Annotated in this window: 47 protein-coding genes, 1 tRNA gene and 6 pseudogenes (1 of these 54 running past the window's edge); 17 read left to right on the top strand and 37 right to left on the bottom strand. The window is 57.5% G+C overall.

What is annotated here, in order from left to right; all coding sequences use genetic code 11:
- Positions 1–112 precede the first annotated feature (112 nt).
- The 13 genes and pseudogenes from NKI22_RS20415 to NKI22_RS20475 form a co-directional block, all read right to left on the bottom strand.
- A pseudogene (locus NKI22_RS20415) lies at positions 113–278 on the bottom strand (DUF6429 family protein); the annotation flags it as partial.
- A gap of 323 nt (positions 279–601) precedes the next feature.
- Complete coding sequence (locus NKI22_RS20420) at positions 602–1,348, bottom strand: formyltransferase family protein (RefSeq protein WP_352915436.1); 747 nt, start codon at positions 1,346–1,348, stop codon at positions 602–604.
- 773 nt (positions 1,349–2,121) lie between these two features.
- Positions 2,122–2,517: a type II toxin-antitoxin system VapC family toxin gene (locus NKI22_RS20425; RefSeq protein WP_352915439.1), complete on the bottom strand. Its 396-nt coding sequence runs from the start codon at positions 2,515–2,517 to the stop codon at positions 2,122–2,124.
- Positions 2,517–2,762, bottom strand: coding sequence for a type II toxin-antitoxin system VapB family antitoxin (locus tag NKI22_RS20430; RefSeq protein ID WP_352915442.1), 246 nt, complete (start codon positions 2,760–2,762; stop codon positions 2,517–2,519). Before NKI22_RS20430 ends, NKI22_RS20425 begins: the two co-directional genes overlap by 1 nt.
- A gap of 319 nt (positions 2,763–3,081) precedes the next feature.
- Positions 3,082–3,870, bottom strand: a complete 789-nt coding sequence (cysQ, locus tag NKI22_RS20435; RefSeq protein WP_352915557.1) for a 3'(2'),5'-bisphosphate nucleotidase CysQ — start codon at positions 3,868–3,870, stop codon at positions 3,082–3,084.
- 10 nt (positions 3,871–3,880) lie between these two features.
- On the bottom strand, positions 3,881–5,818 hold the full coding sequence (gene cysN, locus NKI22_RS20440) for a sulfate adenylyltransferase subunit CysN (protein WP_352915444.1): 1,938 nt from the start codon (positions 5,816–5,818) through the stop codon (positions 3,881–3,883).
- A 2-nt stretch (positions 5,819–5,820) separates the two neighbouring features.
- Positions 5,821–6,726 carry a sulfate adenylyltransferase subunit CysD gene (gene cysD, locus NKI22_RS20445; RefSeq protein ID WP_352812693.1) on the bottom strand — a complete coding sequence of 302 codons (906 nt, stop codon included), beginning with the start codon at positions 6,724–6,726 and terminating at the stop codon, positions 5,821–5,823.
- 356 nt (positions 6,727–7,082) lie between these two features.
- Positions 7,083–8,399, bottom strand: coding sequence for an O-antigen ligase family protein (locus tag NKI22_RS20450; protein ID WP_352958766.1), 1,317 nt, complete (start codon positions 8,397–8,399; stop codon positions 7,083–7,085).
- A complete protein-coding gene (locus tag NKI22_RS20455) occupies positions 8,396–9,577 on the bottom strand; it encodes a tetratricopeptide repeat protein (protein WP_352915449.1) in 1,182 nt (393 codons plus the stop codon). The genes NKI22_RS20450 and NKI22_RS20455 overlap by 4 nt, the downstream gene beginning before the upstream one ends.
- Positions 9,543–11,927 carry a GumC family protein gene (locus tag NKI22_RS20460; protein ID WP_352915452.1) on the bottom strand — a complete coding sequence of 795 codons (2,385 nt, stop codon included), beginning with the start codon at positions 11,925–11,927 and terminating at the stop codon, positions 9,543–9,545. Before NKI22_RS20460 ends, NKI22_RS20455 begins: the two co-directional genes overlap by 35 nt.
- A gap of 46 nt (positions 11,928–11,973) precedes the next feature.
- Positions 11,974–12,762, bottom strand: coding sequence for a polysaccharide biosynthesis/export family protein (locus NKI22_RS20465; protein ID WP_352915455.1), 789 nt, complete (start codon positions 12,760–12,762; stop codon positions 11,974–11,976).
- Positions 12,762–13,571: a tyrosine-protein phosphatase gene (locus NKI22_RS20470; RefSeq protein ID WP_352915457.1), complete on the bottom strand. Its 810-nt coding sequence runs from the start codon at positions 13,569–13,571 to the stop codon at positions 12,762–12,764. Before NKI22_RS20470 ends, NKI22_RS20465 begins: the two co-directional genes overlap by 1 nt.
- A gap of 547 nt (positions 13,572–14,118) precedes the next feature.
- Entirely contained in the window at positions 14,119–14,601 is a 483-nt protein-coding gene (locus NKI22_RS20475) for a hypothetical protein (protein WP_352915460.1), read from the bottom strand.
- A 1,128-nt stretch (positions 14,602–15,729) separates the two neighbouring features.
- Between NKI22_RS20475 and NKI22_RS20480 the strand changes: the two genes are divergently transcribed.
- The 4 genes from NKI22_RS20480 (at position 15,730) to tnpC (ending at position 20,549) form a co-directional block, all read left to right on the top strand.
- Positions 15,730–17,850: a hypothetical protein gene (locus NKI22_RS20480; RefSeq protein ID WP_352958768.1), complete on the top strand. Its 2,121-nt coding sequence runs from the start codon at positions 15,730–15,732 to the stop codon at positions 17,848–17,850.
- 297 nt (positions 17,851–18,147) lie between these two features.
- The gene (gene tnpA, locus NKI22_RS20485; protein ID WP_352915469.1) at positions 18,148–18,594 is read left to right on the top strand and encodes an IS66-like element accessory protein TnpA; all 447 of its coding nucleotides are present in this window, start codon (positions 18,148–18,150) and stop codon (positions 18,592–18,594) included.
- Complete coding sequence (tnpB, locus tag NKI22_RS20490) at positions 18,591–18,947, top strand: IS66 family insertion sequence element accessory protein TnpB (RefSeq protein WP_352958770.1); 357 nt, start codon at positions 18,591–18,593, stop codon at positions 18,945–18,947. Before tnpA ends, tnpB begins: the two co-directional genes overlap by 4 nt.
- Before the next feature lie 69 nt (positions 18,948–19,016).
- Positions 19,017–20,549 carry an IS66 family transposase gene (gene tnpC, locus NKI22_RS20495; protein WP_352915472.1) on the top strand — a complete coding sequence of 511 codons (1,533 nt, stop codon included), beginning with the start codon at positions 19,017–19,019 and terminating at the stop codon, positions 20,547–20,549.
- 270 nt (positions 20,550–20,819) lie between these two features.
- Here the strand turns inward: tnpC and NKI22_RS20500 are convergent, their stop codons facing one another.
- The 11 genes from NKI22_RS20500 to NKI22_RS20550 form a co-directional block, all read right to left on the bottom strand.
- Complete coding sequence (locus NKI22_RS20500) at positions 20,820–21,935, bottom strand: glycosyltransferase family 4 protein (RefSeq protein ID WP_352915474.1); 1,116 nt, start codon at positions 21,933–21,935, stop codon at positions 20,820–20,822.
- 21 nt (positions 21,936–21,956) lie between these two features.
- Positions 21,957–23,096 carry a glycosyltransferase gene (locus tag NKI22_RS20505; protein WP_352958772.1) on the bottom strand — a complete coding sequence of 380 codons (1,140 nt, stop codon included), beginning with the start codon at positions 23,094–23,096 and terminating at the stop codon, positions 21,957–21,959.
- Positions 23,096–23,848: a class I SAM-dependent methyltransferase gene (locus tag NKI22_RS20510; protein ID WP_352915479.1), complete on the bottom strand. Its 753-nt coding sequence runs from the start codon at positions 23,846–23,848 to the stop codon at positions 23,096–23,098. The genes NKI22_RS20505 and NKI22_RS20510 overlap by 1 nt, the downstream gene beginning before the upstream one ends.
- 149 nt (positions 23,849–23,997) lie before the next feature.
- Positions 23,998–25,236 (bottom strand): polysaccharide biosynthesis protein, encoded by a 1,239-nt coding sequence (locus NKI22_RS20515; protein ID WP_352915482.1) that lies wholly within the window; start codon positions 25,234–25,236, stop codon positions 23,998–24,000.
- Entirely contained in the window at positions 25,233–26,096 is an 864-nt protein-coding gene (locus NKI22_RS20520; RefSeq protein WP_352915485.1) for a glycosyltransferase family 2 protein, read from the bottom strand. The genes NKI22_RS20515 and NKI22_RS20520 overlap by 4 nt, the downstream gene beginning before the upstream one ends.
- A 5-nt stretch (positions 26,097–26,101) precedes the next feature.
- Entirely contained in the window at positions 26,102–27,148 is a 1,047-nt protein-coding gene (locus NKI22_RS20525) for an NAD-dependent epimerase (RefSeq protein WP_352958775.1), read from the bottom strand.
- Positions 27,148–28,422: a nucleotide sugar dehydrogenase gene (locus tag NKI22_RS20530; protein ID WP_352915489.1), complete on the bottom strand. Its 1,275-nt coding sequence runs from the start codon at positions 28,420–28,422 to the stop codon at positions 27,148–27,150. Before NKI22_RS20530 ends, NKI22_RS20525 begins: the two co-directional genes overlap by 1 nt.
- A 562-nt stretch (positions 28,423–28,984) precedes the next feature.
- Positions 28,985–30,262 carry a sugar transferase gene (locus NKI22_RS20535; RefSeq protein WP_352915492.1) on the bottom strand — a complete coding sequence of 426 codons (1,278 nt, stop codon included), beginning with the start codon at positions 30,260–30,262 and terminating at the stop codon, positions 28,985–28,987.
- Positions 30,263–30,302: 40 nt separating this feature from the next.
- The gene (locus NKI22_RS20540) at positions 30,303–31,622 is read right to left on the bottom strand and encodes a UDP-glucose dehydrogenase family protein (RefSeq protein WP_352915494.1); all 1,320 of its coding nucleotides are present in this window, start codon (positions 31,620–31,622) and stop codon (positions 30,303–30,305) included.
- Between the two features lie 144 nt (positions 31,623–31,766).
- Positions 31,767–32,330, bottom strand: coding sequence for a transcription termination/antitermination protein NusG (nusG, locus tag NKI22_RS20545; protein ID WP_352958776.1), 564 nt, complete (start codon positions 32,328–32,330; stop codon positions 31,767–31,769).
- 436 nt (positions 32,331–32,766) lie between these two features.
- Positions 32,767–33,357 carry a biotin transporter BioY gene (locus NKI22_RS20550; protein ID WP_352915500.1) on the bottom strand — a complete coding sequence of 197 codons (591 nt, stop codon included), beginning with the start codon at positions 33,355–33,357 and terminating at the stop codon, positions 32,767–32,769.
- 114 nt (positions 33,358–33,471) lie between these two features.
- Between NKI22_RS20550 and NKI22_RS20555 the strand changes: the two genes are divergently transcribed.
- Entirely contained in the window at positions 33,472–34,380 is a 909-nt protein-coding gene (locus tag NKI22_RS20555; protein ID WP_352915501.1) for an MBL fold metallo-hydrolase, read from the top strand.
- 12 nt (positions 34,381–34,392) lie between these two features.
- Here the strand turns inward: NKI22_RS20555 and NKI22_RS20560 are convergent, their stop codons facing one another.
- The gene (locus NKI22_RS20560; RefSeq protein WP_352915503.1) at positions 34,393–35,178 is read right to left on the bottom strand and encodes a DUF1499 domain-containing protein; all 786 of its coding nucleotides are present in this window, start codon (positions 35,176–35,178) and stop codon (positions 34,393–34,395) included.
- 84 nt (positions 35,179–35,262) lie between these two features.
- Positions 35,263–36,858 (bottom strand): long-chain-fatty-acid--CoA ligase, encoded by a 1,596-nt coding sequence (locus NKI22_RS20565; RefSeq protein ID WP_352958778.1) that lies wholly within the window; start codon positions 36,856–36,858, stop codon positions 35,263–35,265.
- 209 nt (positions 36,859–37,067) lie between these two features.
- Between NKI22_RS20565 and NKI22_RS20570 the strand changes: the two genes are divergently transcribed.
- Complete coding sequence (locus tag NKI22_RS20570; protein WP_352858161.1) at positions 37,068–37,454, top strand: hypothetical protein; 387 nt, start codon at positions 37,068–37,070, stop codon at positions 37,452–37,454.
- A 125-nt stretch (positions 37,455–37,579) separates the two neighbouring features.
- Positions 37,580–37,969 (top strand): DUF427 domain-containing protein, encoded by a 390-nt coding sequence (locus NKI22_RS20575; protein ID WP_352895515.1) that lies wholly within the window; start codon positions 37,580–37,582, stop codon positions 37,967–37,969.
- Here NKI22_RS20575 and NKI22_RS20580 read toward each other — a convergent pair whose 3' ends face one another.
- The 7 genes from NKI22_RS20580 to ppdK all read right to left on the bottom strand — a co-directional run bounded on the left by NKI22_RS20580 (position 37,970) and on the right by ppdK (position 44,521).
- Entirely contained in the window at positions 37,970–38,707 is a 738-nt protein-coding gene (locus tag NKI22_RS20580; RefSeq protein ID WP_352915509.1) for a polysaccharide deacetylase family protein, read from the bottom strand.
- Between the two features lie 141 nt (positions 38,708–38,848).
- Positions 38,849–39,952: a glycosyltransferase family 9 protein gene (locus tag NKI22_RS20585; protein WP_352915512.1), complete on the bottom strand. Its 1,104-nt coding sequence runs from the start codon at positions 39,950–39,952 to the stop codon at positions 38,849–38,851.
- A 505-nt stretch (positions 39,953–40,457) separates the two neighbouring features.
- On the bottom strand, positions 40,458–40,628 hold the full coding sequence (locus NKI22_RS20590) for a hypothetical protein (protein ID WP_352895512.1): 171 nt from the start codon (positions 40,626–40,628) through the stop codon (positions 40,458–40,460).
- 158 nt (positions 40,629–40,786) lie between these two features.
- A complete protein-coding gene (locus tag NKI22_RS20595; protein ID WP_352915515.1) occupies positions 40,787–40,987 on the bottom strand; it encodes a hypothetical protein in 201 nt (66 codons plus the stop codon).
- Positions 40,988–41,136: 149 nt separating this feature from the next.
- Positions 41,137–41,319, bottom strand: a complete 183-nt coding sequence (locus tag NKI22_RS20600) for a hypothetical protein (RefSeq protein ID WP_352915518.1) — start codon at positions 41,317–41,319, stop codon at positions 41,137–41,139.
- Between the two features lie 139 nt (positions 41,320–41,458).
- Positions 41,459–41,644: a hypothetical protein gene (locus NKI22_RS20605; protein WP_254820493.1), complete on the bottom strand. Its 186-nt coding sequence runs from the start codon at positions 41,642–41,644 to the stop codon at positions 41,459–41,461.
- Between the two features lie 168 nt (positions 41,645–41,812).
- Positions 41,813–44,521, bottom strand: coding sequence for a pyruvate, phosphate dikinase (gene ppdK, locus NKI22_RS20610; protein WP_352915521.1), 2,709 nt, complete (start codon positions 44,519–44,521; stop codon positions 41,813–41,815).
- 193 nt (positions 44,522–44,714) lie between these two features.
- Between ppdK and NKI22_RS20615 the strand changes: the two are divergent.
- The 4 genes and pseudogenes from NKI22_RS20615 to NKI22_RS20630 all read left to right on the top strand — a co-directional run bounded on the left by NKI22_RS20615 (position 44,715) and on the right by NKI22_RS20630 (position 47,577).
- A pseudogene (locus NKI22_RS20615) lies at positions 44,715–45,028 on the top strand (VOC family protein).
- A gap of 152 nt (positions 45,029–45,180) precedes the next feature.
- Positions 45,181–45,255: transfer RNA gene (locus NKI22_RS20620), tRNA-Gln, on the top strand.
- A 334-nt stretch (positions 45,256–45,589) separates the two neighbouring features.
- Complete coding sequence (locus NKI22_RS20625) at positions 45,590–45,970, top strand: VanZ family protein (RefSeq protein ID WP_352915524.1); 381 nt, start codon at positions 45,590–45,592, stop codon at positions 45,968–45,970.
- Positions 45,971–46,308: 338 nt separating this feature from the next.
- Entirely contained in the window at positions 46,309–47,577 is a 1,269-nt protein-coding gene (locus NKI22_RS20630; protein ID WP_352915527.1) for a hypothetical protein, read from the top strand.
- 1,112 nt (positions 47,578–48,689) lie between these two features.
- Here NKI22_RS20630 and NKI22_RS20635 read toward each other — a convergent pair.
- The gene (locus NKI22_RS20635) at positions 48,690–49,520 is read right to left on the bottom strand and encodes an O-methyltransferase (protein WP_352915530.1); all 831 of its coding nucleotides are present in this window, start codon (positions 49,518–49,520) and stop codon (positions 48,690–48,692) included.
- 372 nt (positions 49,521–49,892) lie between these two features.
- On the opposite strand from NKI22_RS20635, the pseudogene NKI22_RS20640 reads away from it, so the two are divergent.
- From NKI22_RS20640 to NKI22_RS20660, 4 genes and pseudogenes are all read left to right on the top strand, one after another.
- Positions 49,893–50,345, top strand: a pseudogene (locus tag NKI22_RS20640) (SIS domain-containing protein); the annotation flags it as partial.
- A gap of 225 nt (positions 50,346–50,570) precedes the next feature.
- Positions 50,571–50,701: pseudogene (locus NKI22_RS31495) on the top strand (DUF502 domain-containing protein); the annotation flags it as partial.
- Positions 50,702–51,344: 643 nt separating this feature from the next.
- The gene (locus tag NKI22_RS20655) at positions 51,345–53,561 is read left to right on the top strand and encodes a calcium-binding protein (RefSeq protein ID WP_352915533.1); all 2,217 of its coding nucleotides are present in this window, start codon (positions 51,345–51,347) and stop codon (positions 53,559–53,561) included.
- 213 nt (positions 53,562–53,774) lie between these two features.
- Positions 53,775–54,749 carry a LysR family transcriptional regulator gene (locus NKI22_RS20660; protein WP_352958783.1) on the top strand — a complete coding sequence of 325 codons (975 nt, stop codon included), beginning with the start codon at positions 53,775–53,777 and terminating at the stop codon, positions 54,747–54,749.
- Positions 54,750–54,776: 27 nt separating this feature from the next.
- On the opposite strand, the pseudogene NKI22_RS20665 reads toward NKI22_RS20660, so the two are convergent.
- Together NKI22_RS20665 and NKI22_RS20670 are read right to left on the bottom strand one after the other, a co-directional pair.
- Positions 54,777–54,943 (bottom strand): annotated as a pseudogene (locus NKI22_RS20665) (DUF2274 domain-containing protein).
- A gap of 25 nt (positions 54,944–54,968) precedes the next feature.
- Positions 54,969–55,676: a hypothetical protein gene (locus tag NKI22_RS20670; RefSeq protein ID WP_352915538.1), complete on the bottom strand. Its 708-nt coding sequence runs from the start codon at positions 55,674–55,676 to the stop codon at positions 54,969–54,971.
- A gap of 146 nt (positions 55,677–55,822) precedes the next feature.
- Here NKI22_RS20670 and NKI22_RS20675 point away from each other — a divergent pair, with 146 nt between their 5' ends.
- Entirely contained in the window at positions 55,823–55,987 is a 165-nt protein-coding gene (locus NKI22_RS20675) for a hypothetical protein (protein WP_352915540.1), read from the top strand.
- A 331-nt stretch (positions 55,988–56,318) separates the two neighbouring features.
- Here NKI22_RS20675 and NKI22_RS20680 read toward each other — a convergent pair.
- Positions 56,319–56,751: pseudogene (locus NKI22_RS20680) on the bottom strand (sugar phosphate isomerase/epimerase family protein); the annotation flags it as partial.
- Between the two features lie 264 nt (positions 56,752–57,015).
- Between NKI22_RS20680 and NKI22_RS20685 the strand changes: the two are divergent.
- Positions 57,016–57,671 carry the 5' portion of a magnesium transporter gene (locus NKI22_RS20685; RefSeq protein ID WP_352915543.1) on the top strand. 532 nt of this gene lie beyond the right edge of the window, so only the first 656 of its 1,188 coding nucleotides appear in the window; its start codon is at positions 57,016–57,018; its stop codon lies off the right edge, out of view.

Consider the following 57,671-nt stretch of genomic DNA (forward strand, 5'->3'; position numbering starts at 1 on the left):
CGCCGTGTGTCCGCCGCTCCGCTAAACACGGGGGCTGCGCGGCGGACACGCCGACGTCACAGCTACTGCCACGCCATTTTTGCAGAACTTGACGCACACAACTGCTCATGGCTCATGGCGCCGGACGGGTGAACAGGGTTCGGAATAGCTCCTGCGCACGCCGCAGTCCTTCATCTGTCAGAACCACTGACTTCGCCTTGTTTTGCTGGATTCACGATCAGCCCCTTCTGGTGCAAGCGATCCAGAGCGCTCCAATCGAATCCCTTCCAAACGCGTCTCTCTTCCAACTGGTGGGCAGAAGAGATGCGCGCTGCGGCATAGTGGCGGCTCCTCTGACTGGCAGGACCGGCTCGCCTCCGGCGGTACGTCCGGGCGCCACCAGCCGGCGGCCAACTCGACAAGCTTCCTTTATCCTGCCGCCGGCCGGGCCGCAGTCTTGCGGGAGGTCAAGGCCTGTCTCAAATGCTGTTTCCGGAGTTCGATTTCATTGCCGTTGGCGAGACAACATCCTTTCAACGCGATTATCACGTCGTGCCGATCGGCGCCCTCGGTGGCCACAAGGGGGCTCGCTACAGATGCTCCGGGGGCCGCCGGGGCTTGACTAATCATCGGAAACGATTGAGCCACTTTGAAGCTTCGGCCCACGCAGCAACTGCTTCATAGGATTACTGCCTGAGCTGGGGATGGCATACTTCGCTCTGTAGGTAATGAAGGATCTGATCATCTCTGCTTCGACGGCTACGGACATTCGCCTCATTGGTGCACTAGGTGCTAAACTGGGGTGCTTCTCGCCTCCAGCCAGAGCGTGATCGAAATGTGATAACATCCAGATCTCATTGGCGTAGTGGCGGGCCGCCAGAGTTTGGAGGCTGTCATCCGTGAAAACCGGAGTCGGCAGGTGGGCGAGGACCTCCCCCGCGTCAGCTTCGGCATCGATGCGATGGAGGGTGTTTCCGAGCGGTTGACCTGTGAGTATCGCCCACTTGAAGGCATCCAAGCCTCTGACGGCTGGAATGAGCCCGGCGTGGACATTAAGTATTTTGCCGCTGTTCGCGAATTCCGCCTCAATGAGATTTGCTCCACACACGAGGAAGTAGTCGTACCTTTCCAGCATGGCAGGCCAAAAGCTGTATGGGTAGATCGATCTGCCCGAAAACGTGGCGACCTGATGGGGCGTGGGGCCGCCAAACTGCTGCGGCCGATGTCTGAATAGAGCATTGCGATCCGCTCTCCGCGCAAAAGGCACCAGCAGGAAATCCACATCTACGAATCCTCGCTTCTGCAGACCGTTCAGCACCTGCAATGTTTTTAGGTGGGGGCAGTCGTAAGTCAGTAGGCACAGCTTCATTTCGGCAGTTTAGTCCGATCATTAGCGACTTTAAACCTCGTCTAACGGCTCGCTTGGTTCTGCCTCAAGTAAGCCTGCAAGACGTCGGCGTCGCCGACAGAAACTAAAAATCGTCTCTCACCGACGATTCCAGAGCCTTTTGGAAATCGCTGCGTCCGTTCTGGGAGACGAAGTGTTTCTGCCAAGGGTCGAATAAAACCGCGTCCGGCCGCTTCTTTTCGCAAGTCTTCTCGTCCTGTCTCACTGTTTTTTGCTCATCTGACATTTTTTTAATCCTACTCGCGTTCCCGAAACCGAATCGGCCGATTCTTACGACAAAAGAAATGAGCGACAACTTAAGGGACGGGCTGCTCCGGGTCAGTACTGCGCAGGATGACCTCTGCCAAGTTTGTTTTGTCCCATTCCATGGTGCGGCCGAAGCATGTATAGACGTCCGCCTCGGCGCTAACATCAAGGTAGAATTTCGGCGACCGAGACGATCTCGGCGGCGCGCGGATATACGCTTCGGTCCCCGGCGTGTTGTAGGGCCGGCTGGCGACTGCGATCAACGGCACCAACCGGCCCTCGCCGAAATCGGCTAGCGATCGACGATTTCATAGTCGTTGTTGACTTCGATCGCTTCCGCTTTGCCCGGCCGGCCGAAAAGAAGCGCCCGGTGCAGGGGCGCACCCAACCTTAACGAACTGCTCGACAGCATCCCGCGTCGTACTAATGGGAGCGCGACAAGTCGGTAAGACGTCACTTGCGCTCTGCGTCGCGAGAGACTGCAGCGCTCATGCAGCCTCGATGTCGGTCTGCGGAAAGTCGGCGCCTTTGAACATTAATGGCTGGCCAAAATGCCGGGCACAGGCATAGGCGAAGCAGTCGCCAAAGTTCATCCGCGCCGGGTGCCGCCCCTTGCCGTAGCGATCGAAAGCGTCAAGCGCGAGTCGCGCCGTGTCCGGCGGCACCGCGACTATATCAATCTCCATCAGCGAGAGATAGCGTTCCACAGCCTCAGCCGCCTCGCTGACTGCCAAGTCCAAGACTCTCGCGACCGCGATTGCAGCCTCCCATACCGCTAGTGGCGAGGTCAGCCGCTTCCTGGTCTGCTGCATGCGCGCAAGGAGTTCGCGCGCATCATCCTCGTTGGTCATCAGCGCCGTCAGCGCCGAGGCATCGATGAACATCAGTCATTCTCGTAGAGGCTGTCGCGAAACGCCTTGTCGGCGGGCCTGCCGTGTTCAGGCTTACCCTGGGCTCGCAAATCACGGCAGAACCTGACGCCGATCTCCACCAGGGACGGTCTAGCCTGTTCGCGCTCAAGCTCATGCTTGAGCGCGGCATGGACGGCCTCGGTCAGACCGGTCCTCTTGAGCGCGGCGACCCGACGGGCCAGCGCGTCGGTCTCGGGATTCTTGATGTGGAACGCCATGACTCGCTCGTATAGCCGTTCAAGTGTATCGGTATATAGCAATTTGGATACACCATGTGAAGGCCCCGAAAGCATCGACCGGAAGTGTCACGGAATCGGCTATGCCAACCGACCGAGTCGGCTGCTGCGCCTCGCTTGCCGCAGGCTGGATTGGGACCGTAACCGTGTTGTTTACAGACCTCGAGCAGTATCTGAGATCGCGGCCAGCAGTTATTGTCACACCTGCGCTTTCACACGGGTCGGAACTGCGCTTACCGGAGGCGATAGGTCAACAACCGAAGAACGCCGATCAGCGGTCCTTTGGTTGCGCAATCATCGCCTAGTCAGATCTAGCAGCCTTGCCGCTGGCGATGAAATGCGGATTGGCGAAATCCTCGTCGTCACTCTGGTTGCGCTTGCCGTAGGCGAGCGGTGCACCATCCAGGGTGCGCGTCATGCCGCCGGCAGCGCGTAGCACCGCGTCACCTGCGGCAGTGTCCCATTCCATGGTGCGGCCAAAACGTGGATAGACGTCCGCCTCGGCGCCGGCGACAAGGCAGAATTTCAGCGACGAGCCGACCGAGACGATCTCGGCCGCGCCAAGCGCGCGGATATAGGCGTCGGTTTCCGGCGTGTTGTGGGAGCGGCTGGCAACGACGGTCAGCGGCACCATACCGGCCCTTGCCGAAATCGGCTGGCGATCGACGATCTCGTAGTCGTCATTGATCTCGATCGTTTCCGCTTTGCCCGGCCGGCCGGAAAAGAAGCGGCCGGTGCAAGGCGCGAAGACGACGCCGATCTTGGGCACGCCATGGCGAACCAGCGCGATGTTGACAGTGAAATCGGTCCGCCGGTTGACGAACTCCTTGGTGCCGTCGAGCGGATCGATCAGGAAAAAGCCGTCGCCGAGATCCGGCGCCATGATGCCGGCAGAGGCTTCCTCCTCTGCCACGCATGGAATCTCTGGAAAAGCGGCGCGCAGCCCGGCAAGGATGATCTTCTCGCTCTCGCGATCGGCTTCGGTCACCGGCGAATTGTCCGACTTGCTGTCGACCGCACAGCCGGCGCGAAAGACGCGCATCACCTCGCGCCCCGCCGCCAAGGCAAGGCGCTCGAAGACGGCGAGCATCGCTGCGTCGTCAGATACCGCCGCCGCTATCATATTGGTCTTCGGCAATGTCACGCTCGATCAGCCAGTGTTCCAGGGCCTCTACCATCTCCTCGGCCGATTTGCCGAGTGTCTCGAGATGGATTTCGGGTTTTTCCGGCACCTCATAGGGTGAATCGACGCCGGTGAAATTCTTGATCTCGCCATTCAACGCCCGCGCATAGAGGCCCTTCGGATCGCGCCTGGCGCATTCCTCGAAGGGTGTGTCGACAAACACCTCGACGAATTCGCCGTCGGCCATCAGTTCGCGCGCCATGCGCCGCTCGGCGCTGAACGGCGAAATGAACGACACGATGACGATCAGCCCGGCGTCGGCCATCAGGCGCGCCACTTCGGCGACGCGGCGAATGTTTTCGACACGATCAGCGTCGGTGAAGCCGAGATCGCGGTTGAGGCCGTGACGGACGTTGTCGCCATCCAGAATGTAGGTATGGCGCCCGGTGGCGAAGAGCTTCTTTTCAAACAGATTGGCGATGGTCGACTTGCCCGACCCCGAAAGCCCGGTGAACCAGAACACGGCCGGCCGCTGGTTCTTCATATCGGCGCGGGCGCGTTTGCCGACATCAAGCGACTGCCAGTGGATGTTTTCGGCGCGGCGCAGCGAATGCAGGATCATGCCGGCGCCGACCGTCGCATTGGTGATGCGGTCGATCAGGATGAAGGCGCCGGTGGTGCGGTTCTCGGCAAACGGATCGAAGGCGATCGGCGACCGCGTCGAGATGTTGCAGATACCGACTTCGTTCATTTCAAGCGACTTGGCCGCCTCATGGGCAAAGTCGTTGACGTTGACCCGGTATTTCAGGTCGGTGACGGTGGCGCTGGTCTGGTCGGTCTCGGTGCGCAGGATGTAGGAGCGGCCGGGCAGCAATGCATGTTCGTCGAACCACACGATGTTGGCGGCGAACTGGTCGGCGACCTGCGGCCGCGCTGCCGGCGACACCAGCATGTTGCCGCGCGAGACCTCGACCTCGTCGTCGAGGACGAGGGTGATGGCCTGGCCGGCGACAGCCTGCTGAAGGTCTCCGCCATGCGAAACGATGCGCCTGACACGGGAGGACTTGCCCGATTTCGCCACGACAATCTCGTCGCCGGGCGCAACCGAGCCGGAGGCGATGGTGCCGGCGAAACCGCGAAAATCGAGATTGGGACGGTTCACATATTGGACAGGAAACCGGAACGGCAATTCGACCGCGGCCTCGTCGACCGAGACGGCTTCGAGATGTTCGATCAGCGTCGGGCCGGAATACCACTCCGTCCTATCGGAACGGCCAGTAACGTTGTCGCCGTAGCGGGCCGACATCGGAATGGGCACGATCGTCTGGAAGCCGAGTTCACGTGAGAACTGCCCGTAATCGGCCACGATCCGTTTAAAGACCGCCTCGTCGAAGCCGACAAGATCGATCTTGTTGACGGCGAGCACGATGTGGCGAATGCCCAAAAGCGAGGCAATGATCGAATGACGCCTTGTCTGGCGCAATACGCCCTGACGAGCATCGATCAGCACGATGGCGAGATCGGCGGTCGATGCACCTGTCGCCATGTTGCGGGTATACTGTTCGTGGCCGGGCGTGTCAGCGACGATGAACTTGCGCTTTGGTGTGGCGAAGAAGCGATAGGCGACGTCGATAGTAATGCCTTGCTCGCGCTCGGCCTCGAGGCCGTCGACCAGCAGCGCGAAGTCGACGTCGTCACCGGTGGTGCCGTGCTTGCGCGAATCGCGCTCGAGCGCGGCCAGCTGGTCCTCGAAAATCTGCTTGGTATCCGAAAGCAGACGCCCGATCAGCGTCGACTTGCCGTCGTCGACCGAGCCGCAGGTCAGGAAGCGCAGCAGCGACTTTCGTTCCTGCGCTGCCAGATAGTCGCGGACGCCGTCGGTCGCGGCGAGGCTCTTGGCCATGATGTGGCGCATGCTCAGAAATACCCCTCACGCTTCTTCTTTTCCATCGAGCCAGCTTCATCACGGTCGATCAGGCGACCTTGCCGCTCGGAAGTACGCGCCGTGAGCATTTCGCCGACTATCGCCTCCAAAGTGTCGGCTTCCGAGTCGATCGCGCCGGTCAGCGGATAGCAGCCGAGCGTGCGGAACCGCACCATCCGGTTTTCCACTGCTTCGCCAGGCCGCAGCTGCATGCGCTCGTCATCCCTCAGGATGAGCATGCCATCGCGCTCGACGACCGGCCGCTCCTTGGCCAGATACAGCGGCACGATCGGGATGTCTTCCTGGAGAATGTATTGCCAGATGTCGAGCTCGGTCCAGTTCGACAGTGGAAACACCCTGATCGATTCGCCGGCAGCGATGCGGGTGTTGAAAATCTTCCACATCTCCGGGCGCTGGTTCTTCGGATCCCAGACGTGCTGGGCGTTGCGGAAGGAGAAGATGCGCTCCTTGGCGCGCGACTTCTCCTCGTCGCGACGGGCGCCGCCGAAGGCTGCGTCAAACCCGTATTTGTCGAGCGCCTGCCGCAGGGCAACCGTCTTCATCACATGCGTATGGGTGTTGGAGCCGTGGTCGAACGGATTGATATTGTCGCGCACGCCGTCTTCATTGACATGGACCAGGAGGTCGAAACCGAGCTTTTGCTGCATCTGGTCGCGAAAGGCGATCATTTCGCGGAATTTCCAGGTCGTGTCGACATGAAGAAAGGGGAACGGCGGCTTGGCCGGATAAAACGCCTTCATCGCCAGGTGCATAAGCACGGACGAATCCTTGCCGACCGAATAGAGCATCACCGGCTTGGCGAAAGCCGCGGCGACCTCGCGAAAGATATGGATGGATTCAGCCTCAAGCCGCTGAAGGTGCGTAAGCGCGATGTTCATGGACTGTAAGCGTTCTCTCGTGCCATCCACAGAAGGGCCTGTATCATCAACGGGGGCGAACTTCAGCCGCCCGGTTCAAGCTGCACTTCTGGACTATCTATTCTCGTGCGGGCGTTCTAGCAGATCGTTCCTGCCCAGAACAATGCAAGACAAGCCTGCGGCTGAATGGTTCGGGAATGAATTTTCCATACAGCCGGGAAAATCGGGAAATTTCTGCTCAGCGACCAGTTGCGCTTGGAAGGGTAGGAAAATATTGCCTGGGCTTGGGAAGCTGAGAGCCAGGAGCCGGCGGTCAGGGCGCTCGTCTGACAATCGTCCGCCTCATTCAGCCGACGGCCGCCGTGGCGACGAGGTCGCTAGGATAAAGTTCCGATGGGAACATGGAGCTTGTCACCGTTGTGATCGATCTCGATCATCTCACTCTTGCGGCTCAAGCGTTCAGCAAATCCTTTGTGGAAGATGATGGCGTTCATATAGGCAAAGGTCATCGCCAGCGCCTCGGTTCGCAGCGGGTAGTCGACCAGCGAATGAATGAGAAGAAACGATACCGAGAGGAATGCCGCTTTCTGAAGCGGGTCGCGGCGAATTCTAGCCAATGCAGCTGAAAGCAGTAGGAAATAAGCTATCATCAGCAGGATAGCGAGAACTCCGCCTTCGAAGGCTATTTCAAGGTATTCATTATGAGCATGATTCACATACTGCTTGAAAATCATGCCCTCCTTTTCGTATATTTGATAGGCTTTTTGAAAATTCCCAAATCCAACACCTGTCGCCCAATTCTGCTTTATCCCATCGGTTGTGGTGCGGGCAAATTCTGCTCGCCCGAATGCCGGATCGACAACCTCCGCTTCGATCTTGGTCCAAGCGCCAATCGTATAAATAGACAGCCCAACGAAGATCAGAAGGACACTAAATCCACTTACCCTAGAACGGGCTGAAAGAAAGACCACGGACAAGACGGTGATTGCCAATCCAATCAAAACACCTGCCCGTGAACCGGCAGCCAAAAGAAGCAGTAAGAGCGCGATCAAGCCAAATGTTCCAGAGAAAAGATGTCCGCGGAAAAGACCGTAGTAGACAACGAAGGGAATCGACACAAAAAGCAAAGCCGAAAAGTGATTCACATTGGCAAAAAGTCCTGCGTTAATCGTAAAAGGCAGCAACCCGATAATAGAGATATTGTCAGAAAGCGAATATTGAATCGCTCCCGCTAACCCATTGCAAATAACCCCCATGAAAAAAAACGGCAGAAGCGCACTAACCTGCTCGGCACGCAAACGCAATACGGCTAAAAAAAACGCTGCTAGCGCCAATACATAAAGCAGACATTCAATCGTGCGGCCAACCCCAACGCTGATAAAACGAAATCGACTTTCTCCAACCCAGGGATCTCCGAGCAGCAGTTCGGGTCGCAACCCGTTGAATATGGTCGGCGGGAGTGGGACGATTTGCAAAACCATCAATGCGATGGCGAGGATCAGTAGCCACCGAACAGATCGTGGGCTTCTCTGGCCAGAGGGTTGCGAAAGGACGGCCGCCGCCGAAACAAGCGCAGCGACCTCCATCAAAGTGTCCGTATACAGGCCGCTTGCAGTACCACCGCCGATCAGCAGCGATACAAACAGGACCGACCCGAGGAGATATTTATCCCATTCCGACGGCCGGTCGTTCAAGATGGAAGTCTCTCGATGCTCAACTTGTGCATTACCAACGTACCGACATATCGAAACCGCCAGCTCTCGGCAATGGCGGCAGTCTGCAGTCTCAGCAACTGTAGAGGACACGCAGTCGATCCAACCGAAAATTCCTGGCTATAATTCTGACGATTATAGGTGCCCTCTGGAATGTTGAATCGCGCTATTTCTCCCGCTGGGTCAACACATCTGATTGACCAGAACAATTCCTTTGGAAGTTTCAGGTTTCGTGCTGAGGCAATCAGGGAAATCTTGTACGAGCCTGGAGGCAGCGCAACATACTGCTGGAGAGCTGTGTTCTTGACAGGCGTATTCAGGAACCGAACCGTCGCTCCGCCCTCGCCCTCGACCGCATCCCGGGATGTTGCAAATGTGACTTCCAAGCCCGATTGGTTGCTGACCTGCCATTCGAAGGGCTTGCCACCTGACCCGGGTTCGAAGGTGCTGTTGAAAATGTACCCGCCCAACTTTCGTTCCTCGTCAGTAAGACTGAAAAGAAACAGCCGGTATGCCGGCTCATATTCACTCAGACGGATATAGCCGGCAATCGCACCGGTCAGTTCGCCCGATGTCGGCGGTGCGCTTGATCCGGTCAAATCGAGAAGCAGCCGATTTGCTAAGTCGAGCCCTCCCGAGGTTTTGTTAAGAGAGAGAAATAGATTGCCTCTCCAGGGCGCCTCCGCTCTGATGGCGCTCAGCACGGCTTGATATCCATTGGGAACTGAGAGAATCGCAGGCATGCCGTCAGCGATCGCCGAAAATTGATCCGGCCATCGCCGCAGCAGTGTGTCGATCTCGGCGACGGCCTTCGACAAATCACCTGATTCCACATGTCGCCCAATGGACCTCTGCAGTGCATGGATCTCCGTTTTAGATAGTTTTCGGGCTTGATCAAAGAGCTGGTAGGCCTCGTCTTTTTCGCCCTGCCGGTATTTGATCTCACCGATCAGGCTATAGAGACGCGCGTCAGCCAGATCGAAGGCGAGCGCGCCCCTAGCCCTGGCAAGCAAGGCATCAAGATCAGGAGCATTATTCGGATCGTTCAGATCACTGGTGATTTCAGCTATCAATGCGTCGACGTTGAACGGATCCAGCGCAAGAGAGACAGCCGGCGTTTCCGTTTCAAGAAATCGACTTAGCCCGATCGAGGAAGCCACCAACACTAGAGCGGACGCGACGAACCAAACGACTGAACGCCGGAGATTTTGCATAAGCGGGCTGGCTTGCACCGTCATCAACTTTGCCCTCAATCTTCGGAATACTCGTGTCTGTGCCGTAGTTGTAGTACTGGTAGTTCATGTATTTGTAGGCGTAATTATAATCGAACTTGTTCACCGCAAACTTGGACATGGCGGCGCCGACCACGTTCGCCCCAGCAGCTCGCAGGCGCTTCAACGCGGTCTTGGCCGACTTGCGTGTCACCTGATTGGTAGAGATTACCATCAATGTGCCCTCAGCAAGCCGGCTGAGAATGGGAGCATCCGAAAGACCGACGATCGGCGGCGCGTCAATGATAACAAGATCGAAGCGCTTGCCGAGATTGGTTATGATCAGAGCCATCTTCGGTGAGGAGAGCAGATCCGCTGGATTTGGAGGGATTGTTCCAGAAGTTAGAACGGTCACATTGGGGTATTTCGTCCCCCTGAAGATACTCGTCAGATCTTCCTTACGGACGGTATTTGTCAGCAGATTGCTGAGCCCAATCGTGTTGTCGAGACCAAACAGGCGGTGCAGGTTCGGCTTCCGAAGATCGCCGTCGACAATGAGAACCCTTGCGCCGAGCGCGGCAAAATCCTGCCCGAGCTTGAACGACGTAGTCGACTTGCCCTCCGAGGGCTCCGAACTCGTGACAACCAGCGATCGTGGCGCGCCCTCCGCGCCGGAAAATTGCAGCGATGTTCGAAGCGAACGATAGGCCTCCGACAGGCCGGACTTCTGATCGGCCATACTGGCCGTCAGTTCCCGGTCATCAACGAGCGGCAAGATGCCGAGCAACGCCAATCCCAGCTCTTTTTCAATTTGGTCAGGGCTGGTGAAGGTGTTGTTCAACAACTCGATGACGTAAATTATCGACGCGCATAGAGCCAAAAACAGAGCCAACGCCATAGCAAGATTTAGGCTGAGACGCGGAGAATAAGGCCGATCAGGACTCGCCGCGAAATCAACAATTGCAGCATTTTGTGACTTGAGCTCCGAACTCACCCCAACTTCGTTCAGTTTGGAAATAAGACCATCATATTGAGATCGGTTCGAATCAACCTCACGTTTCAGAATTGTGTATTTAATGTTTTTATCATTGAAAATAACCTGCTGCTTCTCCATTTCAGCAAGTTTGCTTCTAAGGTCTGCCTCCTTGTTCTGCGCTTCTTGATATTTCAGGCGAAGCGAATCAGTTATGGCCAGAACGCCGTTGTTATAGAGCCTTTGCAATTCTTTGATCTGCGACTGAAGCTGCTGCATTTCAGGAAAACCGGGCTTGAGAATGCCCAGCTTCTGCTGGTACTGGCTAGTCAAATCGGCCAGCTTTTCACTGAGTTTCTGCAGACCTTCGCTTTCGAGGACGGGGGCCAAGCTCGAACCGCGGCCTTTATCTATCTGGTCCACCACACGCCCAGCATCGAGACGATCCTGGATCGCCGTCGCAAGGGCGGTGTTCAGCGCCTCGATGTTCGACCCTATCAGTGACTTGTCGTCACCGGTTATCGTGATGCCGGCATCCTTCGCATACGCGACCAGTTCCTCTTCCGACTTCTGAAGCTTCTGCTTCACCTGCAGGACCTGTTCTTGGATGAACTGTCGTGCCAGGTCAGATGTTTCGCTGGTCTGGTCGAGACGCTGATCGATGAAGCTTTGCGCAACCTGGTTTGCCACATCGCTTGCGTATTTCGGTTTCTGGTCGATGAACGTAATGGACAACAAGCTCGTGTTAGGGACCAGGTTGACGATCAGGCCATTTAGAACACGATCGATCGCAATTGCCTCACGTTGCTCAGAAGTCTTCTCTTCCACGGAAGGTGAAGTGGAAATTCCGAAAGCGCGGTAGAAGATATTACCTGGAGAGAAGTCCGGCGTCGGAAACAGGAAGTCGGGTTTTTCGCTAAGCCCCAATTGGAATACAACCCGCTGGGCCAGCGCGCGGCTTTTCAGCTTTTCACGGGCGGTGAGGAAGGCCCGCACATCCGCATTTTCAGAAACCACCTCGATGTCCTGGAAGACCTTGGCCGAAGGGACCAGCACTTCCAACTGGGTTGTTGCCTGATATTTCGGCGTTTGCATCATGGTGACGATGACGCCTGCGACAAGACCGGCAGCCGCCATCATGACGATCAGCCAGCGATACTGGACGACGTAAAAAAATAATTTGAGCGGATTGAAGCCCTGCTCCTGCTGGGAATAATCGCGACCGTAGGGGCTGTAGTTTTGTGCACCGTCATAATAGAGGTCAGCGGACAGGGACTGGCTTTGTCCTGGACCTGTAATTTGATGCTGCCTGTTGCGATCGAGCATGGTGCGAGGTGATCCTAGATTCGACTACATTCTGACCGGCTGCGACCTATAGCCCCGGGACCACGGCAATTCGGGCCGCACTTGAGGCGACACCGAGAGCGTCCTTGAGATTGTTCATGGCAATTTTCGATTTTGAGGCGAAGACGACAATCGTGTCGCCGCCATAGATGCGTGGATTGCCGCTCTTGCCACCACGAATCGCCTCCACATTGTAATTAGCTACCAATTTGTTTGGACCGATATTGCGATAAACAAAGACCTTTTTTGCATCGCCAACATTATTGAACCCTCCAGCCAGAGCAATTGCATCGATGAGAGACGAATTGCTCGACACCGGATACATACCAGCCTTATTGACTTCGCCATCGACCGTTATGCGCTGTCCAATCGATTCCTTTACGAAAATCGTTACGTCAGGCGACTGCAAGTATTTGGCGCCGTAGGCGGTTTCGACTTCCTGCTCCAACTGACGGACGGTTTTTCCTGCCGCGGTGATGGTTCCGATAAGCGGAAGCGAAATCTGCCCGCCAGCATCGACTTGAACCGTTCTGTTGAGATTGTCCACCTGGAACACATTCACCTCGAGCACATCGTTCGGAGACAATGGCTGCTCGCTGCCGTTCTGGGTATTTTGGGGCGCGGGCAAGTCCTTCACCACCTGCAGAGCACCGCCACCCGCAAGTGGCGTCGATGACGACGTCAATTGCAGCGCATCGACCGAACTCGATGAAGATGGTGTCGTCGACGAGGTGCTCGTGCATGCCGATATTGCAAGTGAAGCAAGCAAGACGAGTATTGTGTTTATGTGGCCTTCTGCAAAACGAAAAATTCCCATTACGCTGTCCCGCCCTTAAACAAGCGGCCCAAACCTCCAAAGCGGCCGGCGTTGCCGGCGTTTGGGGTTTTCGGACGTGCTTTTCCGACCGGCTCGATGGGCCGGTTCGCCAATATTTGGCCTGGGCGTTTCAACACCATGTTGCGGGCCTCGTCCTCTCCACATCGCTTTGCCGCAGCGGCGACCGCCTGCGAAAGCCCAGGACGACGGCGCGTAGCGCTATGAGTGTCCGACGCGATGATATCCACCCTGCCCTCGTCAATCAGCTTTTCCGAATAATAAAGCGCCGTGCGTCCAAAAGCACCAACAATCGAGTCTGCGGTAAGCTGAATAAGGCAGCCGACCGCATTCAACCTCTCGATAACGTCGTAATTCGTTTTGATCCAGGTCAAACGCTCAGGATGAGTAAGAATTGGGATGAACCCGGCGTTTATGAGGCGAAGCGCAAGATCTTCCATCCGTGGAGGTAAAACATGATGGGGCGGTTCGAACAGAAAATAGCGTGATCGGTTTAAGGTCGGCACACTGCCGGCCACCAGTTGTTCCGGAAGATCCGGCGATATGTGAACGTCGGCACCGACGCAAAGAGCAAGCGGTATGGCGGCGCGACGCAGTGCCTGGTCCAATTGTTGAACCGCTCGCACAATATTCGATGTTCCGTTTTCATACACGCCCGGCGTCACGTGCGGCGTACACGCCATGTGGGTCGTTCCGTCGGCCACCGCCAGCCGAGCCATTTCCAGCGATTCGGCAAGATTGGGTGAGCCGTCGTCGAGGCCGGGCAAGATATGGGAATGTAGATCGATCATGAGCGTTTGTGACTGCAACGAAGCAGCGTAGCAACGTCATCCCCTCCCAAAAAAAACATAAATGCGTCATCCGCAGGATGGCGAATGACGCATTTGTCAAACTCATGCAGCAGGAATGCCGGGTCGCAGCTAATGGCTGACAGAGTCGTCATCATACAGGTCGATGATTAACGCTGCACCATAAATAACAGCGCCGCCCAACAGAGTTGACGCGGGGCCAAGCCTCACGCCTGACATGTCCAGCGCTACACACATGCCGCCTTCCACGGGATCCACTTTGATTGTCGCCGGAATGTCGAGACCGCAATTCGCCCCGACACGCGACCAAGTCGAAGTCCGGTCATGATGCAATCGCAGACCGGCGCTGCAGTCTTCACCCGACATATCCGCCAGTCTTAGACATTCGCACGCAGCCTTAGGCTTGAGCGATTTGACAATACTCCGGCCACAACACCAGCTTGCGGGTCAACGCAGTTCTGTCACCAATAGACAGCCACACAGCAGAAGCGCCGCGCGCCTCTGCTGCCGAGCCCGGTTTACGGCCAACTTAGTTGCTAACGCCGTGATCTTTGTCCGCCGTCGCTGCCAGAATGCCGGCCCCAAGCGCCATGCCGCCAAAGATGAAGAGCGGCGTATTGTTATTGGAAGTACCCGTGGAATTCCCCGTTTGGGCGGTGTGCTCAGAACCCAGAACATTGAGGCAAATCTTGTCCTCAACACGGGAGATATCGAGAGTCGAGTTAGCCGGGACGCTCACATTGCAGCCGCCGACATTAACCGAAGCCGAACCCTTGGCGCCAACCACGACGCGACTCCCGAAATCCAGCGCGCCCCCTGCTTGCGCCGGGCCATAGCCCGCCACCTGTGAGACCATCACGTTGCCATTGACGTGTCCGATCGATCCAATCGGATTTGCGCCCTGATAGGCAGTTGCACAGGTGCACGATGCATCCTGCGCGAAAGACGACACCGGAGCGAGGCCGACCAAGGCAACAAATCCAGCCAACGCACTTTTAAAAACAAGATTCATCCGTTTCGATCCTTCTGTCCCACGTTACCTGAGGCCCACCCGCCGCTAGGTCTAGGTATTGAAACAAGCGCGTAACAGCTTTTTGCGTTAATTCCAACCCGTTTCGCAAATGCGAGATAATTTTTGATTTCGGTGTGGTTGATTGAACACACCATTAGCCGATTCAAATATACCATTTTCCGTCGACCGCCACGGGCGATGCCGGAACAGCAGTCAACCTTCTCCTTCGCCCATGAAAGCTGATCGCATATTGCCTTCTGCGCCATTGATCATGACGACGGGGTACCAGAGGCTACGACGCCGGCGAGCAAGGCCTGTAGGTTGCGCCCGCTTGGGCGCTCTGTCCACACAGGATCCCGCTCTCAACTAGTTTAGCGGCCAAATCCGCGCCGTCGGACGTAAAACACTGTACAATAATAGCATCGGCATATTTTGGCGCGACATTGCCATCACAGGGCGTTCCTGTACCGACCGGCTTACAAGTCAGGGCAAGACCCTGATAATCCCGACGCGCGGCTTCCGTTACCATTCCGCGCATGGATTGGGGCTTCGTAAATGCGACGCCGCACAGCAAGATCTTGTGGCCGCCCACACGAAGATCATCGATCGTCTGAATGGAAAACGCGCCGTGAAGCGGTTCAGGTGCCGCTAAAGGCTTAGACGGCGCTCTCGACCTATCTCTTTGTGTCACGATAAGGCCAAGAAAGCCGGAAGCGAACATCAGCATTATCAGACCAAGCAGACCTACCTTCTTGAATGACAAAACTCCCTCCGCCAACTCTGTTTCTGCTGCAGCCTGAATGCCCACACACCTGATGCCGTGGTTATTCCTCTAATGGAAACACAATGCTGCCGCCAACTGGCCGCTGCGGATTTCGACCCCCATGCGGTTTTGGCGTTGACCAACAGATCAGCCGACATTGCACGCTATCTTGGACATCCCTCTGTCCGTCCTCGACGCCACCACAGCATCATCAGAAGATGATAATTTTACTCTGAACAGAGCACAACCGTGGAGCATGGGTGATTAGCGACCGTACGTCTCGGACACCTTAATTAGATGTCCAACAAAAGTCGATTTTTCACCTAGAAATGTGCCGGGGCCAAAGCGGCGCCTGGGAGCGCAACATGGCAAATGACACAGCAGCGATCCAGCTAGAACTCGACATGGCGCTTGGCGGCGTGTCCTTGCCCGCCGGAGTTTATGAGATGATCCCCGGATCTGACTCCCCTTTTGCACTCAGCAACCTTCCAAATAAGGTCTACAGAGCGGTTGCGGTAACCCAGAGCAATTTTACAATTTCCGGAAATGGAGTGGTTTTTCGCGGCATCAACAGACCTGGCGTCGCAGCTTCCGACATTCAACCAGTTTTCGCCACCGACAAAAATCTGACCGTCGGTACGGTCAAGAATGTGACGTTCAAAGACGTCGCGTTTGACCCGGCAAACGACCAACCCCCAGCTAATTCAAACCAACGCTTCCTCTATGGCGTGGGCATCGATGGTTTGCGCTTTTTGAACACGATCGGACATTCTAGCGGGAATCGGAGCGGATATTTCGCTCATATTCAGAACAGCCGCAATGTCCAGGTAACGGGCCACCGCCATGACACAATGACAGGTGGGTACAACCTTCGGTATTGCGAAAATATCGTAATCACTGACTTTATATTTAAAGATTTCTCTGAAGCTATTGACTTAGATGGAACTTCAAAACGGGCAATCATTCGCAATGGTGTCTTTCAAGGAACAAAACGCACGCAACAATGCATAGATGTGAACGATCAAGTTGACGCATCGATTGGCGATTTTTCGGTTAAGAGCGTCGGAAACATCATTACCATAAACTATAAGACGACGACGCCAGACACATACGATGAATATCTCCTCAATTCGCCGGTGCGGAATTTTCAAGTTGGAAAACGCATTGTTGTCAATAACATCACTGGAAGCCAAATTGGCGATGGTGTTAACAACCCTTCTATATACATCGGGTGGGATTGGGCCGCCGGAAATCATGCAGGGTCTGGGCCGGTCAGCGATATTACTCTTGAAAATATATGCCTAGAAGATACTGGGTTTGTCTTTGTTAGAGAGGGCTCTGGTCTCGTTTTCAAGAACGTCACTTTACGATCAGTGATTTCTGCACCTGGATTTTCAGCCGTCGATATGCGCTCAGCTGGGGCCAATACAGATCAGGTTGGCTTTTCCGACCTCGATGTCCAAATCGACAAAATGAGGATCGAAAATGCCCAACGGGGAGCCTTGAAGGTATCTGCCCCCTCTCGTGCTGCCGTGAACGGCCTCATCACTCGTGGCAACAACACGTTGGGCGGGACAGATCCCGATTTGATTCTCACGTCTCTGCACACTCGAGCAGCCCACTGCAGCATAGACAATTGCGACATCGAAGGGGACGTATTGATCGCCGGCGACAGTACGAGCGTTGCACCTTGGAAAGCGCAGACCTTGTACAAAAGGAACTCTCTAGTCATCAATGATGGTCGATTCTATCGTTCGACCGTCGACGGTATGTCGGGATGGTCTGGCGGTCCGTCTGGGATCGGCACAGCCATTCCTGATGATGGCAGCGAATCCATTCCTGCGTGGGCGGGCGGCAGCAAATACTTGGTCGACGACCTCTGCAGGAACCAAGATCGTTGTTACGTCTGCATGACAGCTGGCGTTTCGGGATTTTCCACGGGTCCCGCCGGAACTGACGAAAGAATCCTCGACGGGACCGTCGTCTGGCGGCCGATCAACGGGTCTCTGCTCTGGCATCATCTCGACAGCCCCTACTCAGTCCTGTGGGGTAGAAAAAACCGAATCGGAGGAACCATCATCCTGCAGGGGGACATCCAAAAGTATATTCACGGCGAGTGCGTAGGCGCGGAGGTCGGCGATTTGGGAGCGAGGGGTATTGTAATCAAGATTGTTTTCGTGGCGCGGCGCCGGACGTTGATAACCCGTGCCAGCTATTTGGTCGCAATGGGGGCGCCAGCCGATGAGACGAACCATCGTACTCTCTCACTAAATCGGTATCGGAATGGATCATCAACCAGCATTGCCACGATTGACACGGCATCAGAAGCCTTTGCGGCATTCGTAGGTCGAGATGCTGGCGTTCGGGCAAACCATGTGGGAAGCTATTTGGATCCAGGCGATATCGTCGCTGTGAGTTCAAACCACAAGGGTGCAGGTGTGATGCTGGAGGGTCTCAGGGTGACGCTGGACTTCATCGAATATTGAAGCTTGGTCGAAAAAGGATGACGGCGAGAACATGGATAGGACATTCTCGGCAATCCGCGGCTAGCCACTGTATCGACGGGCTGCCGCCGACCGCACCCACTCTTCTACATTAGCAGTGAATACGTCTAGTGCAACATCGGCGGCCTAACTGTCTTAACCATACGGTGCCGTGCTACGCCACGTTGGCTCTGAGCGCGTTCACCGAAGCGACACTTGCGTTGTAAGCGATGTTCCGACGGCACCTTTCGGGGATCGGCGTGAAGGACGATGTTCGGAGCCCTTTGAGGGCTTCGACATATGACGATTTCAGAGCTTACGCTTAAGTCGAACGATTTGGAGCCGGTGCGCCGGTTCGAGGTGTTCACGGGCTCAGGCCGGCGACGCGAGTGGCCTCCAGAGGAGAAGGCGCGGATCGTTGCCGAGAGCTACGAGGCTGGCGAGACGGTTTCTGCTGTAGCTCGCCGATATGCGCTTTCTCCGCAGCAATTGTTTGCCTGGCGCCGAGCTACGCGTCAGCCCTCGGCGGAGGCGCCGGCATCAGAATCCCTGTTCGTTCCTGCGGTGGTTGCGGCGTCCTTGCCGGAACCGGTGGCGCAGCGCCCAGGACGGCCACGGAAGCAGAAGGCGGTCCGCGACGCCGGCGTGATCGAGCTTGAGATCGACGGTGTCGCCATGCGCGTTGGCCGCGGCGCCGACACCAAGACGGTGGCTGCAGTGATCCGCGCGCTGAAGGCGACGTCGTGATCGGGCCGACGGGTGCGGTCAAGGTCATGGTGGCGACGAAGCCGGTCGACTTCCGCAAGGGCGCGGAGGGATTGGCGGCGCTGGTGCGAGAGACGATGGGGGTCGATCCGTTCAGCGGGGCGGTCTACGTCTTCCGGGCGAAGCGCACCGACCGGATCAAGCTGATCTTTTGGGACGGCACCGGCGTCTGCCTCTTTGCCAAGCGTCTGGAGGACGGCGAGTTCCGCTGGCCGAAAGTGCATGACGGCATGATGCGGCTCACGGCCGCGCAACTGTCGGCGCTATTGGAAGGGCTGGACTGGCGGCGGGTCCACGAGGCGCGCCGGAACCGCGTTCCGGTTCAGGCGGGCTGACCCGCGACGAAGTGAATCAGTCTGGATTCCGCTGTCGCGGGCTGTCGGCGAATATGGTCTGATCCGCTCATGGCGATGACGGCTGACCAGCTTCCCGACGATCCGGACGCGCTGAAGGCGATGGTCCTGGCGCGCGACGTCGAGAACGCCCGTCTGATCCAGATCATCAAGGAATTGCAGCGTCATCGCTTCGGCCGAAGAGCTGAGACGCTCCCCGAGGATCAGTTGCTGCTGGGGCTCGAAGAGGCCGAACAGATCGAGGCCGCCGGTGACGAAGAGCAGGCAGAGACCGCTCTTGGCGAACGTCAGGCCCGTGTCGCCAAGCGCCGGGCGAACCGCGGCGCGTTGCCACCCCATCTGCCGCGCACGGAAATGATCGTCGACATCGAGGACCATGCCTGCCCGTGCTGCCGCAATAGCCTGCACCCGATCGGTGAGGATGTGAGCGAGCGGCTCGACATCGTGCCGGCGCAGCTGCGTGTGATCGTCGTGCGCCGGCCCAAATATGCCTGCCGCGCCTGTGAGGATGTGGTGGTTCAGGCTCCCGCGCCGGCCCGGCTGATAGAGGGTGGTCTTCCGACCGAGGCAACTGTCGCCCAGGTGCTGGTCTCCAAATACGCCGATCACTTACCGCTCTATCGTCAGGCGCAGATCTATGCCCGGCAAGGCATCAATCTCGATCGCTCCACGCTCGCCGACTGGGTCGGCCGCGCCGCCTGGCACCTGCGTCCGGTGCACGAGCGGCTGCTTGGCAAGCTGAAGACTTCACCAAAACTCTTCGCCGACGAGACGACCGCGCCGGTGCTCGATCCTGGCAGCGGCAAGACGAAGACAGGCCAACTCTGGGCCTATGCCCGCGATGACCGACCATGGAATGGCGGTGACCCGCCGGGCGTCGCTTATGTCTATGCGCCAGACCGAAAGGCCGAGCGTCCGATCGCCCATCTCGCGGGCTTTGACGGAATCCTGCAGGTCGACGGCTTTGGTGGCTATCGCGTGCTGGCCGAAAAGAGTGGCGTCACGCTCGCCTTCTGCTGGGCACACGTACGCCGACGCTTTTATGAACTGGCAGCAGCTGGTCCCGCGCCGATTGCCAGCGAGGCGCTGAGACGGATCGCCGAGCTCTTTAAGATCGAGGACGGCATCCGTGGCCGGTCGACCGACGAGCGCCGCGCGATGCGTCAGGAAAATAGCCGCGCTATTGTCGCCGATCTTGAACCCTGGCTGCGTGAAAAGCTCGGCCTGATCAGCCAGAAGACAAAGCTCGCCGAGGCGATCCGCTACATGCTCTCGCGCTGGAAAGGCCTCTCGCGCTTCCTTGACGACGGCCGCATCGAGATCGACAGCAACGTGGTCGAGCGCTCAATCCGTCCGATCGCGCTCAACCGCAAGAACGCCCTCTTTGCAGGCTCCGACGGCGGTGCCGAGCACTGGGCAGTTATCGCCTCGCTGATCGAAACCTGCAAACTCAACGATGTCGAACCGCTCGGCTATCTCGCCGATGTCATCACCAGGATCGTCAACGGCCACCCCAACAGCCAGATCGACGACCTGCTGCCGTGGGCCTACATCCCGGCGCCCGAGCTAAAGGCCGTGGCCTGAGAACACCGCTTACCTTGCGTTCCCGGATATGCGGCCGGATCGACAGCGGGACGGGTGGAACAGTGCGAATGATGCCTGAGCCGGATCAAAAGCTTACGGACGTCGGCCAACGACCTGGGTCCAGCACTATGCCGTGGTGAGTTGGATCCACGATCCAATGATAGGGTGCCGCTCGAGCAGACGAGCAGACCATCTTTTCGACTTGAGCACTCTCACGAACTGCCTTCCTGTCGGGCCAATCTGTTTGGCCGCGAGCACTGTAGCTCCCTATCACTTTAGAATTTGCTGTATCGCATTCAAATATCTCTCTATCACAACCGTCTCTGAGAACTGCCTCTCTACTTTTCTCCTGCTCTTCTGCCCCATGCTAATTCGCGATGAATAATCCATTGCCGCAAATTGAATCATCTTACTTGCGAGATCCTCCGCATCTTTAGGCCTGCAAAGCAGCCCATTTTCGGCATGATCGACCACCTCTTTGCAACCAGGCACGTTAGTCGCAATCAGAGGCTTCGCCATGGCGCCTCCTTCTAGGAGTGAACGCGGGGTCCCCTCACGATAGGACGGCAACACGACACAATCGGCCGCTTGCAAAAATGGGCGAACATCGTCGGTTGATCCCAAATATTCAACTAGCCCTTCGTCAACCCATTGCTCAAGACTCTTCCGCGGCACCGCAGTCCTATTTTCCACATCGAGAAACCCTAGCAACTGGAAGCGTGCTGTCGGCACCTTTTCACGAACAAGCCGGGCTGCCTCAACAAATTCACCGACGCCCTTGTCCCAAAGCAGCCGCGCTACAAGAATGAACACAACTCCATTCAACCTGGGAGGCTCATCCACGGAAGGAGAGAAATGGTCTAAGTCCACCCCAGAACCCGGCAACAGCACCGTTTGCTCCTCCCGAACGATCCCCTCAGTGACAAATAGCACTCGATCATCATCGTTCTGAAAAAAGATTAACTTGGAGCGATACAGCGCATAACGATATAACGCTTGGACAATCTTCCGTAGAAGACCGCCACGAACGAACGCAGTTCCAAGTCCTGAAATATTGTTTATTACCGGAACACCGTTTATCTGTGCTGACAGCGAGCCAAATATATTAGGCTTTATTGTAAAACCTATAAAAACATCCGGCCGCTCCTGCCGAATGACACGCCAGTATCTCCACGCCAGCTGAATATCTCGGAATGGAGACATCCCAGAGTTATCCATCTCGATCTCAATGTAGCGGCACCCAAGGTCCGCAACTTTTGCTGAATGATTATCCTTTGGCGCAACTACGGCAACTTCGTATCCACAGGAACGCAATGCCTTGATCAGCCCACTCCTGAAGTTAACGACGTTCCATGACGTGTTTACCGAAAGAATTACTTTTCGCATTTTAGACACATTGAGTTTCGCTCACGCCGGGCAGTCTTTTCCCAACAGCCTATCTACAAACGCTCTAGGCGAACGCAGAGTTAGCGCTTTACTATAGTGGCTAGATCGGTCGCCCGTTTCGATCACCCGCATCAATGCGCTTGCGAGCTCGGCTGCCCCAAACTCTGCCGCAATCTCGATACCGGGCAACAAGTGGAGATCGCCCGCGCAGGGCGTAGTCACGATACCAGGAACTCCACAAGCCATCATCTCCAGAATGACGTTTGGAAACCCCTCGCTTATCGAGGTAAGCAAACCAGCTCGAGCTGCGCAAAATAACGGAAATGGATTGTCTCTGTGTCCTGTCAAATTTACATGGGAGGCTAAACCCAATTCCCGTGCGTATACTCGCAGCTCCGCATCCATTGGCCCCGAGCCGATCATCGTTAATCCAAAATCCCTCGCATTATTTTTTCTTAACTCTGCAAGGACGTCGATTGCTATCTTGGGACGCTTTACGTCTATCAATCTCCCACACCAAACTATCTGGGGACGCTCCGCAAATATTTTTGCATCCTGTTCTGTCAGTTTGTCTACGGATCTAACTGCGATGAACTCGGCGTCCACTGGATTCGGGATGACCGATAGTTTTCCGAACACCCTTTGGGGAAGCACATTAATCAATTTGCTCTTCATGTAGTCTGTCTGCGCCACGATCATATCCTGGGTTCCATAGGTGCTATAGAGCATCCTGTACGCCAGCGCGCGAACGCCCGTAAAGCGGTCTAACAGAACGGTCGATTCTCGTGCGACAAGCCGGCTCGTTCGCACAACCCCAAAGGTTCGTGCGGCGGCCAAAAATGAGTTCACTCTGGTGTGACTCGAAAAGACCAGGTCATATCTGCGTTGGACTAGCCGCGGGACCAGAAAAAATTCGCTCAAAATTTTTCCGCCGCCGTATCCGTAACTAAACCGAACACCGTTCCCATTGGGTTCAACAATTTGCTCCTTCAACTGCCTCCCTAAAACGGCAATTTCTACGTCCCATTCCGAGCGACTCGCGAGCTCGTGAGCTACTAGATTTAAAACGGTTTCGGCGCCCCCGGTAAGCTCAAGTGGAATCGCGACTAGGGCGAGCTTCTTGCATGCTGAACTGTCTGGCATAGTTCGCTGAGACCGCATCAATGCCTGCGCCGAAAGACATACGCATAGGTTTCAGCGGCGTCAGCCCCAAGAAAAGCGGCTGAAACGCCCAACCAAACGCGCCAGGCGAAAAATGCCGGAACAAAAGCATAAAAATATGAGCTCTTCCAAAATAGTCGGCGCTCGACCAATTCTAAGCCATTCTGGGCGGCTATTCTTTCCACCTCACTGGGCAAACATTTGTCATAGAACGCCGGAAATCCGTCATGCCCCAAACCCTTTTCTGGATAAATCTTAAATAGCAACCAGCGTTTTGCGTTCTCAGGCAAAACGCGGTTTAACCTCGCGAAAATAGCGTTCCGCGAAGGCGAGAAAATCGCAATCAGACCTCCAGGCTTCGCGCAGCTAGCAATGGCGCGTAATGCCCCCACGCCGTCTCTGACGTGTTCAAGCGTCGCCTGACAAATCACAAGGTCAGCGTCACCTCTTCCAGAAAAGACCGTGAGATCCGCCTCGATCTGCTCGTCGTACACTCCCGGAGGAGCCTTCGTGAGTTCACCAGCCTCGAGGTCGAGCCCAACGACAGTGAGGTTTAGCCGTCGCTTGTCTGACAGGCTCACAAAAGGCCTTGCTCCTCCCCCCAAATCATACACCAGCGCATTCTGCGTTAACAGCCGAGGGGCTATCTCGGTCGCGAACGTCCGATTACCATCGACGCGAAAGCGTTCCGGTAATAGCTGATCGCAATACTCCGATATCGCTATATTTTTTCGAAGAAACCAGCGCAACATGGGCACTATTCCACCACCGATTCAACTTTGCCCGCAACAAAAGGTAAACTGCCCATTGGTTCCAGGTGCATTTCCAGAGATTCCACGTCGGCCGTCCAGCCGACCGATCTTACAACGCATTTCTGATTCAACTGCACTCTCCGAACCACCTATTGACGCTTTGTCAGCTCGCTGCGGCCATCATCCGCCATTGCGTTTTTCAGAAAGACAAATGAGCACCACGCTGCCAGCAAATAGCCTGTCAAATAAGCCGTCTCAGCGCTGTATGGCAAAGACAACGCTAAACCAACAGAAGAGATAAGACCAGATACTGACGCACCAATTATATATCCGTATGTCAACTTCAGCGTGGAATTTGATCGAAGTGCAAATGGATCAATCACCACCTTCTTAGTTCTGTTTGTCAGAACCGCAGCCGATACTATTAAAAAGCTTATTGGATCAAATGAATTGTCGAGCCACTTTCCGGCATAGCCAGAGGAAAATAGGATGACGATCCCCGCAGCCGATGTTGCAGCCAAAATCGCCGCGACGGACGCTCCCGTCAACAATCCACGTCTAAACTCCCTAGTGGCTCCCATAGCAGCACGAGAAAACGCTCTCGGTACAAACACGAAACCAGCCGCGTTCATAAGAAAGCCAACTGACCTTTGGGCAAAATCAACACAAAACGAGAAAACTCCGAGTTGGTTGTGAGATCCAAGCATCAAAACAATATACCGAATCCCTACAAACAATCCGTTCTCAGCTAAATTGCTCAAAACGAAAGCATGGCCAGTGACGAGCGATCTTCCAAGATACGATAGCCGTGGGCGCCTCAGGTCCGAAGGCCCCACAAACCAAAAAGAGATTATCGCGCCAACGAGATAGCTCACGGAAAACGCAGCAAGAGCTGCCTCAACTTTCGCGTCCCCCGTGACCAGAAACGTGACTAGTGCTTGATAGGTCAAAGCCTGCCCAATTGCGGACCAACCATAGGCCCATAAACGAAGTTGCGATCTGAGCATTTCTTGCAGCGCCGTATGCAACCCGAAGGACACAATGATGGTCATTGCAACAACATTACCCGCTGTAAAGACGTCCAAAATCACTGCGCATACAGAGACAAGTACTGATAAAACAGCCAATACCACCAATACGGTTGATATGTACTCCCGCTCCAGACCAGATGCTTTCATTTTCGCGGAAACGGGCATTATGGAGTAAGTTGCTGCTCCGAAAACTATCGTCGAAATAAATGAGACAGTGGCGATCGTCGTGCTAAATATTCCATATTCGTTCGGTTGCATCAAATGGCCAAGGTAGAACAATGTATATAAATTAACTAGCCCGGGGACGATTCGAATGATTAGGGACTCTCCGAGCTTAAATAGATTCTCTTTTATCATAAAAAGAAACTCGACACAGATTTTCTAAGAAAAATAGGCACACTTAGTGAAAGGAAAATCAGACTTGATACCAACGCCTTCGACAAAAATCTTTTCGAGCAATACCTTCCAAGGAAAAAAGCTTTTATATAATTACAGTTTAGCAAAAATATTGGATAGGGATTTTGCCTTTGTAACTGTCTAATTTTCGCGGACATACCATCTGGCAAATACCTCTTCCGTCCTACATCAATATTTACGCAATTCACATCGTAATGCAAAGCGATCCTGGACCAGAGTAGTGAAGTGGGAACTCGTCTGAAGTTCCCAACAGGTGGCGTCGCGGCCAATTTCAACAATCGAGTCTTGATTATCTCTTTTTTGTCGCCGACCACCCTTTCGTCGGCTCGGATTTTAATTAAATTTGAGCGTTCGATCGGAAACGAGTTTGCGTTAGCATGCTTGTCACCTAGCGCCATCGAAAACACAAATCCTGCAATCTTTTCATCCCTTGCTGCGGGTCCCACGAGTAGATCTATGACTTTGGGCAAATTATCAACGAAACATTCGTCATCATCATCGAAAATCATGACATATTCGCCGGCCGCCGAGCGAATAGCTGAAAACATCGCGGATGCTCTGCCTTTGTTTTGGCTGTGCGTGACTAATAGCCTTGTGTCGCGCGATGCGATCTCGTTCAACGCTTCGCCAGTGCCGTCGGTAGAGCCGTCGACATGTACACACACCTGCAGGCGATTTTCTGCTTCCAATAGGCGCTGAACCAGTTGTGTAACCGCCTCACGCCGATTGAACGTCGGGATACAGACGCTCAGAACTGGCGTGTCAAGTCGCTCAGTTTCGGGACCACTATTTTCAACCATTTCTATTATATGGCCTCTAATTTTCCTGCTGAACGTCTAAAATATTCGAGATACCAATCCACGAACTTCTTAACTCCAACCGTCACAGGCGTGTCTGGCTTATAATCAACTGCGTGAACAAGACCGGAGACATCGGCGTAGGTATCTGGCACGTCGCCGGGCTGCAATGGCAGCAGTTCTATAGCCGCCCTTTTACCAAGCGCCTCCTCCAGCGCCTCGACATAGGCGGTTAATTTTACCGGGTTGTTGTTGCCTATGTTGAAGATGCGCCAGGGCGCATAGCTGGTGGCAGGATCCGGGTCAGCGGAGTTCCAGTCGGGATTGGGCGCGGCAGGCTGGTCGCTTGCACGAATAACGCCTTCGGCTATGTCCTCGACGTAAGTGAAGTCGCGCGTATGATTGCCATTGTTGAATAATTTGATGGGCTCCCCGGCAAGGATACTTTTGGTGAACAGGAAAAGCGCCATGTCCGGCCGGCCCCAAGGACCATAGACGGTGAAGAAACGAAGCCCGGTAGTGGGCAAGCCAAACAAATGGCTATAACTGTGTGCCATCAGTTCGTTGGCACGCTTTGTCGCCGCATAGAACTGCACCGGGTGGTCGGCAGGGCGTTGCTCGGAAAACGGCATGTTGGTATTCGCCCCGTAGACGCTTGAGGTGCTTGCATATGTCAGATGCGCCACACGGCTGGCGCGGCACGCTTCAAGTATGTTGGTGTAGGCGATAATGTTGCTTTCCACGTAGGCATGTGGGTTCTCCAGGCTGTAGCGAACCCCAGCCTGCGCGGCGAGATGGATCACGCGATCGAATGCGTGAGCAGCAAAACAGGCGTCCACCACGTTCTTGTCAGCCAGATTGCCGCGGATGAATTGAAAGCCAGAATTGGTTCTGCGGTTCGCCTCCTCCAGCAACCGCAATCTCGCTTCCTTGATTTCGGGGTCGTAGTAGCTGTTGACGCTGTCTATTCCGACGACCTCATCACCGCGCTCCAGCAAACGCCTCGACACGTGATAGCCAATAAACCCGGCCGCGCCGGTCACCAGAATTTTCATCAGAAGCGTCCATCCGTAATTTCCTTGGGAAACAGGCCCTTGATGTCGAAAATGACACCCGGGGTCTTGCGAAGGGTTTGTAGACCGGCAGCGCCCAGCGCATGAAATTGCCTGTGCCCTACCGCAACAATTACGCCGTCATAGGCCCCCGCCGGGATATCCTTCACACTCAGTACACCGAGTTCTCGTTCACATTCCTGCGGATCGACCCAAGGGTCCCAGAGGTCAACCTGCGCGTTATATTCCTTCAACTGTGCGACGAGGTCGGCGACCTTAGAATTTCGCAAATCCGGGCAGTTTTCCTTGAAGGCTGCGCCCATCACAAGAACTCGGCTGCCAACGACGGGTATTCCTTTGCGCATCATCAGCCGGGCTGTCTGGTCCGCTGCATGTTTTCCCATGCCGTCGTTGATTCGACGGCCTGCGAGTATGACTTCCGGATGGTAGCCGAGTTCTTGTGCCTTGTGGGTGAGATAGTAGGGATCTACGCCAATGCAGTGCCCTCCGACGAGGCCTGGTGTGAACCGCAAAAAATTCCATTTCGTGCCGGCGGCTTGCAAGACTTCTGACGTGTCTATGCCAAGCTTGCCAAAGATCAGCGACAGCTCGTTCATCAGAGCAATGTTGAGATCTCTTTGCGTGTTCTCGATCACCTTCGCCGCCTCTGCAACAGCAATGCTGCTCGCCCGATGCGTGCCCGCAGACACAATCGACGCATATAACGCATCAATGGCGTTGGCCGCCTCTGGGGTTGATCCGCTGGTGACCTTCACAATTGTCTGCAGCCGATGCTCGTGGTCGCCCGGATTGATGCGCTCCGGGCTATATCCCAAAAAGAAGTCTACATTGTAGCGCAGGCCAGAGTGTTTCTCGATAAGCGGTGCACACACCTCTTCCGTACAACCGGGATAAACAGTCGACTCAAAGATGACGACTGCCCCGCGAGACATGACCTCACCAACCGTCGTAGATGCACTAACCAACGGTCTGAGATCCGGGCGGTTGGCTTTGTCGATCGGCGTGGGAACTGTTACGATGAAAATTCCGCAATCGCGCAGATCAGCTTTGTTCGTCGTGAATTTCAGTCGCGAGGCCGAACTGATTTCTTCACGACTAGCTTCAAGCGTATGGTCTTCTCCACGCCTGAGGGAATCCACCCTCGCCTGGCTAATATCGAACCCGACCACATCCCTCGTCGCAGCAAAGGCGACTGCCAACGGCAGGCCCACGTAACCTAGCCCGATGATGGCAATTTTTTTGGACTCTAAGTTCATTCTGTCTCCTGCCTACGTTTGTGGACTCGGGTAATCGCATACGCGATCTAACTGGCGATGCATTCCTCGTTGTGGCATCAAATAGACGCGATCCTTGTCTAACACTGATCCTTGCACTCGAACTCGCCGAGCAGCAAACTGCAGTCCTCCTTCCCATCGTGACGAGTGATGCGGTCGATTTCTGCATCACGTCGCATCCCGATTTCGAGGGACTCTCGGGCACGAGACAGGTCTGGTTGGTAGTATCTACGGTCCACCTCGTCCAGAACGTTGGCAGAGTGCGAATCGATGTCTTGTCGGTCTGCCAAACCAATCCATGACCTCGACGCGCCTCGCGATGCAAGCTCCGCGGTTTCTCGGCAGCAAGGGCATTTATCTGGCGCACCATGGGCGCCTCCCATTCCGAGATATCGCGCCATTGAGGCCGGTATGACCGCGGCTTTCCTCTCTGCCAAAACCGCCCCCGTTCGCGCTTGATCAGAACCGGTTTGCAGACCGCCCCATGCCATTAGCACGTATCAAATTACAGCAATCAGACCGTGTCGGAGCAACTTGCAAGCTTCTATCGAGCACCGAAGCCGGTCAGCATCGTTCGGATGGTACGAAATACAATCAGCACGTCGAGCCATGGGGAGAAGTTTTTGATGTAGTAGAAGTCGTAGTGAAGCTTCTCTAGAACGTCGCTTACCGCCGCGACATGACCCTGATTGACTTGCGCCCATCCAGTGATGCCAGGCCGGACGATATGCCGGTAGCGATAAAATGGCAGCTCCGCCTCATACCACTTTGAAAGTACGAGTGCTTCCGGGCGTGGTCCGATCCAGCTCATTTCGCCGCGCAAAATATTGATAGCCTGCGGCAACTCGTCGATCCTGGATTTTCTCAAAAATCGCCCGACACGAGTGATGCGCGCGTCCCCAGCCTTCGTAATAGCCTCTTCCTTCTCGTCATCGGAGGCGGTGCCGAGCTTCATCGTTCTGAATTTGTAGACCTCGTACGGATTCCCCCCGTAGCCCATTCGCTTCTGTCTAAATAGCGCAGGTCCAGGTGAATCGATCTTTACGGCAACCACCACGAACAGCAGCAATGGCGAGAAAACAACAAGCACAAACAACGCAGACGTCCAGTCTATTGCCTGTTTTATTTTTAGGTAAGCCTGATTTGGATTCAACGACCCCAACGTATTTTCAGACAAATGCTCAATTTCGACGCGGCCTGTGAGCGACTCTCTTATTTGTTTAACATGATATACTGGCGTTCCCGACAGTGCGCGGTCGGCGATGTATCGCTCCCACTCATCGGAAAGATCGGCCCGCAGATCAGCAACCACGCCGCTGGCATACTCGACAATTGTGTTGGGCGAATTAACTCTGTGCCAGTTCACACCTGGGATGCTCTCCAACCTGTCGACATCCCCTCCAGGAATTATCGCCAGCCGGTATGAGTCGAGCCGTCGCGTGGCCAAGCTCAGGCCGAAATACCAAAGAGTCGATTGAATGAAGCTCGCCGCCGCCTGGAACCGGCTATAATCGAATCTAAAGAAGAAGATGGTCACGAACACGAGGCCGTAAGTCAGGGCGAAGGTGGGCAAGATGTAGCCAGCCGCTGCGACGCCCGGGAAGTTGCCAATACGCTTATAGAGCATGTAGCCGGACGTGTGAGCGACGAATGCCGCAAAAATGGTGACTTGCATGTTGGGTGACCAGATGACGCGGGGATCAACCGACATCCGGATCAGGGCGGGTAGCAGAATGGCGAATGTCAATCCGCCAAGCAGCTGGAAGCGCATCCGAAGCAAGAAATGCCTTGGATTGGATAAAGGGCTCGTGGTGGTATTCAAATTGAATCCCGCCAGACGGGCCCCATGAAAACTTGGACGTTCACTTGACAAGATGCCGCTCTCGGCCAACGCTGGAATAGGCTATGCCTTCCTTCACCACGTCCTCGCCGCGGTAGACATTTCGAAGGTCAATCATCACGGGCGTCGCCATAAGTGCATGAAGCCGCTTGAGATCCAAGGACCGAAACGCATTCCACTCGGTGACGATGACGATCGCATGCGAGCCGTCGGCCACCGCGTAGGCGCTTTCCCCAAATTCAATGCCCTCGATCATCTTGCGTGCCTGCCCCATACCGACCGGATCATAGGCCTTGATCGAAGCGCCGGCATCCTTGAGCGCCTGAATGATGGCCAATGAAGGGGCATCGCGCATATCGTCGGTGTTTGGCTTGAACGTAAGGCCCAGGATACCGATGGTCTTGCCGCGCACCGAGCCGCCGCAGGCCTCGACAACCTTGCGCGCCATCGCCCGTTTGCGCTGGTCGTTTATCGACACCGTGGTCTCAATAAGTCGGACGGGGCTTGCCGCGTCCTGCGCGGTTTTGACCAACGCCAAGGTATCTTTCGGGAAACAGGAGCCGCCGTAGCCCGGCCCGGCGTGAAGAAACTTTGCGCCGATGCGATTGTCCATGCCGATGCCGCGCGCGACGTCCTGCACATCGGCCCCCAACCGCTCGCAGAGATCGGCAATTTCGTTGATGAAGGTGATCTTCATGGCCAGAAAAGCGTTGCCGGCATATTTGGTAAGCTCCGCCGAACGTCGGCTCGTATAGAATATCGGCGCGGCATTCAACGAGAGCGGGCGGTAGATCTCGCCCATGACTGCTTTGGCCCTTTCGGCATCGGTCCCGACAATAATGCGGTCGGGCCGCTTGAAGTCCTCGATCGCCGATCCTTCGCGAAGAAATTCCGGATTGGAAACCACCGCAAAATCGGCGGCGGGATTTTGCTCGCGAATGATTCGCTCCACCTCATCGCCGGTACCGACGGGAACGGTCGATTTCGTCACCACGACCGTAAACCCTTTGAGTGCGCGGCCAACTTCGGCGGCCACGTCGTAGACGAAGGACAGATCGGCATGACCGTCGCCACGCCGTGACGGCGTTCCCACGGCGATGAAGACTACATCCGATTGAGAAACCGCATCCGCCAGATTGTCGTCGAAACGCAAGCGGCCTTGCAGGGTGTTGGTCGTGACGAGGTCGTCGAGCCCCGGCTCGTAGATCGGTATCTTGCCGAGTTTGAGCATGGCAAGCTTTTCCGCATCCCGGTCGACGCAGCAGACCTGATGGCCAAAGTCGGCGAAACAGGCGCCCGAGACGAGCCCTACATAGCCGGCGCCAATCATTGTTATTCGCATATCGCGTACTCTCATTCAGCGCCGATGAGACGATCTCGCCGGACAGCCTATTACCAAAGGACGGCTACCGCACTCCCGGGTGAAAACCCGAGAGCCCATCCTACAACAATTTGCATCGCCTCGCCGCAACTAGACGTTGGCGATTTATGCGATTGCTACGAGATCCCTGGCATCAAGGTCGACAGGGATCTCGCCATTCATGATGGCAACCAGAACCCGAGCCCTTCCGGCTGGATCGAGCCGGTCAAGGCGACCGATCATTTCCGCGAAAGGGCCGGAAAGGATCCGGACCGAAGCACCGGCTGCGAGGCCGCCGCTGAAATCGAGCAGGCCGTGCCTGCCGGTTAACGCAACGAAGCGCTCTACCAGACCCGAGGGGACCGGCAAAGGCCGGTCGCCTTGCGTGACGAGGGAGCGCACACCGAATGTTCCGTTGACGGAGCGCCAACGTTGCAGCGCGAGGTCGAGGGCGATGAACATATAACCCGGGAAATAAGCTGCGGACCGTGTCTCGAGCCGCCGGGCATGACGCACGGTTTTCTCGTAGCGAGGCACAAACGGCTGAAATCCCTGGATCCGGAGATGCCGTTCGGCGACATGCTCCTTTCCAGGAAAGACCGAAGCAGCGTACCAGCGGGTTGCCGGCGCGGCGGTCGGCTGCGGCGACGGGATGTTCGCCTTGTTCGTCGTTTTTTCCGCGCTAGTCACGTGTCTCCCTCTCAGGGCGGGCGGCCATGTCGGCGCCAAGGGTTACGACAGTGTGTCGATGCCAGCAAGCAACCATGCCGCGAGAATCAGGACGGTTCATCAAAAAATTGCCTGCGAATTGTCCATGAATTAGCTGTGCCTAAATAATCATCGAGCCGCTTCTTTTTCAGCTGCCGACATCGGGCAATTCGCTGTGACGCGTAGCTCTTCGGTTACATTGGCGCGGCGACCCCGGTTGTCCCGGTGCTTAGTCGACCGACTTGAAGCTAATGTGACGGGTCGCCAGCATCTCGTTGCGCCCGCCGGCGGCAGGATACCTGCGGAGCCATTCCGGTTTGCGATAAAAAGCTGTTTCGACAGGCCGTCACCGAGACACAACTGCCAGTAAGGCGCGGGACCGAGGTCAAGGCACAGCGATGCCGATTCTTGACCGGCTTCACGAACGCTTCAGCAACGACCAGACAGCCGGCACCAGGCTCGCAGCCAGCGCGACCTTGATCAGATCACCGACGATAAAGGGCAGCACACCGAACTGCCACGACTTTTCCGGGCCGATCAACAGTGCCAGCCAGGCAAAGCCCATCGCCATCATGACGATCTCGGCCACCAGCATCGCATTGAACAGCTTGATAGGATGGCGATCCCAGCCACGGTCGGCGGCCCAGCCGACGATCGCCGCCATGACGACGAAGCCGGCCAGATAACCGCCGGTCGAACCGAGCATGTAGGCAATGCCGATGCCTTTTTCCGGCGTGCTCTGGAAGACCGGAACGCCCAGTGCGCCCTCGGCCATGTAGAGAAGCAGTGTGGCGACGCCGAGGCGCATGCCGAACCCGGCGGCAATCAGCAAGACAGCAAGCGTCTGCATCGAGATATCGACCGGTCCGAGCACAACCTTCGTCTTGGCCGACAAGATCAGCAGCAGCGTTCCGGCGATCGCCAGCAAAAGCTGGCCCGCCAGCCGGGCCGCCCCCTTTTCAGGCAGAGCGAGAGAAATAAGCGGACGCATCGTCGTTGCAATTGCCATGGTCTTCCCCGTTCCGGATTGCCGCCGAACGCGGCCTTGCGTTTTCCTATATTGGCTTCCGTGCTATGCGGCAATCGGTTTTGCCCTCCCCCCAAAAAAGGTCGCGACGTTCGCATGGCGCTAAGATTCGATACCAGCTTCGACCCGTCCTATGGCAAGGGCGTGACCGTTGCGCCAGACGTGCTTCGGATCACCGCCAAGAACCCCAGCCCGTTCACCTTTCACGGAACCAACAGTTATATCGTCGGACGCGAGACGCTGGCGGTGATCGATCCGGGTCCGGATGACGAGGCACATCTTCGAACGCTGCTCGAAGCGATCGGGACCAGGCCGGTCAGCCATATCTTCGTCAGTCACACGCATCGCGACCATTCGCCACTGGCGGCGCGGCTGAAGCAGCACACCGGTGCGGCGGTTCTGGCGGAAGGCCGCCACCGCCCGGCACGGCCGTTGCGCACCGGCGAGGTCAATCCGCTCGATGCCAGCGCTGACATCGAGTTCGTTCCAGACGTCGCGCTGCCGGATGATATTGTGATCAACGGCGACGGCTGGGCGATCCGGACGGTGCTGACGCCCGGCCATACCGCCAATCACGCGTCCTTCGCGCTGGAAGGAACCGGCATCCTTTTCTCGGCCGATCACGTCATGGCGTGGTCGACTTCCATCGTCGCGCCGCCGGACGGCGCCATGGCCGACTACATGACATCGCTCGATCGGCTGATCGAGCGCGACGACCGGCTGCTGCTGCCCGGTCATGGCGGGCCGGTGACCGAGCCGCGCAACTTCATGCGCGGATTGAAAAGGCATCGCAAAATGCGCGAACGGGCGATTCTGGAGCGGATCAATAGCGGCGACCGCACGATCAGGACTATGGTGGAGGCGATCTATCGCGATACCGATCCGCGCCTGCATGGCGCGGCCGGCCTGTCGGTGCTTGCGCATCTGGAAGACCTGGTGGCGCGCGGTCTGGTCCACACCGACGGCGCGCCGGCCATAGACGGCATGTTTGCGCCGGCAAAGTAATACAATCAAATATCATTCCGCCGGCGCCACGCCCACCTGGCCGGCGACTTCCTGGTCGAGCTCGGCAAGGAAATCGGTGATGCGCGCTGCATTGTCGCCAAGGTCATATCGGCCGAAACGCGAGGCCGAGCGCATGTCGACGATGATCGCATCGCCGTCATCGCTCACGCGGATGGCGACATCGGCGGGAAGGCCAAGCAGGAAGCTCTTGGCCACCGCATCAACCGTCACGTCGCTTTGCCCTACTGCGTCGGGAAACGGCGCCGCGAGTTGCCAGCCCCGCCGATCGAACACGGTTTTGACCGCTTCCAGAACGCGATCGAAAGGCAAGGTGTAGCTGCGTCCAGTAACAAGCGGATACGCTTCGGTTTGCAGGCGCTGCTCGCCGGGCGTGGGCGGCAAAAGCTCGTTCATATCCTTTGTCCGGGTAGAAATGTCGAGCGCAGGCGGATCGTCGAAATCCGTCGAGATGTCCCGCAGCGGCGGATAGATCGCCGCCCAATAGGCCGCGACAGCGTAAGGGATGAGCACCAGAACCGCCAATAAGGCGCCGACGGTCAGGTCGCGGCCGCCGCGATCGCCGAAATTCCACAATCGCGCAAAGGCAAACCCGGCAAACAAAAGCGCAAACGCGGCCAGCAAGGCGACAACGCCGAGCACCCACAGGAAAGCCTGCGTCTCGACGAGATCGTATCGGTGGCCGATGAGAACCGTCAGCAGCAGCACCGCCGAAAAAGCGCCGGTCCGCCGCGACCAACCGGCAGCCCTCGACGTTTGTCGCTCGAGAATTACCGTCATTGTTTTCCGCGCTGCCCCCAACCCGAACAAAGGCATAGTGCCTTTCAGCGGCGGCTTGAAGGCGAAAAGACGCCGCATCTCCGGTCAATCCGTCGGCAGGTGATAGTCCCGGAACTGCTGGCGCAAGGTAATCTTCTGAATATTGCCGGTTGCTGTATGTGGAATTTCGCCGACAAAGGCGACGTCGTCTGGCATCCACCACTTCGCCACCTTGCCGTCCATAAAAGCGAGGATGTGGGTCTTGGTCGGCTCCCTGCCCGGCTTGAGGACGATCACGAGCAAAGGCCGCTCGCCCCATTTGGAATGCGGAATGCCGATGGCGGCGGCCTCCGCCACGTCCGGATGGCCGACCGCAAGGTTCTCGAGCTCGATGGTCGAGATCCATTCGCCGCCCGACTTGATCACGTCCTTGGCGCGATCGGTGATCTGCATGTAGCCGCCGGGATCGATATGCGCGATATCACCAGTATCGAACCAGCTTTGTTCATCGAACTGTTCGGATCCGATGCCGCCATAATAGGCGCGCGCGACGGTCGGCCCGCGGACCTTGAGTCGGCCGAAGGTCTTGCCGTCCCATGGCAGTTCGTTATCGTCGTCGTCCGTTACCTTCATTTCGATGCCGAACGGCGTAAAGCCCTGCTTCTGCTGGACGGCGAGGCGGGCGTCACCTTTCAGCCCGGCATAGTCCGGCTTCAGGGTGCACAGCGTGCCGACCGGCGACATCTCGGTCATGCCCCAGGCGTGGACGACCTGGACATCGTAATCGTCCTGGAACTTCGTCGTGATCGCGCGTGGACAGGACGCGCCGCCGATGACGACTTTCTGCAGATAGGGTAGTTTCTTGCCGGTCTCTTCCAGATGCTGGAGAAGCATCATCCACACCGTCGGCACGGCGGCGCTGAAGGTCACCTTCTCGGTGTCGAGCAGCTCGTAGATCGAAGCGCCATCCATCTTGCAGCCGGGCATGACCAGCTTGGCGCCAATCATCGGCGCGCTCTGGGCAAGGCCCCAGGCATTGGCGTGAAACATCGGCACGACCGGCAATATGGTATCGCGCGACGACAGGCCCATGGCGTCGGGCATCGCTTCGATCATGGCGTGCAGCACGTTCGAACGATGGCTGTAGAGGACGCCCTTCGGGTCGCCCGTCGTGCCCGAGGTGTAGCACATGCCGGCGGCGGTGTTTTCATCGACTGTCTTCCAGGCGAAGTTGCCGTCGGCTTCAGCAAGCCATTCTTCATAGGCGACGACCTTGGGTAGCGCAGTCTCCGGCAAATGCGCCTTGTCGGTCAGCACGATAACCTGCTTCAGCGATTTGACCGCGCCGGCGATCTTTTCGAGCAGCGGCAGGAAGGTCAGGTCGACGAAGATCGCCTTATCCCCGGCATTGTTCATGATCCAGGTGATCTGCTCGGGAAAGAGCCGCGGGTTGAGAGTGTGATAGATCGCGCCGACACCCATGATGCCATACCAGGCCTCGATGTGGCGCGCGGTGTTCCAGGCCAGTGTTGCGATGCGGTCGCCAAGCCCGTAGCCGTCACGCTCGAGCCTCTCGGCGACCTTCAGGGCACGATGATGGATTCGGCATATGTGGTGCGCACGATCGGCCCCTCGATCGAGCGCGACACGATCTCGCGTCGGCCGTGCTGCCTCTCGGCATTGTCGATCAGCTTGTGGCACAGCAGCGGCCATCCCTGCATCAGCCCGCGCATTTTGTTCCTCCTGTTATTTTTTGCGCCATTGTGGAACGAACCGGCGGATTGTCCAGCCATGACCGGGCTGGAGCGATGCATAGACCGAAATGAGGCCGAATTCGCCACAATCCGGCCATGCTCGGCGTTAACGTTGATTAATAGGTGGGGCGCGATTGGCGAATGAAAGAGGTTCGCATGGACGCGCAGCTCGACGACGAAGCACTCGAAAATACGCTTGCGGAAAGTCTGGCCGATCTGGTGGCGACCGATGTGGCGCCGGCCGATCTGGTTCCCGGCGCCAAAACCGTTTCCGAAGATGAATTCGTCGAGGTCGTCGGCGGCGCCCTCGAGGCGGTCGGCGGCACGCTGTTGTTCAAGATGTGCGTCGAGAACGAGGGCGAAGCCCAGCACGTCGCCGCCGCATCGGTCGGCGATGGCGGCAACCGCCAGTTCCTGTTGCTCACCTTGCCGACCAACGGTGGTGCTTTGAAGGTCGAGACCACCTCGAAAAGCACCAATCCGGTGGCCGGCATTGCCGCCGCCTATGCCGGGCTGATGGACGCATTCCAGGCCGCCGCCTGAGTTTTCGGCGAAGCGGAAGAAAGAGGCGAGACTTCCCCCCGCGGGCGACGCCCGCCTGGTGGCAGGCAGGTCTTGCGCAAGGCTCTTGCCAGACACATCTTGGGGTTGAGGCAAGGAGATTCGACATGGACCAGATCGCAAACCCGGCACCCGGCTTTCAGCGCAATCCCGGCAAGATCATCACCGTCGAGCCTTACAAGGGCACCGTGACGGTGCGCGCCGGCGATGTCGTCATCGCCTCATCCGGCAAGGTCAAGGTGCTGACCGAACCGCCCTATCCCCCTGTTTTCTACATTCCGTTCGACGACATCGACTTCAAACGGCTTGGCAAGACCGAGCTCTCGACCCATTGCCCCTACAAGGGCGATGCCAGCTATTGGAGCGCGCTGCCCGCCGGCGATGCTGGCAAGGATGCGATGTGGGCGTATGAGCGGCCCTTCGACGAGATGGCGGAGATCCGCGATCACGGCGCGTTCTATCCAAACAAGGTGACCATCGAGGCCACGCCCGACTGATCAGTCGGTGGTGCCTTCATTGCCGACGCCGTCGGCATCGTCGAGCCGCACGAAGGTAAGACCCTTGTCCTTCAGCGCCAGGAGCCCCTGCACTACGCCTTCACCGGCCGCATGGGTCGGCTGGTTGATGTGAGCGATGATGACGTCGCCGTCCTTTGCCGCGGCGATGCGCCGGGCGGTCTCTTTTGCACCGAGCAATGAGCCGCCGTCGCCGTTGATCGAGAATCCGGCGATCTTGAAGCCAAGCTTGCGTATCATCGCGATTGCCGACGGGCTGTATTCGGCGGTTGCGCCGCGAAACCATTTCGGCGCGGGTTCGCCGGTCACGGCGAGAGCGGCGGCGCCGGATTCGACCTCGGCCAGCACGGCCTCCGGGCTGCCGGCACTGCGAATGCCGTAGACCCTTTGCGGCGTGTCGACGGCGGGGACGTGACGGCCGCCATGGTTTTCCAATTCAAACAGTTCGGGATGGGCCCGCATGATCTCGACGGCGGCGGCGTTGTGCTTCAGCCAGATGCCGGTGACGAAAATGGTGGCGGGAATCTTGTTTTCCACCAGCGCCGAGAGAATCCGGGTGTCGGTCTTTCCGCCGCACGCATCGAGAGTCAGCGCGACGCGGCCGCTGCCCGCCTCGGCCTTGATGTGCAGTGTCGGTTCGACGCGCAACTGGGCGTTGCTTGCCGAGACGGCCCACAGCCATATCGCAACTGCGCAAGAATGTTTTTGGAACAGGCGCATTGATCGTTTCCAGGTCGGCCGGATCAAGGTTGAAGCGGCGACCCCAAGACCGGCATCAAGGCGGAAATCGGGACGATGCCCCTGCAAAAGCGTCGGCAGCGGCAATTTGACCCGCGGGCCTGACCTTTGGCAAGCGCGAGGTCACAATGCGTGCTCCACGTCCTTAACCGTACGTGAAAGGATCGCGCGCACCGCGTCGACAACCGCTTTGACCTCTAGCCGCCAGACGCAGCAAGCCTTGCTCGGATCGGGCCGGCGGCACAGGTCCCTGGCTATGCACTCGCAAGGCATGGAGGGCCGCAGCGTAACATTGGCCACGCCGACAGGACCCCACACGGCCGGGTCGGTCAGGCCGAAGAGGCCGACAACCGGCGTTCCCGCGGCGGCGGCCATGTGCATCGGGCCACTCTCGTTCCCGAGAAACAGGCGTGCCTGTCCGAGGACCGCCAGCAGCGTTGCAAGCGACAGCGCCCCGACCATGTTGACGATCGGCGAAGCGGCCTTGGCGATGACGCGCTCGGCAGATGCCCGTTCATCGGGGCCGCCGACAAGCAGGAAGCCCAACCCGGTCTGCCGCGAAATCTCGTCGATCGCCAGCGCAAAACGTTCCGGCTGCCATTGCCGCCCCCGGAAGCTCGCTCCCGCATGAACGGCTATGAAGGCGTTACGCCGAAGATGATGCCGGTCGAGAAGCGCCAACGTCCTGGCGGTCTCCAACGGCAGCGGCTGAATCGTCGGGACCTGCGCACGCAACTCCACGCCAAGCGCCTCAAGCGGCGAAAGATAGCGGTAGAGATAATGCTGGCCACCAAAGCCAAACGGCTTGGCTAGGACGTTGGCGGGCTGGCGTTCCAGCCAGCGCAACGGTTTTTCGGGAGGATCGTATCCGACGCGGGTCTTGGCGTCGACGAGCCTGACAATGATGCGTGAGGTTTTGGAATCGGCCAGGTCGATGGTCAGGTCAAACCGGAAGCGGCGCAGCGCCCGCACCATCGCGTAAAGCTCGCTGCCACGCTCCAGAGGGGTGCCACGCATCCGTACGCGCCGGAACGCCACCACGTCCGAGGCGATGCCATGAGCCACCAGGAAACTGGCAAAGCTCGCCTCGCAAAGGAACACGACCCTGGCCCTTGGATATTGGAGGCGCAGGTTACTGGCGAGCGCGGAGGCGAGGACAAGATCGCCGATGAATTTCGTCTGGAGGATGAGAATCGAGCGGACGTGCGTGGGCGGGTTCTGCAACATCTGTTTTCTGACACCGGGGCGGGTTCGGGAGCCGGAAAACTGGGCAGAAACGATGTCGGGATTTGGAGCCGTCACGCGCACGTTCGCGTGAATTCGGTTACAAATCGGTAAGATCAGATGCTGGTGGACTGCATCTCTTATCCGCGGCCGTTCTTAGCAGCCTACATCGCCGCTTGCGCGGCGCATCTATCGGTTCCAGATCGACCAGATCAAGTCGAAGCGGCGATCCCAAAACCGGCATCAAGGCGCCAGGTCAGTGTGCGTGCGCTACGGCTTAGCCGTGCGTGAAAGGGCTCGCGCGCAATGCGCCAACAACCGGTTGACCTCCAACTGTCGGATGAAAAGCCTCGTTCGCACTCGACCAGCGGCACAGTTCTCTGGTCAGACAGGGCAAGATGGCTCGAGCCCGATTTCACGACAGCTATTGCCACCCCAAACTGTGGCTCGTCACCGCCCTCGTTTGCACTCCGCGCGAACACTGATGATGGTGCAAGGCGTGCTGGGTTTACCGAGGGCTGTCGTGTGGCTTTTCCTGAGGACTTTGAGACTTCGACCAGACAAAATACAGCGAGCCCATCTTCATCACAGGCACGCGCCGGTCGCGTTCGCGGGTTCGCAATTCGCGATAGGTCTTCAATTTCAAGGTGCCGCCCGGCAACTTGATACGCACCGTCATCGGTCCAACTCCCGTTGTGCAGCGCAGCAATGATGTGCAATGCGGTAATAGAGACCGTCCGTTACGGAAGAGTCAACAGCGGCTTCATCAACTTTTCTTGGGCCGGAAGGCAGAGTCTGGTGGGGAGGCGCCTCGCCAGGCCGCGAGCGTCAGGTGGGTCAGCCCAGCGGCTGATCATTCACGGCGCTTTGCCGGTTCGACCACCAGGTAAAGTAGATCGGGCCGATCTTGACGACGGGTATGCGGCGGGCGCGCTCGCGGTCGCGCAATTCGCGGTACACCTTCACCTTCAGCGTGCCGCCAGGCATCCTGATACGCACCGCCATCGATTCCGCCGCCCCCATTGTGCAATGCAGCACCAGAGACCTTCCGTGGCGGAAGAGTCAATGCCTGCCTCCTGACTATTTCTGGGACTAGTTGAGCGGCCGTCGGAGGTTTGGGCGCGCACGGCGGTTCCTGATCCCGCACGGAGGCGTCAGTGCCCAGCCGAGATCGTCGGACGCGCGGGTTATTTCTTGGGCGAGGATTTTTTGGGCGAGGATGGGCGATCGGACATGCCGCTCGGCCACCAGATGACGAAGTAATTGCCGACCTGCCAAACCGGCATCTCGCGCTTCTGCTCGCGCCGCCGCAGCTCGTCCCTTTTCTTGATCTTCAAAGTCCCGCCTAGAAGCCCGATTCTTATCGTCACGTGTCCTCCCGCACCCCCTAAAGGTACGAACGATAGACGGGAACAGTTTCATCCCGGCTAAGCAATTTCGTCCAGGTCAAGCAATTTGGGGCCGATAGACGCAGTACGGCGGAACGGAGCGAGATCGCCGAAACCGGCTCTATTTGAAGAAATCCGCAATGCCGTTGATGGCCAGCACCGCATAGACGATCGGTCCGGCGATAAACGCACAATAAAGGCAGAGGATCGCCGCCAGCACCAGCAGCAGCGGCTTGTCGCGGCCGACCGCGCGGAGTTCGGACTTCACCGTCCAGCGCGCCGCAGCGGTTTGTTCATCATCAGACATGTTCAGCCATTCAGTGCTCTTTCACATGGCCGATTGAAAATATCAACTTACACTTACTGCGCGGAGGGATCAAACAACCAGACAGTGCAATATTCTTGCTGTGCATCCAAAGGGTCGCGATGCCCCAAGCTCGGCGTCAGGCAGTAAGAATTTCCGTGGTCACCGTGCTTATCTGTCCGAATCCCTTCGATCAGATTTATTCAGGTCCCCGGCTTTCGCAGCCTGTACCGCCGCCTGCGCGGCAGCCAACCTGGCAATTGGCACCCGGTAAGGCGAGCATGACACATAGTCGAGGCCGACCTTCTCACAGAAATGGATCGATGCCGGATCGCCTCCATGCTCGCCGCAGATGCCGAGCTTGATGTCGGGCCGCGTCGCCCTGCCCTTCTCTGCCGCCATCCGCACCAACTCGCCGACACCGTCTATGTCAAGCGACACGAACGGATCCTGCTCGATAATGCCTTTTTTCCGATAGGTCTCGAGGAACGAGGCCGCGTCGTCGCGCGAGATGCCGAAGGTTGTCTGGGTCAGATCGTTGGTGCCGAAAGAGAAGAATTCGGCCGCCTCGGCGATGACATGGGCGCGGATGGCGGCGCGCGGCAGTTCGATCATCGTGCCTGTCAGATAATCGATCCTGACGCCGGTCTCCTGCATCACGCTTTTGGCGACGGCATCAATGCGTGCCTTGACGAACTCAAGCTCCTTCACCAGCCCGACCAGCGGTACCATGATCTCCGGGACCACCAGCGCGCCAGCCTTCCTGCCGGCCTCGATGGCCGCCTCGAAAATGGCGCGTGCCTGCATCTCGGCGATTTCGGGATAGGAGACGGCAAGCCGGCAGCCGCGATGGCCGAGCATTGGATTGAACTCGTGCAGCGCTTCGGTGCGCCGCCGGAGCTTGTCCGGCGACACGTTCATGGCGGCGGCGACCTCGGCCACCTCCTCTTCGGATTTTGGCAGGAATTCGTGCAGCGGCGGATCGAGCAGGCGGATCGTCACCGGCAGGCCGGCCATGATCTCGAACAGTTCGAGGAAATCGGAGCGCTGCATCGGCAACAGCTTGGCCAGCGCCGTTCGCCGGTCCTTTTCCGTATCGGCCAGGATCATCTCGCGCATGGCAATGATGCGATCGCCGTCGAAGAACATGTGCTCGGTGCGGCAAAGCCCGATGCCTTCGGCGCCGAAGGAGCGCGCCATGCGCGCATCAAGCGGCGTCTCGGCGTTGGTGCGCACCTTCATGCGGCGCGCGCCGTCGGCCCATTCCATGATGGCGGCGAAATCGCCCGAGAGTTCGGGCTGCAGCATCGGCACGGCGCCCTTCAGCACTTGGCCGTTGGAGCCGTCGATGGTGATGATGTCGCCCTTGCGGAAGGTCGCTCCCATCGCCATCAGCGTGCCGGCTTTATAATCGACGCGCAGCGAGCCGGCGCCCGAAACGCAAGGCTTGCCCATGCCGCGCGCCACCACGGCGGCGTGGCTGGTCATGCCGCCGCGCGTCGTCAGGATGCCTTCGGCCGCATGCATGCCGTGAATGTCCTCAGGGCTGGTCTCGATGCGCACCAGGATCGCCTTGCGGCCTTGCGCCTTGGCCTCCTCGGCGTCATTGGAGGAAAAGACGATCTCGCCTGTGGCAGCGCCCGGCGAGGCAGGCAGGCCGACGCCGATCACATCCCGCGCGGCCTTCGGATCAATCGTCGGATGCAGCAGCTGGTCGAGCGAGGCCGGGTCGATGCGGGCGACCGCCTCCTCCTTCGAAATCAGTCCGTCCCTGGCCATGTCGACGGCAATCTTCAGCGCCGCTTTGGCGGTGCGCTTGCCGGACCTGGTCTGCAGCATCCACAATTTGCCGCGCTCGATGGTGAATTCGAGATCCTGCATGTCGCGGTAATGTTCTTCCAGGCGGTCGGAGATGCTGACGAAAGCCTGGAAGGCCTCCGGCATCAGCTTCTGCAGCGACGGCTTGTCGGAGCCGGCGGCAATGCGCGCAGCCTCGGTGATGTTCTGCGGCGTGCGGATGCCGGCAACGACATCCTCGCCCTGGGCGTTGACCAGGAACTCGCCATAGAGCTGCTTTTCGCCGGTCGACGGATTGCGGGTGAAGGCAACGCCGGTGGCCGAGGTATCGCCCATATTGCCGAAGACCATGGCCTGGACATTGACCGCCGTGCCCCAGCTTTCGGGAATGTCGTGCAGGCGCCGGTAGGTGATCGCGCGGTTGTTCATCCAGCTGGAAAACACCGCGCCGATGGCGCCCCAGAGCTGCTCATGCGGATCCTGCGGAAACGGCTTGCCGAGTTCCTCCTCGACCTTGGCCTTGTAGAGCGCGATCACGCCTTGCCATTCGATGGCTGTCAGCTCGGTGTCGAGTTCATGGCCGAGGCCGCCCTTCTGGTCTTCGAGGATTTCCTCGAAGACCTCATGGTCGAGGCCCATGACGACATCGGAATACATCTGGATGAAGCGGCGGTAACTGTCATAGGCGAACCGCGCATCGCCTGAATCGGCGGCCAGTGCTTCCACCGTTTCGTCGTTGAGGCCGAGATTGAGCACGGTGTCCATCATGCCGGGCATGGAAGCACGGGCACCGGAGCGCACCGACACCAAAAGCAGTTTCGACGGATCGCCGAAACGGCGCCCGGTCAGCCTGCCGATATGGTCGAGGGCGACCGCAACATCGGCTTCCAGCGAGGCCGGGTAGGCGTGGCCGTTGGCGTAGTAGGCGTTGCAGACCTCGGTGGTGATAGTGAATCCCGGTGGCACCGGCAGGCCCAGACTGCACATTTCGGCAAGATTGGCGCCCTTGCCGCCGAGCAGATTGCGGTCGCCGGCACGGCCTTCCGCGGCGCCGTCGCCAAAGGTGTAGACCCACTTGGTCATGCTTGCTCCCCGGTTGCAGGAGATTGGAAATATTGGCAAATCGAGCGATATGATGCTGCAGTGCGAAAGGCAAGGCATCGACCAGGTCGGTCGGCCTCTACAATCGATTAAGCGAAAGCGATGCCAAAAAGACTGGTTTCTTAGGACACACTTGCTATCCTTGAGACCGACCGAAAACCACGATTACCTGGAAATGCCAGCGACGGGCGGAACGCTGGACAGGGGTGAAGGCCTTCTACGTCGCCGCCTTCTCATGGTCGTTCCCCGATTGTGGGCCGACCTATTCAGCCTTTGCCGAAGGGCCAGACGGAGGTTTTTCAGGCAGATGCCGAAGATGCGCCGGCCAAGCCGCTGCCCGTGCTCTATCCTGAAGACCTGGAGGAAAATTGAGCTCCGTCGAAAATGCCGGCGCGATCGTCAAGCCGATCTTTTCGTTTCCCGGCGGGCAGGCAGGCGGTTCCATTTCGTCGATCCTGCCGGCATGAAATGGCGGTCTGGGGCGAATAAGCGCAAGCCTGGCGCCGAGCGATGATTGTAACACCGGCATTTGAGACCCGGCTAAGACCCGGCAGACCAAAAACGAGCAGTTGTTATCTTCGCCGTTGAGCTTTCCCTCGGCGCGTCCTATAAGCCCGCGCACAGCGGAAAACTCCGGCTATTGGGGCGTCGCCAAGTGGTAAGGCATCGGTTTTTGGTACCGACATTCCCAGGTTCGAATCCTGGCGCCCCAGCCAATCGCAATAGGGTCCGTTCCGGACACATGGGTAACAGTTTGTACCTTGCACTGCACTATAGTGCACCCCTGAACTGAGACACAAAAAGGGTAACAGTCCTCCGCAAGGAGGACTGATGAGGAAAGAGGATTCGGGGCGATGGTTCAGGCTGCCTAAAGGTTCTCCGCTCGTAAGGCGCAACGTGAATTTCGCGCCGTCTTGTGGCGGCTCACGGCATGTTCAGTTGATTTTCGTGACACCGGATGCGATCGTACCGGGCAATGCCCGCCTTTCCTCGATATGACATTGAGTTGCGCCCTCGCTTTGCCTGTCGCGCTCAGCTCGCAAAAGACCGATGTTCCGCAGAATGAAATTGCGCTCAGTCACCGAGAGAATAGCTTTTTTTGTCACGCTGCTTGCCGTTTTTGTGCTTGCCCTTCTGCCCGTCCCCCGTCTTAAGGAATTCGGACTCGATGTAGGCTTCCACTCCGACAAGCTGAATCACAGTATCGGGTTCGCGGTGCTGATGTTTGTTGGAAGTCTCGGTTGGCCAGGCCGCAAAGCGACCTTGATAGTTTTCCTCGGTTTGGTTGGCATCGCGATCGAACTCATTCAGGGTACACCAGTGATAAGACGCGACCTTGATGGGCTTGATTGGATCGCCGACTGCGTCGGCATTGCATGCGGTCTGATAATCGTGAGCGGCGCCAGTTCACTTGTTAGATCGACGCCTTAAGCACCGGCTCCGGAGCGCGTATTTCAACCGCCCCAACAGCTGGTATTTTCCGTACGGTCACCTCTGCCGGGGGAGCGCATTAGAATTGCCGGTGGACCCGTGACAAACAATTTAGGCTGAATCGAGGAAGTGCATTGCGTTCGTCCTTTTTGCCACGATCATAATCCGAAGAGGCGGATGGGCACGCAAACCTGGCTAATCACGGACTTTCATTGATATTGGCCTGATTGCCTCTCTGGACGATCTCGATCGAAACACGTAGTTTGCGCCGCGCAATTAGGCTCGCCACCGTCTGAGCAGGGATCGGTTCATTGATATTAGTCCTTTGGGCCGCCGTATTGGGCACCATCGCCGCTTGCCTTGCCAGCTTCCCGAAGGTCTCCGTGCCGTGGATCGGGATTGCCGGACTGTTCTCGTACAGCATTCCGGCTCTCTTTGGGCTCACCAGCCCGATTGTTGCGCCTGGGATGGTTGGTTACTTCGCTCCGACTTCTGCCTATGCCACATTTGTCATGGCTATCGTTTGGATGGCTTTTGGAACTTCGATCATAATTGCCGATGCTCTTCATGCCATTGAACGCGAGGCAGCCCTGGTGCTTCCGCATCCTCGCTATGTCTCGCGATTTCTCACTCTTACCTTCTTGCTAAGCGCGGGAATTTTCGCGTCGTTTGTCATCAGGTATGGCGCAGGATGGTTCCTGCAGACCCGCTCCGATGTCGGTTCGTCCCTAGGCATTGACTGGCTGATCTGGAAATGGAGCAATGCCTTGGGTCTCCTTGTCGCAGCCTATTTTTTTAGTTGGTCTCGATTGTGCAAAATCTACACTGTCTTTTTCGTGGCGATGGTTCTGACCAACATTGTGGCTGGTGATCGAACCACGCCAGTTATCGCCATGGTCGGTGTCATTGTCTCTTTGAGCTGGGGAATGCCTATCAGTCGGGCCGTCTTCTCCCCCAAGGCTTGGCTCGGCGGTGGCGTTGTGCTCGCTATCATCTTCCTGGCCAAGCCGTTTTACGTGGCGTTGAAAACGGGAGAGTCGTTTAGCCAGGTCTTCGGCAGCATGTCGACGATGTCGTTTCAATCGGGTTGGGAAGCTTTCGCGACACATGAGCTGCTAGAGCGCGTTCTGGCGCTGGGTGTTTCCTATTCCCCATGGGCTACCCTGCGGGATTGCCTGGCGCAACTTCTGGTGATGCCGTCAGCGTTCGGTTTCAACAGCACCGGCTATAACGAGTTGATACAGACCCAGGTCATCAGTTACGCAACTTATGGACTGGCATCGAACTTTTGGGCACATTGGTGGTCGATGTTCGGCCTGCTCGGGGTAGCAGCTGGTGGGTTGCTCTACGGTTTCTCGCTGGTCTTGTTAAACAACAGGATTCTTCGCAGCCAAGGAATGGGGAGCTTCCTGCTTATAATGCTGGCTGCCACCCTCGGTGTCTATGCGCACCGGAACAGTCCGGAAAATATCCTGGCGCTGATGAGGCCTATCGTCCTCGCATACGCGGCTGTGTGGGTCTCAATGTACTTCATCCCCTTGCACGCAGCCTATCGGGGCAAAATGCCGGTCATGCCGTTGGCCGGACGAATGCCGCGCAACGCGTGAGCTGAACGAGGTCATCGCGGGTGGTGCAAATGATTTTCGTGGCGGCCGGCGCCTCAGCGCCAGTATGCGTCATACTCTTATCAACTGGTGAGGGCTCGTGACAAAAAGCGAGCATGTCGGTTTTCCAACCCCGCTTCGCTCCCGCGGTTCGCGCCGCTTGTTAGCTGGGTCCGTCGTCGCCAAATGCTGGCGGACGATTCCCCCAAGGTAACCACCTGGGCGCGCGACTCCGGATGGCCGCGCTAAAGCTCGGTCCCGAAAGTCCGCTCGCAAGCACATACTGCCTCCCCAATTTGCGATCTTCACCGAGGGGGTTCACCCTTCGGGCTGATGGCGCGCTTGTCGCCGACTCTGTCTCTTTGAATAACGAGCCATCCTTGCGCCAGAAGCGCCAGACGGCCTTAGCGGGTTAGTCGCCTGACCAGTGTTCGTCCCAAAAATCTTCATCGCCGGTCTGCCGACGTGAACCAAGCGGTCATTTGCTTGGTTGAAATGAACCGAAACGTCATCACGTCTCATCTGGTGCTCCCGGAAGCCTGGAGCGTAATGCGATTCGAAGTACCCTCAGCGGCGGCAATGTAATCGTCTCCCCTCCCGAAAGACTCAATCCATAAGAGATAACGTTGAACCAGGGCGTCGGGCGCTGCAAAGCGCCTTAACGACTCGGGGTCTACCCAGACTGAGGCAAAGATTGCCGTCGGTAAGGGCTCGTGTTCCTTCGATCCAAGCAGAATGACAACGCAACTCCGCAAACCATGCCCGTACGCGGGCCAGATAGTAACTGGTGTGGCGCTTAGCGACGACCTCCTTGGTTGCACCATTTCGGCGGCGTCGATCGTCACGGACGGCCAAGTCTAACCACACTGCGGCGAGAGACGATTCGGCGTGTTAACTGTGTTGGCAAAAACGTGTGTTCAGTTAAGCGCAAGGCCGCCATTCATACTCGCGAAACGCGCTAGGCGCCTTTCGAACGGCGTGATTGGCGGTCCAGAAAACAGTTACCACTGTCTGCCGATCACCATCCAAGTGGCGCTTGAAATCTAATTTGCCGGTTTGATTAGGCTCTAAAGTTTTCTTGGGCTGGTAGAGCACATGTTGTAAGTAGGATTGGCTCATCCGCGTTTTATGCCCCAAGCGTAAGCTCGTTGATCCGACGCAGCGAGCCGATGAATTTCATACTGCCCTTGATTTTCAATGTGGTCGATGGCTTGGACCACACCATCAAACTGGCCAGGCGTAACATCGTCAAACACGATCATGTCGCCTTCGCGCTGAAGGGCGGAAACGGATTGGTATTCAAGCAAGACATTTCTCTTGGTGTGCTGGGCGTCAATAAACGCGAAATGAACTCTGCTCACCCCCACCTTCGGCAACTGGAAGAGGGAGTCGCCCTGCAGGAATACGATCCGCTCAGCCAATGACTCCCACCTTTGAAGTAGCTCCGCCCGGGACTTCTTGCCGTCGTGATCATCAACGCAATTCCAGAAAAAGCGCCTGTGATGCGGCAAGACGTCAAGCGTAATCAAATGCCCGTTCGCGCCTGCATCTTCCATCGCCTTTGCCATACAGATCGAGGAGAACCCTCTAGCCGTTCCTGTCTCCAATACGGTCGTAAAGGCGCGTGGGTTAGCGGCAAGATATTTGCGCAGAAGACTATAGAGCACGCGCCCATGCGGGTACGCCAGTGCGCTCTTTTTGATTGTAATTTGAGTGTGGAGCGCAAGAGCATCGAGCCATTCCCTATCGACGGCATAGCCCGTATCGGCCTCGAGACGGTCGATCTGCGGGAACTCGACGCGACGAGCCTCTTCGAAGAGTTTCAAATACTCTTCTTTCGGCGCTCGAATAGCTGCGCCCAACGGATCGGAGTTCCATCGATGGTCGATGGCTGTGCCCAAGCGAGAGAACGCAAGCCGCTGCGCCGCCCCAATATAATTTCTCATACAACAATGACTCCCCGAATCGAAAGTTTCTATAACGCCATGGAGCTTCTAGCAAGCTCGCCCTGCTTCAATCGAGTGTCCTAATGCTGAACACCCTGTCAGCACTTCAGGGTGGAAGACGCTCTGGATCGCATTTCCGCGAAATTTGATGAACTGCACCGTTGGCGGATCACATTCCCCGCCCTAGCCGGGGAGCGTTTCCTGGATCGTCTACACTCTGTGCTGCTCGACTAGAACAATACTCTCAACCTGGCCAGGACGGGCATCAAAGGCCAAAAAAAGGCCTTCCTTCTGTTCCAACGCGGGGCGAGCGTTGGATGCAGTCATCGGGTTCGGGCAATGCATCCACAGTAACGATCAGTCTGATCGGAAGACGGCGACTGGGCGGTGGTGCGCCGCAATGACGTCGGCATCTTCGACATGGACGGCAACAAGGTCGACCGCAGGCGCCAGCAGTCGCTCAGCACCAGCTTCATGGTCGACAAGGGCAACCGGCGCCATTTCATGGAAAAGGAAATCCATGAGCAGCCGGAAGTGATCTCGCACACGCTGGCGCATTATGTCGATTTCGTCGGCGGCGTGTCGAAGCCGCTCGACCTGCCGTTCGATTTCGCCAAGATCGACCGGCTGGCGATTTCCGCCTGCGGCACCGCTTATCTGGCCGGCCTGATCAGCAAATACTGGTTCGAGCGCTATGCGCGGCTGCCGGTCGACATCGATGTCGCCTCGGAGTTCCGCTACCGCGAGATGCCGCTGTCGAAGACCGACGCCGCCTTCTTCATCTCGCAATCGGGCGAGACCGCGGACACGTCTTCACCGTGGCGTGTGCGGCGCCCTTGCTGTCGGTGATCAGGATGATCTTGCCGCCGCGTGCCGCGACCTCCTGCATGTTCGACCGGTTTTTTCGAAGATGCGGTCATGCGGGGCGATGACGATGATAGGCATGTTCTCGTCGATCAGCGCGATCGGGCCGTGTTTCAACTCGCTTCATGGGTACGGATGTCGACCAGCCGCGCAATCTGCGAAATCGGTAACGGTGGAGTAAGTTTCTGGTCGCGGGTGTTCGTCGCCAACGAGATAGAAACGGAGATCAGCCAGAAGCTCGATCAGGAAGGCGATCCGCTGATCGCGGTCTCCATACGATGCACGTTCGACCAACGACGGGCTTACTGATGTGTGTGCCGAATCGTGCTGCTCGACACGCGTCGCCCGATTTCCCGTGGGCCGGTGTGGATGATTTGGTTGTGCTCTGGCACCTGCCCAGTGTTTGTCCACAACAAATTGGTGTCGCCGGCAGAGAACATGGTCCGGCTAACACCTTAGCTTAACGTCGGCTCGATTGGCCGGCACGAAAATGCATCTTATGGGGAGAACCAGCTTGCCTCGCCATGGCTCCACGTTCTATTTTATATCTTTAGACACCCTGATGTAAACCACAATATTTTTCCCGAACAATCACTTGGTATTGATACTACAAAAGCCTCTCCATTGAACGGTATCCAGCGCCGTAATGGCTATTAAATTATGAATTTATTTAACAATATAACTTCTTAGTTTAAATTTGTATAAAAAACTGAATCAGATCGATAAAAAATCGATCCTAAGAACGATGATTACCAATATTTACTATGAACAATCCTGTAATAGATTGCAATCTATCACCACTCACCGAATATTCTAAGTATAATTTTCGCGACATTGCGACAATTCCGCCCACGATCAACCATTCTATCAGGACGTGCAGGTATGTGATTTGGCGCTAATATACACCCTCTAGTAGGCAGACATCCGCGGGGCGCTATCGAATCAAATGAGGGATTATGGATGGCGACTCTCCATTACACGTCGGGCGGATCCGGCACGGACATTGCAAAGGCCGGATTCAATCTGGCTAGCGTGCAATATGTTGAGCAGGTCAACGAACTGCCCGAAGGCATGAAAGGCTTGGTCTACCTCGACCAAGCCAACGGAGTAACCCAATCCTTTATCGACAAGGTTACTCCTTTCCTCGGCAATCCGAACGTATTTGGGTTCTTCCTGGTTGACGAGCCGGATCCCACCGGCCAATGGGGCACTTACGCCTCCGCCGCAAATCTGAAGGCAGAATCCGACTGGATTCATGAGCATTTTCCAGGCGCCAAGACCTACATCACAATGATGAGCTTGGGGACGTCGGCAAATCCGGATTTTAGGGGGACGTACAATCCCGCCAATACGGGTATCGATTACTACGGCGTGGATGTCTATCCTGTCCGCACGGATGGCGCGGTCGACTACAACATGATCGACAAATTCGTCGCCGCCGCTCAGGCATCGGGCATCCCGACGAGCCAGATCGTTCCAGGCTACCAGGCGTTTGGAGGCGGCGAGTATAACACCGACATGGGTGGCAAATATGTCGTGCCCACCGCCGCCCAGATGGAAACCATGATGGAGCACTGGGCCAAGCTGGTTCCGTCACCCGCCTTCGACTATGCATACGCCTGGGGTTCGCAGCGAGGCGACACCGCGCTTGAGAGCTCCCCGGAACTGCAGGCCGTTTTCCGGCAACACAACCTCGCAACGACTACGACTCCCCCTCCTTCCGACACGAGCGGTACCACGCTTTATGGCACCAGCGGCGACGATGTGTTCCACGGGGCCGGCGGCCACACGATGATCGGCTATAGCGGCAATGACACCTATTATGTCGATGATGTCCGCGATAAGGAGATTGAGGCGGCGGGCGGCGGTACCGACAAGGTGCTCGCTTCGCTCAGCCATGCCCTTTCGGCCGGGTCGGAGATCGAACTCCTCGCCACCAACAACCCGTCCGGCACGACGGCAATCAATCTCAATGGCAACGAGTTCGCTCAGACCATCCAGGGCAACGCCGGTGCCAATGTTATCTACGGCGGCCGTGGCGCCGACATGATGGTCGGCTATGGCGGCAACGACACGTACCACGTCGACAATGCTGGCGACAAGGTGGTTGAGGCGGCAGGCGGTGGCGCCGACAGGGTGCTCGCCTCGGCGAGCTATGCCCTTTCGGCCGGCTCAGAGATCGAGACTCTCGCCACCAACAACCCGTCCGGCACGACGGCCATCAACCTCACCGGCAACGGGTTCACTCACACGATCGTGGGCAATGCCGGCATAAATATCATCACTGGCGGCGGCGGCGCCAACATCATCAATGGCGGTGGCGGCGCCGACAAGATGGTCGGCTATGGTGGCAACGATACCTACTATGTCGACAATGCCGGCGACAGAGTGGTTGAGGCGGTGGGCGGCGGCGCCGACAAGGTATTGACTGCGGTGAGCCATACCCTTTCAGCGGGCTCGGAGATCGAGATTCTCGCCACCACGAGGCTGGCCGCGACGACGGCCATCGATCTCACCGGCAACGAGTTCGCCCAGACCATCCAGGGCAATGCCGGCGTCAACGTCCTCAATGGTGGCGGCGGCGCCGACACGATGGTCGGCTATCTTGGCAATGATACCTACTATGTCGACAATGTCGGCGACAAGGTGGTTGAGGTGGCGGGCGGCGGCACCGACAAGGTGCTCGCCTCGGTAAGCCATGCTCTTTCAGCAGGCTCGCAGATCGAGCTTCTCGCCACCAGCACCCCGACTGGCACGACGGCGATCAATCTCACCGGCAACGCGTTCGCTCAGACCATTCAGGGCAATGCCGGCGCCAATGTCATCAATGGCCTCGGCGGCGCCGACATCTTGACCGGTAATGGTGGCAATGATGCTTTCGTATTCAACAACGCTCTTGGAGCTGGGAATATCGACAGGGTCACCGACTTCAGCACGCTCCAGGACAAGATCCACCTCGACGACGCGGTTTTTGCCGGGCTTAAGTTGGGCAGCCTTTCATCCGATGCTTTCTTTGCCGGCACTGGCGCGCATGACAGCTCCGACCATATCATCTACAACAGCTCAACCGGGGCGCTCTCTTTCGACAGCGACGGGATCGGTGGCGCAGCTCAAATACAGTTCGCCACTCTCTCTCCAGGTCTGTCGCTTGCAGCAGGTTCGTTCCTTGTGATCTGAACGAGCCGGAACGGCGGACCTTCAACTCGAGTCGCGTCCGCCGCTCTATCTTCGTTCAACCACCAGATGTTCCAAGCGAAGTAACCAGTCCAGGTGGCGCTCTCCTCCTGGGGCTAGCGCGACGTACCCTTCATAAGGTTCGCCCGAAAAGTGGAATGGTATCGTCCTTGTCCTCGTGATCCTGTTTAAAAGAAGCCTGGATGGTTTCATCCAATGTCAATACCGAGATTTGGGGATAGCCCGCCAGCGTCAAAAGCGCTCAAATGTCTGCGTTTTGTCGCCAACTTGACTTTGAGCAGAGATGCGGAGTCCATCCAACTCGCGACCCTCAAATATGCACTTGTGGTCGCGGAGGAGGGCAGCTTTCTGCGCGCCTCGCGACGCGCAGGGATCGATCACTCCGCGCTCAGCCGGCGCATACGCGATCTCGAATACGCGATGGGAACGAGGATATTTCATCGCCATGCGCGCGGCGTTGGCCCAACCCCGGCTGGCGAGCGTTTCCTCGATCGTCTGCGCTCCGTGCTGCTCGAACTGGACAATACTCTCACGCTGGCCAGGACCGGCATTAAAGATGAACAACAAAGGCTTTCCATCGGCTCCAACGGGATGGTCCTCGCCGGGCGAGCGCTGGATGCGGTCATCGAGTTCGGGCAATGTCATCCAAATGTGACTGTCAGCTTGATAGAGGGATCTCACCCTGAGCCCAGGGCTGCTCTGGGCGGCACCGAGGTCGACGTCACCGTCACTTCCTCCTCCCGATCCACTGGCGGCGCATTCGAACTGAAATTGTGGAAGGATACCCTAGCCGTCGTTCTCGCTTCCAGTCACCCACTCGCAAGCCGTCCCGTGATCGAGTGGTCGGAGCTAGGCCAGGAGACGCTGCTCGTGCGCAGGGGCGAAGCATTTCTGCTCGCCGACGCTGTTGGAAATGGCGTGCAGCTTCCCGCAATCGTCGAACATCACGTCAGTGCGGGCATCCTTCTGCGCCTTGTCGGAAACGGCCTTGGAGTCGCTCTGATCCACGATGGAGACGCCAAAAGTGTTCCTGACGGCGCCGTCTGCCGCAAGCTGCGGATCGGGGGCAAGCCGGTCCAAATCTCCAGCTTTGCCCGTTGGCGCCCGGACAATGCCAATCCTGCCCTGACGGTCTTCATCGCATTCCTGCGCGATAGGTATTCCGCCTGACAGCCGTCCGACCAAAATGACCAATAGTCATGCCGCCTTCAGGGTTCGTCGGGCTCTGGCAAAGGCTCTGTCCGTCGTCATGAACCGGGTCAGCATCGGCGCCATCCGCTTGCCGGATCGGCGACTATCTGTCCGGTCTCGCGGCCGAGCAATTCAGCATGGGCGACGAGATCGCGATGAACGGCGCCGGGCAGTTAGACCGTGATCTTGACCGGACGGTCATCGGGAATGGCGGAGAGTTTCAGCTTGGTCATGACGGATCCTTCGGCGCCGCACCCGGTCAGCACCCAAGCCTTCGGCGATGCGCACCAGATCGCAGAGCGCTGAGCGGATTTGCGGCCAAGGAAACTCGGAGCATTCCTCCCAGGCTTCGCCCTCGCCCAACACGGCATCGAGCTTGCCCGCCACACCGGCGAGAGTCGTCGCGGGGGTGATTGAGAAGGCTTCCAGAAGATCCTTCGTCCGCTCGCCAGCTTCGCGTTCGGCTCTGAGGGCAGCAATGTAACCGGTCTTCTCGGCAGCCGCATCCCAGCGTGCCTTGTGCGCAGCAAACTCAGTTTCGGCCTTCTCTCGGAGAGCGGCGGTATCCGGCCCGTTGCCGAGCACCTGATCGAGCGCCTCGATCGAGTAGACTGTCAGTTCCTCGCCATCAGGCAGGCGGACGTCCACACAAGGAAAGCCGACACATTCGACAAGCCTGGTCTCCAGGCGCTGCTGCCTGCGGCAAAGCCGATTGGTCAACTTGTGGGCTGTCTGCCATTCCCGCCGAAGCGCCAGCGCTGGGTCGCGGGACATATTCGTCCTTCCGACGTCGCCTGCGGACGCGTTACCTTCAAGCGTCCACGCGGTAGTAGCCACCACTGTTCCCGCGAGCACTCGCCTGCGGGTGACGTAAGGCAGAGTCGTGGTATTGTCGGAATCAGCCATGATCCGAGCTCCAATCAGCTTGGGTTGTGGTCAGGCTGACTGGAGTGTTGGCGCACTCTGGCCAGCCGCCGCACGTGCGATGCAAGTGCGGTGCACGTGCATATCTATGCGCCTTTTGAAACTGAATATCAAGCCGCAGAGCGAAAATGACAAAAAAGCCGTTCACCACCCGCCTTGATCCGCCGGTGCTGGCCTTGGCGCAGCAGCTTGCAGAAGCGGAGCGGCGTTCTATCACCTCGGTGATAGAACTCGCATTGATCGAGTACGCGGAACGGCGCGGAATCAAGACAGGCGCGAAGGAAAGGGAATAGTCAGAGCGAGCTAGCGGACGCCGACAAGGTACCGAGTTGGCGAGCACGCATGCGATCACATGGAGCAGAAATCGGCCTACGGCCCGGCTGGCCGACGGGTGGGTGACTGGCACGTTCCGGTCCCTGCCCGCGCTCGACCACCAAAGGATAGGCCAACCAAATGCTGGCCGTCATATCGTAGACGGCAGGCGCACTCTTCTTACACTCTCATCGAAAACAGGACCGATAAGATTCGTTACGGTCGATCTTGCTGATGCGGAACGGCTCGCTGCGAACGAGTTCGGCAGCTCTGGCCGACATAGGCAGCACCCCAGCCGCGGATTCTCGGCCTTTACTCCGCCGCTCCGCGCTCAGCGCGATTGTTCAACCCGATGAGGTTTTTTGCCCGGACCAGGCAATCGGGCTGCTCGTTGCGATAACGGGGTCAGATTTCCATGATGAGGACGGTCCCCGGCAAGAAGGCCAGCTCACTGAAGATGTCATCCCATTCCATATCGCCCCAGCCGAGAGGCATGTGCAGGTCGCCTATACCCAGCGCTGCATCCTCCTGCGGGAGGTAGGTTCTGTGGAGGCCCTGCGGGCGCCCGAAGGAGTCATGGACATGCAGGTGCCCTGCCACCGGCGCCATGGCCCGCAGTTGCTCGCGGAAGTTCAGGCCACGATGAGTGGATTCAATATAAGCATGGCTGAAATCGATGAGCGTCCACCAGGTTGGGATGGCCGACCGCCTTCACCGTCTGCGCCACCTGAATTGAAGCCTGCTGCGATGATGTTGCTCATATGCATCTCCGAGGACGGCCCGTAGGAGTTTCGGGGGGAATTCCGGGCCGGTCCGGATCGCCCCAGGTGAGATGGCGTCTGCGTGTCATCGCTGCTGTCAGTCGGCGTACATCAACTCATAATGGGCCGCAACAACTTCGAGAACCATAAAGCGGACTGCTGGGGCCGGAGGAAGCTGTTGTATTTCCGCACTGGTGCGATCCGATACTTAACATATTATGTCACTTTCAATTGGGGGCGGGTGGCAGATGAGAGAAGAGAACGACGTTCAGAAGTTGGTGCGCACTCTGCGTGCTCGAGCACCTGACGACGCGGCTGAATTGCTTGCCCGAGAGTCTCCCGAGTTCATCCGGGACACACTAAAATTGTTGCCGCATGGGCACGCCCGCAAGGTGGCGGAGCATTTGCCACCGCATATGAGGCCTGTCGAGCCTCATAGCGATGGCAAGGATTTCGTGATCCCCGATTCGCTCGTCGAACTGATGGACCCGATACCCGCCAGCGTTCCTGTCGGGACGACGGTAGCCGCCGCAGTGGAGGCCGTCAGACGCGCCCCGGTGCCGACCGAGCTCACCTACCTCTACGTCGCGGACGTGGGCGATAAACTGGTTGGCCTTGTGGTCCTGCGCGATCTGATGCTGAGCGAACCGGACGCGACGGTGGATCAGATCATGCTGCCAAAGCCGTTCGCCCTTAACGTCGGTCTGTCTTTGAGCGACGCCTGCAAGGCGGCGGTACGCCGTCACTACCCTGTCTATCCCGTGGTGGACGCGGAGAACCGGCTGCTCGGGCAGGTTCGCGGCTGGCGGCTGTTCGAGCAGCAAATCATCGAGATTTCCGCCCAGTCTGGCCAAATGGTGGGTGTCCAGAAGGAGGAGCGTTCTTTTACGCCGCTGTTTTCAGC

Source organism: Mesorhizobium sp. M0778, from assembly GCF_040320105.1.
Classification (GTDB): Bacteria; Pseudomonadota; Alphaproteobacteria; order Rhizobiales; family Rhizobiaceae; genus Mesorhizobium.

Excerpts from the sequence above, each read along its gene's own strand:
- NKI22_RS20420 (WP_352915436.1), bottom strand. The coding sequence starts at position 1,348 with ATGAAGCTGTGCCTACTGACTTACGACTGCCCCCACCTAAAAACATTG.
- NKI22_RS20425 (WP_352915439.1), bottom strand. The coding sequence starts at position 2,517 with ATGTTCATCGATGCCTCGGCGCTGACGGCGCTGATGACCAACGAGGAT.
- NKI22_RS20430 (WP_352915442.1), bottom strand. The coding sequence starts at position 2,762 with ATGGCGTTCCACATCAAGAATCCCGAGACCGACGCGCTGGCCCGTCGG.
- cysQ (WP_352915557.1), bottom strand. The coding sequence starts at position 3,870 with ATGCTCGCCGTCTTCGAGCGCCTTGCCTTGGCGGCGGGGCGCGAGGTG.
- cysN (WP_352915444.1), bottom strand. The coding sequence starts at position 5,818 with ATGCGCCACATCATGGCCAAGAGCCTCGCCGCGACCGACGGCGTCCGC.
- cysD (WP_352812693.1), bottom strand. The coding sequence starts at position 6,726 with ATGAACATCGCGCTTACGCACCTTCAGCGGCTTGAGGCTGAATCCATC.
- NKI22_RS20460 (WP_352915452.1), bottom strand. The coding sequence starts at position 11,927 with ATGCTCGATCGCAACAGGCAGCATCAAATTACAGGTCCAGGACAAAGC.
- NKI22_RS20465 (WP_352915455.1), bottom strand. The coding sequence starts at position 12,762 with ATGGGAATTTTTCGTTTTGCAGAAGGCCACATAAACACAATACTCGTC.
- NKI22_RS20470 (WP_352915457.1), bottom strand. The coding sequence starts at position 13,571 with ATGATCGATCTACATTCCCATATCTTGCCCGGCCTCGACGACGGCTCA.
- NKI22_RS20475 (WP_352915460.1), bottom strand. The coding sequence starts at position 14,601 with ATGAATCTTGTTTTTAAAAGTGCGTTGGCTGGATTTGTTGCCTTGGTC.
- NKI22_RS20480 (WP_352958768.1), top strand. The coding sequence starts at position 15,730 with ATGGCAAATGACACAGCAGCGATCCAGCTAGAACTCGACATGGCGCTT.
- tnpA (WP_352915469.1), top strand. The coding sequence starts at position 18,148 with ATGACGATTTCAGAGCTTACGCTTAAGTCGAACGATTTGGAGCCGGTG.
- tnpC (WP_352915472.1), top strand. The coding sequence starts at position 19,017 with ATGGCGATGACGGCTGACCAGCTTCCCGACGATCCGGACGCGCTGAAG.
- NKI22_RS20500 (WP_352915474.1), bottom strand. The coding sequence starts at position 21,935 with ATGCGAAAAGTAATTCTTTCGGTAAACACGTCATGGAACGTCGTTAAC.
- NKI22_RS20505 (WP_352958772.1), bottom strand. The coding sequence starts at position 23,096 with ATGCGGTCTCAGCGAACTATGCCAGACAGTTCAGCATGCAAGAAGCTC.
- NKI22_RS20510 (WP_352915479.1), bottom strand. The coding sequence starts at position 23,848 with ATGTTGCGCTGGTTTCTTCGAAAAAATATAGCGATATCGGAGTATTGC.
- NKI22_RS20515 (WP_352915482.1), bottom strand. The coding sequence starts at position 25,236 with ATGATAAAAGAGAATCTATTTAAGCTCGGAGAGTCCCTAATCATTCGA.
- NKI22_RS20520 (WP_352915485.1), bottom strand. The coding sequence starts at position 26,096 with ATGGTTGAAAATAGTGGTCCCGAAACTGAGCGACTTGACACGCCAGTT.
- NKI22_RS20525 (WP_352958775.1), bottom strand. The coding sequence starts at position 27,148 with ATGAAAATTCTGGTGACCGGCGCGGCCGGGTTTATTGGCTATCACGTG.
- NKI22_RS20530 (WP_352915489.1), bottom strand. The coding sequence starts at position 28,422 with ATGAACTTAGAGTCCAAAAAAATTGCCATCATCGGGCTAGGTTACGTG.
- NKI22_RS20540 (WP_352915494.1), bottom strand. The coding sequence starts at position 31,622 with ATGCGAATAACAATGATTGGCGCCGGCTATGTAGGGCTCGTCTCGGGC.
- NKI22_RS20550 (WP_352915500.1), bottom strand. The coding sequence starts at position 33,357 with ATGGCAATTGCAACGACGATGCGTCCGCTTATTTCTCTCGCTCTGCCT.
- NKI22_RS20555 (WP_352915501.1), top strand. The coding sequence starts at position 33,472 with ATGGCGCTAAGATTCGATACCAGCTTCGACCCGTCCTATGGCAAGGGC.
- NKI22_RS20560 (WP_352915503.1), bottom strand. The coding sequence starts at position 35,178 with ATGACGGTAATTCTCGAGCGACAAACGTCGAGGGCTGCCGGTTGGTCG.
- NKI22_RS20570 (WP_352858161.1), top strand. The coding sequence starts at position 37,068 with ATGGACGCGCAGCTCGACGACGAAGCACTCGAAAATACGCTTGCGGAA.
- NKI22_RS20575 (WP_352895515.1), top strand. The coding sequence starts at position 37,580 with ATGGACCAGATCGCAAACCCGGCACCCGGCTTTCAGCGCAATCCCGGC.
- NKI22_RS20580 (WP_352915509.1), bottom strand. The coding sequence starts at position 38,707 with ATGCGCCTGTTCCAAAAACATTCTTGCGCAGTTGCGATATGGCTGTGG.
- NKI22_RS20585 (WP_352915512.1), bottom strand. The coding sequence starts at position 39,952 with ATGTTGCAGAACCCGCCCACGCACGTCCGCTCGATTCTCATCCTCCAG.
- NKI22_RS20590 (WP_352895512.1), bottom strand. The coding sequence starts at position 40,628 with ATGACGGTGCGTATCAAGTTGCCGGGCGGCACCTTGAAATTGAAGACC.
- NKI22_RS20605 (WP_254820493.1), bottom strand. The coding sequence starts at position 41,644 with ATGTCTGATGATGAACAAACCGCTGCGGCGCGCTGGACGGTGAAGTCC.
- ppdK (WP_352915521.1), bottom strand. The coding sequence starts at position 44,521 with ATGACCAAGTGGGTCTACACCTTTGGCGACGGCGCCGCGGAAGGCCGT.
- NKI22_RS20625 (WP_352915524.1), top strand. The coding sequence starts at position 45,590 with ATGTTCCGCAGAATGAAATTGCGCTCAGTCACCGAGAGAATAGCTTTT.
- NKI22_RS20635 (WP_352915530.1), bottom strand. The coding sequence starts at position 49,520 with ATGAGAAATTATATTGGGGCGGCGCAGCGGCTTGCGTTCTCTCGCTTG.
- NKI22_RS20655 (WP_352915533.1), top strand. The coding sequence starts at position 51,345 with ATGGCGACTCTCCATTACACGTCGGGCGGATCCGGCACGGACATTGCA.
- NKI22_RS20660 (WP_352958783.1), top strand. The coding sequence starts at position 53,775 with ATGTCAATACCGAGATTTGGGGATAGCCCGCCAGCGTCAAAAGCGCTC.
- NKI22_RS20670 (WP_352915538.1), bottom strand. The coding sequence starts at position 55,676 with ATGGCTGATTCCGACAATACCACGACTCTGCCTTACGTCACCCGCAGG.
- NKI22_RS20675 (WP_352915540.1), top strand. The coding sequence starts at position 55,823 with ATGACAAAAAAGCCGTTCACCACCCGCCTTGATCCGCCGGTGCTGGCC.